The following is a 54,637-nucleotide window of genomic DNA, read 5'->3' on the forward strand; positions in this document are numbered from 1 at the left end:
GAGCCGTGCGGCTTGACCATATAACCCCAAGACGCTTCGCACGTAATCCTTAGCGAACATCCCGATTCACCAAACGCTTGTCACTCGTTTACCCCTTTGCGGGGCTTGGCGCACCAATCTGCGCTGCCCCCACCCCTTCCCTGGCGACGATAGCGCTGTGGCCCCACCCGATCCCATCCCGAACTCGGCAGTGAAACGCAGCTGCGCCGATGGTAGTGTAGCTTGCTATGCAAGAGTAGGTCATCGCCAGGGGCTTTATCCTTAAAAACCCTCACCCTCCGGTGAGGGTTTTTTCTTGCCTGAAACATAGCGCCACCATTAGCTCCGCATAAACACCGCGATTCATTCGATATTCCTCTCGGCATTAAGACGGCGCGATTAACAAGCGCCTCAATGGGCGATTATCGATAGGCCCAACTCTTATAGCCGTTTGGACTGTTCAATCCACTTGCCGCACCAGACGGCAAGCGGAAACGCCAATACGCAACACACGCTTGGCCTATGATTCGAGGCCTCAGGGACCATGCGCCAATCGGGGGATCACCGCGTGTTCGTCCAAGTCGAAACCCGCCGCCGCCAGGGCACGCCATGGGTGACCATGTTGCTCGTGCTGCTCTGCGTCCTGAGCTTCATCGGCCTGGCCGTACTGCCGCCGCGCCAGCGCCTGTCCCTGCTGCTCGAATGGGGCACGGTGCCGGCCAATATCTTCGATGCGAAGGAACCCATCCTCGCCCAGTTGCATGACCCCTCGCTGCTGCGCCTGGTCACTGCGCTCTTCATCCATGTGGCCTGGCTGCATGTGCTGGGCAATATGCTGTTCCTGGTGATCTTCGGACTCCCTTCCGAACGCACCCTGGGTTCCACTCGTTTTTTCCTGCTCTTCCTGCTGGGCGGCATCGTCGCCAACCTGGTCGGCGCGCTTTCGCTCGCCGGCGTGCACTCGCCCATCATCGGCTGCAGCGGCGCGGTGTCTGCCGTGCTCGGCGCCTATATCGCGCTGTTTCCGCGCGAACGCCTGGGCCTGGTGCTCCCGCTCGGCCTCTACCTGGAGTTCGTCCGCGTCCCGGCCTTCCTGCTCATCGGCATCTGGGTGCTGCTGCAATTGCTCTTCAGCTATGCCGGCCCCAGCTATGGCGCCGTCGTATGGTGGACGCACATCGCCGGCTTCCTGTTCGGCGTCGTCTACGCGCTGCTGTCCCGCCAGGCCGTCGTCCGCCGCATGCGCGGATAAACTATGCCGATGCGCAACAAGAAACTCTACAAGGTGACCTTCCTGCACCTGGGCAAGAGCTACGAGCTCTACGCCAGGCACGTGGCTTCCAGTGCGCTCTGGGGGTTCACCGAAGTCGGCGAACTGGTGTTCGAGCCGGCCGGCGAGGGCATCGTGGTCGATCCGACTGAAGAAAAGCTGCGCGAGGAGTTCAAGGACACACGCGTGCTGCACCTGCCGATGCAGGCCATCATCCGCGTCGAAGAAGTCGACCGCAAAGGTTCGCTCGCCATCCGCGACGCCAGCGACGGCCAGAAAGTGACGCCTTTCCCGATGCCGCCACGCGGCGGCCGCTGATCGTCAGCGATACGCCGCCATGCCGTGATGGCGGGAAAAATGCCGCAGCAACCTCCGCGCGATCGGCGTCGGCGCCACCTGGCGGAACGTATGGTGCGGATCGAAGCCTTCGCGATGCATATCCGCACGCTTGCGATGAATGTATGCGCGCATCACATCCGCATTGAACTCCGGATGGAACTGCACGCTCACCGCGTTCTTGCCATAGCGCAGCAGATGATGCGGATCGCGCGCCGACCCGGCGAGCACCGTGGCTCCCTTCGGCAACTCCAGCACGCTCTGCTCGTGCGTGGTATGCGCACGGAATGCCACCGGCAACGCGGCCGCCATCGGATCGTGCCTGGCCTGCTCCGCCACCTGGATCAGCATCGTGCCGATCTCGCGACCGCCAGGCAGATAGTCCACCCGCCCGCCCAGCGCATGCGCCATCAGCTGATGCCCGTAGCAGACGCCGAACAGCGGCAGTTCCGCATCCATTGCGTCCCTGATCCATCCAGCGGTGCGTTCGCTCCACGCGGCGCGCTCCGTGACCATCGCGGCAGAGCCGGTAATCAATGCGCCCGCTACATCGCCGGGCGCCGGTAGCGCCTCGCCCGCCGCCACGTCGATGACGCGCACCCGCTCCGGCGCCAGCTGCGCACCCAGGCGGAACCAATGTGGAAAGTCGCCATGGCGAGCGCGAATCGGATCCGGCGCGCGGCCGGTGCGGATGATCAGGACAGGCTTCATCGAGACAGAACGTGCTTCAGTGGGAATGGCCTTCCGGCAGTTCGATCGGCGGCAGCACGGTCAGCACTTCCTTCACCGTGGTCAGTCCGCGTGCCACCTGCGCCGCCGCCGAAATGCGCAAGGGCCGCATGCCCTCGGCCAGGGCCGCGGTGCCGAAGCGGCCCAGATCCAGCTGCGAAGACAACAGGCCACGCAAGCGCGGTGACAGAATCATCATCTCATAGATGCCGGTGCGCCCCATGAAGCCGGTATTGCGGCACTCCAGGCAACCCACCGGCTTGAACACGGTCTCCGGTAGCGGCACCGACCAGCCATGGGTCAGTGCCGTCCATTCGTGCGGCTCCTGCTCCGTGGCCTGTTTGCAATGCGGGCACAAAGTGCGCACCAGGCGCTGCGCCACCACCCCGGTCAGCGTCGACTGGATCAGGTAATGCGGCACGCCCAGATCGAGCAGGCGCGTCACCGCGCTGGGCGCGTCGTTGGTGTGCAGCGTCGACAGCACCAGATGGCCGGTCAGCGACGCCTGCACGGCCATCTGCGCGGTTTCGAGGTCGCGGATCTCGCCGACCATGATGATGTCCGGATCCTGGCGCAGCAGCGTGCGCACGCCCGCGGCGAAGTCCAGATCGATCGAAGTCTGCACCTGCATCTGATTGAGTTCCGGCGAGACCATCTCGATCGGATCCTCCACCGTGCACACGTTGAGCTCCGGCGTGGCCAGGTGCTTCAACGTGGAATACAGCGTGGTGGTCTTGCCCGAACCGGTGGGGCCGGTCACCAGCACGATGCCGTGCGGACGCTCCACCATGCTGCGCCACAGAGCGCCTTCCTCCGCCGAAAAACCCAGCTGCGAGAAATCCTTCGCGACGATATCCGGATCGAAGATACGCATCACCACCTTCTCGCCGAACGCGGTCGGCATGGTGGAAATACGCAGTTCCACCTCGCGGCCGCCGGAGGAGCGCGTCTTGATGCGGCCGTCCTGCGGGCGGCGCTTCTCGGCCACGTCCATGCGCGACAGGATCTTGATGCGCGCGGTCACCGCCGTCATCACCGGCGGCGGCAGCTCGAACACCTTGTGCATCACGCCGTCGATGCGAAAGCGCATCAGCCCGGCTTCGCGCCGCGGCTCCAGATGGATGTCGGAGGCGCGCTGCTCGAACGCGTACTGCAGCAGCCAGTCGACGATGTGCACGACGTGGCGGTCGTCCGCGCCGACTTCGCCGCTCTTGCCCAGCTCGACCAGCTGCTCGAAATTGAGGATCGCCGAGGAATCGTAGCCGCTCGTCTTGGCATCCTGCGCCAGCTGGATCGAGCGCTGCACGCCGTAGAACTCGAGCAGGTAGCGATTGATGTCCAGCGGATTGGAGACCACCCGCTTCACGTCGCGGCGGATCATGTGCGACAGGTCGGCGGCCCAGCTCGGATCGAACGGTTCGCAGGTGGCGAAGGTCACCTCGCCGGGCGAAGCTGCCACCGGCAGGATGCGGTGGCGCGTGGCGTAGGCACTGCTGACCACCTGGGTCACCGCCGCCACGTTGATCTTCATCGGGTCGATCTTCAGATACGGCAGCCCCGCGTGGGTCGCCAGCCACTCGGTCAGGACTTCCAGGCTGAGCGGGCGGCCCGGATCGCGCTGGTTGGCCAGCTTGGCGTTGGCGATCAGCACCAGCGGATGCAGCTCTACCGAGGAGCGGCCGCTGCGGTTGCCCATGCGCACGTTCTTGGCGTCCTCGGCCTGGACGAAACCGTCCACGACCAGGGCGGCCAGCACGTCGTCGAGCGTGAGCTTGCCGCGCCGGCCGAGCAGGGAAGCGATTTGCGGTGAGGCGGCCATGCGTTGGATTCCCCTCGGTTTTCTGCGCGCGATCAGGCCAGGAGCATAGCGCGCCGGTATACTAACCCGCTTTATTCCAGGTCACGGAAAGCCATGTCCGCACGTACCTTCCAGGATGTGATTCAGACCCTCAACCGCTACTGGGCGGCGCAGGGTTGCGTGTTGCTGCAGCCGCTCGATACCGAGGTCGGCGCCGGCACGTTCCATCCCGCCACCTTCCTGCGCTCGCTGGGCCCGGAGCCCTGGGCCGCGGCCTACGTGCAGCCTTCGCGCCGTCCCACCGACGGCCGCTATGGCGAAAACCCCAACCGCCTGCAGCATTACTACCAGTACCAGGTGGTGATGAAGCCCAATCCGGACAATATCCTCGAGCTGTACATCGGCTCGCTCAAGGAGCTGGGCCTGGACCCGCTGGTGCACGACCTGCGCTTCGTCGAGGACAACTGGGAATCGCCCACGCTGGGCGCCTGGGGCCTGGGCTGGGAGGTCTGGCTCAACGGCATGGAAGTCACCCAGTTCACCTATTTCCAGCAGGCCGGCGGCCTGGAGTGCAAGCCGGTCACCGGCGAGATCACCTACGGCCTGGAGCGCCTGGCCATGTACCTGCAGAACGTGGACAACGTCTACGACCTGGTATGGACCGAAAGCCCGCACGGCACCGTCACCTACGGCGACGTGTTCCACCAGAACGAAGTCGAGCAGAGCACCTACAACTTCCAGCACGCCAACGTGCCTGAGCTGCTGCGCTGGTTCGACGTGTGCGAGGGCGAGGCCAACAAGCTGATCGCCGCCGGCCTGCCGCTGCCGGCCTATGAGCAAGTGATGAAGGCCAGTCACACCTTCAATCTGCTCGACGCGCGTCGTGCGATCAGCGTGACCGAGCGCCAGCGCTACATCCTGCGCGTGCGCACGCTGGCCCGCGCGGTGGCCGAAACCTACGTCGCGCAGCGCGAAAAGCTCGGCTTCCCGGGCCTGAAGAAAAACCACAAGCCGTCCAAGGAGCAGGCTGCATGAGCGCCGCCAAGTCACTGCTGATCGAGCTGGGCACGGAAGAACTGCCGCCCAAGGCGCTCGACGAGCTTGCCGCCGCTTTCCAGCGCGGCATCTGCGACGGTCTGGCCAAGCGCGGCGTGGAAGCCGGCCTGGACCTGGCGCGCACGTTCGCCTCGCCGCGCCGTCTGGCCGTCCATATCCCGCAGGTCGCCGCGCAGCAGCCGGAGCAGGCCATCGAGCGCCGCGGTCCCGCGGTGAATGCCTCGCTCGATGCCGAAGGCAACCCGAGCAAGGCGCTGCAGGGTTTCGCGCAGTCCTGCGGTGTCACCGTCGAACAGCTGGAAAAGCTGGAGACCGACAAGGGCGCCTGGTTCGTGTTCCGCGCCGTGAAGCCCGGCCAGCCGCTGGCCGCGTTGTTGCCTGAGATCCTCGACGAAACGCTCAAGGGCCTGCCCATTCCCAAGCCGATGCGCTGGGGCGATCACGACTACAGCTTCGTGCGTCCGGCCCACTGGCTGGTGATGCTGCACGGCGCCGACATCATCGAAGGCGAGGCGCTGGGCCTAAAGAGCGGCCGCAAGTCGCGCGGCCACCGCTTCCTGCATCCGCATCCGATCCATGTCGCCGATGCCGACAGCTGGCTGGACTCGATGCAGGCCGCGAAGGTGCTGGCCGATCCGGCCGAGCGCCGCCAGCGCATCCGCGCCGAGGTCGCCAAGGCAGCCGCGCAGACCGGCGGCCTGCCGCAGCTGGACGACGCGCTGCTCGACGAGATCGCCAACCTCACCGAATGGCCGTCCGCGATCGCCTGCACCTTCGAGCGGGACTTCCTGGCGGTGCCGCCGGAAGCCCTGGTCACCACCATGGAGACCAACCAGAAGTTCGTGCCGGTGTTCGACGCCAACGGCAAGTTGACCGAGCACTTCATCGGCATCGCCAATATCGAGAGCAAGGACCCGGCCGAGATCCGCAAGGGCTACGAGCGCGTGATCCGCCCGCGCTTCGCCGACGCAAAGTTCTTCTGGGACGAGGACCTGAAGACGCCGCTGGCCGGCTACCAGGACCAGCTGAAGAACGTCACCTACCAGCAGTCGCTGGGCAGCCTGTGGGACAAGAGCGTGCGCGTGGCGGAGCTGGCGCGCATCGTGGCCAATCGCGTCGAGGTCGACGCCGGCCAGGCGACCCGCGCTGCGGCGCTGAGCAAGTGCGATCTGCTGACCCGCATGGTCGGCGAGTTCCCCGAGCTGCAGGGCGTGATGGGTCGCTACTACGCCACCCATCACGGCGAAACGGCCGAGGTGGCCGCCGCACTCGACAGCTACTACCAGCCCCGTTTCGCCGGCGACGCCATTGCCGCGGGCAAGGTCGGCCAGGTGCTGGCCGTGGCCGAGCGCCTGGACACCCTCGCCGGCATCTTCGCGGTAGGCCTCAAGCCCAGCGGCAACAAGGATCCGTTCGCGCTGCGCCGTGCCGCGCTGGGCCTGGCGCGCACACTGGTGGAAGGCGGGCTGGAACTGGATCTCAAGGCCAGCTTCACCGAGGCGCTGGAACTGATCCCTGACGCGGCCCTCGCCGCCGGCCTCAAGCCGGGCAAGGACGGCAAGGCGCCCACGCTGGATGCCGGCAAGCGCCGCGCGGCGCTGGTCGAGGAGCTGTACGACTTCGTGATCGAACGCCTGCGCGGCTATTACGCCGAGCAGGGTTTCAATGGCGAGCAGTTCGAAGCGGTGCTGGCGGTGGCGCCGGCATCGCTGGCGGATTTCGATCGCCGCCTGCGTGCGGTGGCGGAGTTCGGCCGCCGGCCGGAAGCGCTGAGCCTGGCCGCCGCCAACAAGCGCGTCGCCAACATCCTGCGCAAGCAGGCGGAAGAGGCGGGTGCGCCGGCGCTGCCGGGCGCAGTCGATCCCGCGCATTTCGAAGCCGATGTCGAGCGTGCACTGGCGTCGGCGCTGGCCGCCGCCAGGTCGGACACGGCCGGCGCGCTGCAGGCCGGCGACTACACCGCGGTGCTGACGCGCCTGGCGCAGCTGCAGGCGCCGGTCGATGCGTTCTTCGATGGCGTGCTGGTGAATGCGGAGAATCCCGCGGTGCGCGCCAATCGCCTGGCCTTGCTGGGCCAGTTGCAGGCGCAGTTCACCGCCATCGCCGACATCGCGAGGCTCTGAGCCTCGATCGGGGCAGCGTCGTCGGTACTAAACGAAAACGGCAGCCTGGTGGCTGCCGTTTTCGTTTCCGATGCTGCGTTAAGCGATTTGCCGATCGCGCTTGAGGCGGTCGCCGAGGCGGTGGTTGAAAGCCACCATCGCCGCCGCGTCCACGTCGTTGCCGCCCGGGCCGAGAATCTCGTAGAGGTCGGCCAGCAGATCCGCATTGTCCGCCAGCGATAGATTGCTGTCGGCCAGGTCCAGCTCGGACTGCAGGATGCGCAGTGCCGTATTCAGGCGGTTCGGATCCATCGCCACGCCGCTGGCGTGCAGGGTGTCGGCGGCCGTGCGCAGCTTGGTGCGCTGGCGCTGGGTCAGGGAGGTCTCGGTGCCGAGCTCCTCGCCGGAGGTGATCGCCTCGGACTGGATCATCGAACCCTCGCCGGCCACCAGCCACACCAGGGAAATCCCCATGGTCTTGGCCAGGGTCACGCAGCGGGCGCGGGAAGGATCGGTATTGCCGTCCCGCCAGCTACGCACGACGCCCTCGGAGAAACCGCACATTCGCGCGATCTCGGTCACGCTGCCCACTCGCTGGATCAGCACCTTGATGCGGTCGGCGAAGGTTCCCGCGCTCGGCGGCGTCGTAGTTATTTGCGTAGCCATCAGGTGTGCTCCTAGGCGATCTGGCAGTTGACTTTTACTCAAATGTCTTTCGAGACGCTTACGTTCCGGGGAAAAAAACGCGCTGGAAGGAGTCACAACGGGCCATTTTTATCCCTGCTCGTAATTTTTTTCGATAAGAATCCGTAAGAAAGCCGGACTCCGATCGGGGAGAAACGCACGAGTGTCGATCTGGAATACGCGCCGGCTATAGGAATTTGCCGGGGGCTGGGTGACCTTGCCGGTCGTGCATCGAGCGACCCCCTGGACATGCGCCGGCGATGCTGCTGCGAACCCGCTATTTCTTTACCGAAAAGCAACTATCGATCAGGAATTCGAGCAACTGCCTGGGCCGGCCTACGGAGAGGAATCTTGTTTTTAACCAGTCCTTTATGGACGTCCAAACACCGTCATTCAGCGTTGGACTACGGTAGATGTCTCCCTTCGCAACCGTATGCTAGGCAAAGCTCCTATTGACTTTTCTGGGTGCTTATTTTTCCGGTATGCTTGAAACCTCCCCCGCGAAATATTCCGTATGGCGCCTGGCGCCAGGGGTTTCGCGCCCTGTTCCTTAGGATTCATTCGATTGAGGTTTCACATGCGCAGGTTGGTTTGGTCGCTGATGTCGGTAGCAGCGCTGGCTCTCGCCGGCTGCAATTCTTCTGATTCCTCGCAGCCCACGACGGCTGGCGGCGAATCCGCACCGGCCGCTTCCGCGCCTGGCCAGCAGCAGCCGACCAAGGCCAATGCGGTCAGCGGCACGGTTGCGCTGCGCGACGCCAGCTCGCAGGTCTCGCCGCAGGCGAAGCTGGAGCTGAAGCTGCTCGATCCGTCCCAGGAGGGCACGCCGCTGGCCAGCAAGACCATCGATCCGGTGGCCAGCCTGCCGCAGTCGTTCGAGCTGGAATTCAATCCGGCCGACGTGAATCCGAACAGCATGTATATCGTGCAGGCCGTGCTGACCGACGGCGATCGCCGCTACACCGCGCCGCTGCAGACGCCGGTGCTGACCAAGGGCGCCGGCAGCCAGGTGTCGATCCAGCTGGTCGGCGAGCAGACCCCCGGCGAGAAGGAACTGGCCGCGTTCACCGCGGTGCAGAAGCAGATCGGCGGCATGAAGATCACCAGCGGCACCAAGCTGGAAGACAAGGTCTCGCGCGGCTGGCAGGTGTTCCGCGAAGCGGGCGAAGTGAAGTTCATCCGCGAGCAGGTCGACTACGGCGACAAGGGCTTCACCAATACCGACTATGCCTACAAGGACGGCAAGCCGTGGGTCGTGGTGCAGCAGAAGAAGTCCAGCAAGGACGCCAAGCCCAATTCGACCGAGCGCGCCGGCTGGAACGCCGACGGCGCCCTGGTGCTGAAGCAGGAACAGGCCGGCAGCAAGACCGATGCGCTGGCCGATGAGGAAGCCGCCAGCCTGCAGAAGCAGGCCACCAGCATCCTCAGCCTGGCTACCAACGGCAAGAACAAGTAAGCCCCGGCGTCATCCGGGCATGAAAAAAGCCGTCCGCTCGCGCGGACGGCTTTTTCTTTGGGCCCAGGAAAAACTGGCGTGGAAAAAGCCGGCTCAGAAGCCGACTTTCACGCCCAGGTTCACGCTGTTGTACTTCTGGCTGTCGTCGCCGAAGCGGCCGCTGTAGCCGACCCAGCCGGTCACGCTCTCGCTGAACTGGGCGGACACGCCCACGTCGGCGGTGCCCCAGGTCTTGTCCGGCAGGAAACCGGTGAGGGCGAACTGGCCGGGCATGCTGACCACGCCGGCGGTGACGCTGCGCGGGTCGGCCTTGCTGTCGTGGTTCCAGGCCACCTCGGCGTACGGCGCCAGCATCATGCCGCCGGCCTGCCAATGACCCTGCAGGCGCCAGCCGAGGGTGGAGATCAGCGCATCGCGCTGCTGGCGTCCGAACCACATGGTGGTGCTGTCGTTGCCGCCTTCGGTGTAGCCGTTGACCTTGACGGTCTGCCACTCGACCGTGGCGAACGGACCGGTGCGCAGCGTATCGAAGTTGAACCACCAGCCGCCGGTGGCGCCGCCGCCGAGGCGGTTGCCGTCGGCCTTGCCGCTCTCGCTGCGCGACATCGCACCGAGCTGGATGCGGCGCTCGATGTCGGTGAAGTTCGACTGCGCGTAGTTCAGGTAGCCGCCGATGTAGCCGCCGCCGTTGTGATAGGTCAGGTAGCCCAGGCCGCTGATGTCCTGCAGCTTGTAGCCGCCGCCACCGGCGAAATCGGCGTTGTGCTGGCCGATGCCCAGCGCCACGCCCATCGAGATGTGCTCGCTGGCGCGCACGTCGGCGCCGACGGTCAGGTTGACGTTGTTGCTGGTGGTCTTGGGCGAGCTGCTCTGCTCGTCGAAACGCTGGTGGGCGTAGTCGACGTTGGCGAAGAAGCGCGTATCGCTGCCCATCGCGTCGGCCATCATCTCGTTGCGGATGGCGCGGGTCTGCGCCGAGGCGGCGGCCAGCGGCGCTTCGCCGAGCATGGAGATCTGGCCCGGTGCCTGGATCAGCGACACCACGTACTGGCCCAGCATGGCGTGGGCCGCGGTGGTCGGATGCACACCGTCGGCGAACAGGTAGGTGTTGTTGGTGCCCGCGGCATAGCTGTAGGGCAGGCCGGAACCGGCCGGGCCGCACTGCACCGAGCTGCCGTTACAGGCCGGCGTGGTGACGTTGGTGAAGCCGTAGGCCGACGGATTGGCGATCACCTCGTTGAGCAGCTGGAAGGTGTTCACCGGAATCACGTTGAGGCCGTTGTTGCTCAGCTGGGTGATACCCGCATTGAGCACGCCGTTGAAGGCGAGCGACAGCTGCGTCGCGCCGGCCGAAGCGGCCGCGCCGCCGGCCAGGCCGGACGGGGTCTTGCCGATGTCGGGCAGGTTGTAGACCACCACGTACTTGGCGCCGGCGGCCTGCATCTGGCCGATCAGGCCGACTTCGGTCTGCGCGGCGGCGGCGGCGCCGGCGGCCAGCACGTTCGGATTGGTCGAGCTGGAGGTCAGGTAGAAGATGTCGTTGGCGCCGCCCCAGACCTGGTAGAGCGCCTTGCTGTCGGCCGCGCCGCCGTTGGCGGCCAGGTACATCTGGAACTGCTGCGACAGCAGCGGCACGCCGGCCGGAGTGCCCGGCGAGTTGTGCTGCAGGCCGGCGCCGCCGAAGGCGTAGTCGGTGCCGCCCGAGAGCGACGCGGTCACCGGCAGGTTCAGCGCGGCGGCGACGTTCTCTGCCGTGGTGGTGCCGGGGTTGGTGGTGAAGCGCAGCGGGGTCGGCGAACCCGACAGCTTGGCGATGTTGCCGGCGTCGCTGAGGCTGTCGCCGATGACCACGACCTTGCTGAAATCGGTGGCGGCGGCGGCAGTGCTGAACAGCAGGCCGGCGGCGATGGCGCCGGCGAGATGGCGGATGCGGGGCATGTCGGTAACGCTCCTTGAGCCGGGATGGCTTTTGTTATTCGCGCGTTACGGTAATGCATGCCCATACGTCAGCGCATGCTGCGCTGCATCGCAGCGCAGCATATCCCGACAGAGTCGAACCTCAACGCTTCATGGCGCGCGATAACGCGTCGGCGAAAGCACTGTTGGCCGGCGCCGGTGCCGGCTTCGGCGCGCCACCGCCGCCGCCGGGACGCGGACCGCGACCGTCGCGCGGACCGCCGCGGCCACCTTCGTTGCCGCCGCCGGCCGGCCGGCCGGCGCGCGCCTGGCCGGGCTCGTCGTCCAGGCGCATGGACAGGCCGATGCGCTGGCGCGGCAGGTCCACTTCCATCACCTTGACCTTGACGATGTCGCCGGCCTTCACCGCATCGCGCGGATCCTTGACGAAGGTGTGCGACAGCGCGGAGACGTGCACCAGGCCGTCCTGGTGCACGCCGATGTCGACGAAGGCACCGAACGCGGCCACGTTGGTGACGCGGCCTTCGAGGATCATGCCGGGGCGCAGGTCCTTCAGGTCTTCCACGCCTTCGGCGAAGCTCGGCGCGACGAACTCCGGGCGCGGATCGCGGCCCGGCTTCTCCAGTTCTTTAAGGATGTCGCGCACGGTCGGCACGCCGAAGCGTTCGTCGGTGTACTGCTCGGCCTTGAGGCCACGCAGGAACGAACTGTCGCCGACGATGCTTTTCACCTCGCGCCCGCACTGGGCGATGATGCGCTCCACCACCGGATAGGCTTCCGGATGCACCGAGCTGGCGTCCAGCGGATTGTCGCCGTTGGGGATGCGCAGGAAGCCCGCGCACTGCTCGAAGGCCTTGTCGCCCAGGCGCGGCACCTTCAGCAGGGCCATGCGATTGGCGAACGGGCCGTTGGCGTCGCGGTGCTTGACCACGTTCTCCGCCACGCTGGCCGACAGGCCGGCCACGCGCGAAAGCAGCGCGGCCGATGCCGTGTTGACGTCGACGCCGACCGCGTTCACGCAGTCCTCGACCTTGGCATCCAGCGCGCGCGCCAGCTTCACCTGGTTGACGTCGTGCTGGTACTGGCCCACGCCGATCGCCTTGGGCTCGATCTTCACCAGCTCGGCCAGCGGATCCTGCAGGCGGCGCGCGATGGACACGGCGCCGCGCAGGCTCACGTCCATCTCCGGGAATTCCTTGGCCGCGACTTCCGACGCCGAATACACCGAGGCGCCGGCCTCGCTCACCACGATCTTCGAAAGCTTCAGGTCCGCGTGCTTCTTGATCAGCTCGCCGGCGAGCTTGTCGGTCTCGCGCGAGGCGGTGCCGTTGCCGATCGCGATCAGGTTGACGCCGTGCTGCTTGCACAGCACCGCCAGCCGAGCGATGGACTGGTCCCACTGGTTGCGTGGCTCGTGCGGATAGACGGTGTCGGTGGCCAGCACCTTGCCGGTGGCGTCGACCACCGCGACCTTTACGCCGGTGCGGATGCCCGGGTCCAGGCCCATCACCGTCCTGGCGCCGGCCGGCGCGGCCAGCATCAGGTCCTTGAGGTTGTCGCCGAACACGCGGATCGCCTCGTCCTCGGCGCTCTCGCGCACGCGGCCGAACAGGTCCAGGGTCAGGTGCAGGTGCAGCTTTACGCGCCAGGTCAGGCGCACCGTCTCGCGCAGCCAGGCGTCGGCGGCGCGGCCGCGGTCGTGGATGCCGGCGTGCGCGGCGACACGGCCCTCGCCTTCCAGATGGCCCTGTTCGGCGTCGAGGGTGGGCGCCAGTTCCAGTTCGATCACGCCCTCGTTGCGCGCGCGCATCAGCGCCAGCAGGCGATGCGAGGGGATCTTGCCGATCGATTCCATGTGGTCGAAGTAGTCGCGGAACTTCGCGCCTTCGTTTTCCTTGCCCGCCACCACCTTGGCGCGGATCTGGCCCTTGTCCCACAGCCAGTCGCGCAGCTCGCCCACCAGGTGGGCGTCTTCGGCGATGGTTTCCATCAGGATGGCGCGTGCGCCGTCGAGCGCGGCGCGCACGTCGGCCACACCCTTCTCCGCGTCGACGAACTGCGCGGCGAACAGCTCGGGCGCCTGCGTGGGATCCTCGCGCAGGCCCAGCGCCAGCGGCTCGAGGCCCGCTTCGCGCGCGATCTGCGCCTTGGTGCGGCGCTTGGGCTTGTACGGCAGGTACAGGTCTTCCAGGCGCGCCTTGGTGTCGGCGTCGAGGATGTCGCGCTTCAACGCATCGGTGAGCTTGCCCTGTTCTTCTACGCTGGCGAGGATCGCGCCGCGCCGCTCTTCCAGCTCGCGCAGGTAGCGCAGGCGCTCTTCCAGCAGGCGCAGTTGCGTGTCGTCGAGGCCGCCGGTGGCCTCCTTGCGGTAGCGCGCGATGAACGGCACGGTGGCGCCGCCGTCCAGCAGGTCGACTGCCGCGATGACCTGGTCCGGTTTGGCGGCGATGTCCTGGGCAATGCGATGTTCGATGCTGAGCATGGGGTACTGACGTTTCCTTGGAAAAAGCACAGGGGCGCGGCACGCCGCGCCGGTCGAGCGTGGAATGATAACAAGTGCCGGGGAGTTGCCAGGCGGCGCAGGGAACGCCCGGGTTCCCTGCGTGGATGGATCAGGCGTTGAACGAACCCTTGTTCGTCTCGTTCGACGGCGGCGATTTCGCATCGTCGACTTCGCTGCCGCGGCCGTTCAGCACCAGGGTGCTGGCGATCATGTCGTGCAGGCCCTGCTTGCGCTGGGTGAACGCCACCATCACGTAGCCGATCAGCAGGATCAGGCTGCTGAGGATCTTGGCGAAATGGCGGCCGGTGGCGCGCAGGAAGCTGATCCGGTTGCCGTCCAGGTCGACCACGCGGATGCCCAGCGCCAGCTTGCCCAAGGTGGCCTGCCAGGCCGAGCTTTCGCAGACGGCGAAGTACAGCCAGGTGATCACCAGCTGGATGAGCAGGGCCGGCATCATCGCGCTGTAGAACGCGCCATAGGCGGCCATGGCGGCTTGCGGATCGGCACCCTGCGCGTTCTGCAGCAGCAGCGCCTGCGCCGCGCTGGCGCCCATCAGGCGGGCGATGATGGTGTTGGGAATCCACAGCACCACGCAGTCGATCAGGTAGGCCAGCACGCGCTTCCAGAAGCCGGCGTGGTCCTCCAGCGAGCGCTCGCGGTCGGGCGCGGTCTGCAGCGGTGCCTTCGGCGGCGAGTACACGCGGTCGAGCGCGGGGGGCGCTTCCGGAAACAGCGCGGACAGCGGCTTCCATTCCGCCATGCCCTGGTACCAGCCCAGGTCTTCGGGGCTCAGCTTGCCGGTGCGCAGCCATTCGCGCACGTCGGCTTCGGTGTAGGGGCCGTGTCGTTCGCCATCCCGGCCGATCCAGACTTCCATGATTCGTGCTCCCGTCGGTGGAGCGCGCATCATGCCACGCCCGGAAAACGGTGCCATGTCCGCCCGCAAGGCCCGGTGCGAGTTCAGGCCGCGCGGCGCTTCAAATGCACCAGCAGCAGCGAGATCGCCGCCGGGGTAACGCCGCTGATGCGGGCTGCCTGGCCGATGGTCTGCGGCAGCGCGCGCTTGAGCTTGAGCAGGACCTCGGCGGAGAGGCCGCGCACCTTGTCGTAGTCGAAACCGGCGGGGATCGCGGTCTGCTCGTGGCGGCGCTGGCGTTCGATCTCCTCGCGCTGGCGCTCCAGGTAGCCGGCGTACTTGGCCTGCACTTCGACCTGGGCGGCGACGTCGGCTTCGGTCACCGCCGGACCCAGCTCGGTCACCGTGGCGAGACGGGCGTAGTCGAGTTCGGGGCGGCGCAGCAGGTCCAGCGCATTCGTCTCGCGGCTGACCGCGACGCCGAGCTGGCGCTCGATCGCCGCGCCCAGCGCGTTATTCGGCGCGGCCCACAGCCCGCGCAGGCGCTGCGTCTCGGTTTCCACCGCCTCGCGCTTGGCGCGCAGCGCGTCGAAACGCTGCTGCGGCACCACGCCCAGGGCATGGCCGGTCTCGGTCAGGCGCAGGTCGGCGTTGTCTTCGCGCAGGTGCAGCCGGTACTCGGCGCGCGAGGTGAACATGCGGTAGGGCTCGATGGTGCCGTTGCTGGTCAGGTCGTCGATCAGCACGCCGATGTAGGCCTCGTCGCGCCGCGGATACCAGGGCGCCTTGCCCTGGACGGCGAGCGCGGCGTTGAGGCCGGCGATCAGGCCCTGCGCGCCGGCCTCTTCATAGCCGGTGGTGCCGTTGATCTGGCCGGCGAAATACAGGCCGGGAATGCCCTTGGTTTCCAGCCAGGGCTGCAGGCCGCGCGGGTCGAAATAGTCGTACTCGATCGCATAGCCGGGGCGCGTGATGTGCGCGCGCTCGAAGCCCTTGATCGAATGCACCAGCGCCAGCTGCACGTCGTAGGGCAGGGAGGTGGAAATGCCGTTCGGGTAGATCTCGAAGGTATCCAGGCCTTCCGGCTCGATGAAGATCTGGTGCGAGGACTTCTCGGCGAAGCGCACCACCTTGTCCTCGATCGACGGGCAGTAGCGCGGGCCGACGCCTTCGATCTGGCCCGTATACAGCGGCGAGCGGTCGAGCGCGCCGCGGATCAGCGCGTGCGTGCGCTCGCTGGTGTGGGTGATCCAGCAGCTGACCTGGCGCGGATGCTCGTCGCGCGAGCCCAGGTAGGAGAACACCGGGGCGGGGTCGTCGCCCGGCTGTTCCTCCAGGCCGGTGAAATCGATGCTGCGCAGGTCGATGCGCGGCGGCGTGCCGGTCTTCAGGCGATCGGCCGCGACCGGCAGCTCGCGCAGGCGCCGGGCCAGGGTGGTGGCCGGCGGATCGCCGGCGCGGCCGCCGGCGTACTGCGCCTGGCCGATATGGATCTTGCCGGCGAGGAAGGTGCCGGCGGTCAGCACCACGGCGCCCGCGCGAAAGCTCAGGCCCATCTGGGTCACCACGCCGGTGACGCGGCCGCCTTCCAGGATCAGGTCGTCGACTGCCTGCTGGAACAGCTCGAGGTTCGGCTGGGTCTCCACGATGCGGCGGATCGCCGCCTTGTACAGCGCGCGGTCCGCCTGGCAGCGCGTGGCGCGCACGGCCGGGCCCTTGGAGGCGTTGAGGGTGCGCCACTGGATGCCGGCGCGATCCGCGGCGCGCGCCATGGCGCCGCCCAGCGCGTCGATCTCCTTGACCAGGTGTCCCTTGCCGATGCCGCCGATGGCCGGATTGCAGCTCATCTGGCCGATGGTCTCGATGTTGTGGCTGAGCAGCAGCGTGCGCGCGCCGGTGCGGGCCGCGGCGAGCGCAGCCTCGGTGCCGGCGTGGCCGCCGCCGACCACGATGACGTCGTAGGGAGTCGGGTGAAGCATGGTGAGAGACCGCCTGCGGGGCCTGAAAGCGAACGAACAAGGCGATATGGTAACCCGGTCAGTGCCTTAGCGCGGCGGCCGGATTATCTGGCACGGTTCCTGCTTTTGTTTCCGTGCACTTTCACCGGGCAGACGTTGCGCGGAAACGCGCACAGAGGCCGAACGGACAGGGGTTCGGTCGCGTGCCGGGGAGAGGAAGCAAGACGGCGCCCAGTGGGCGCCGTCGTTTTTTCTGTTGCCGGAAGGCTTTGTCCGACCAGATTAAGATCTGGCGCCCGGCGGTCTCAGGAACAGGGGGAATCCAGGATGACCGTGTTGCCGGGCGCCAGAAACCGTAAATGCGGTGGGCGCAAGCGGCTGATGCCGCCTCGTCGTAAGGTCGATATTTACCCCTGATGCGTGAACACGGGGTGACTAAAACGGAAATTTGTGCCGGATCAGGGCAGCAGCTGACGTACTACGTCATTTCGCGATCCGCACCCGGAAATTTCGTGATGTAGAGCCGCGCGATCAGTGATGCACATCACAAACGATGGCACGCCGGTTGCTTTGCCTTCCCCGCCGTAGCGCTTCAAGGGGGCAGGGCCATGGACATGAGCATCGACTTCAAGGCGTTCTTTCCGCACCACGATCTGCTGATCGAACTGGGGCGCGTCGAAATGGCGATGGAGCATCTGGAGCTCCGCGCCGACGACGAGCGCCGCTCGCTGCGTCCCCGCCTGGAATCGCGCATGCACCGCCTGCGCAGCGAACTGGACCACCTGCTGGTCTGAAGCGCCCCCGGCTCGAGGCGCTCACTCGTGCAGCATGCTGCGCACGATTTCCGCCAGATTGCGCGACAGACCTTCCCGCTCCGCCAGCGCGGCAATCGCCTCCCTGGCGCGTGCGCGCCGCACCGGTTCCAGCCGGCGCCAGCCGTTGAGCACGGTGGCGAGCCGCGCGGCGATCTGCGGATTGAGCGCATCCAGCTCGGCCAGGCGTTCCGCCAGCAGGCGGTAGCCGGCGCCATCGGTGCGATGGAAGCCTGACGGGTTGTTGCGCGCCCAGGCGCCGTAGAGCGAATTGACCCGATTGGGATTCTTCAGCGTAAAGGCCGCATCGCGCTCCAGCGTCTGCACGATCGCCAGCGCCGGCTCGCCCGTGCGCTGGGTCTGCACGCTGAACCACTTGTCCAGCGCGAGCGGATTGTCCGCATAGCGCTGGCGGAAATGTGCAAGCGCCCCGGCAGCCTGCGGTGCATCGCTACGCACCAGCACCGCCAGGGCGGCCAGGCGATCGGTCATGCCGGGCGCTTGCTCGTACTGCTGCGCCGCCAGCAGCTGGGCGGTCGGCGTATCCAGCAGGGCAAGCAATTCCAGCAGGCGCCGCTTCAACCGCCGCTGCGCCTGGCTGGTGGCGTCCAGCCCCGCGCTGGTCTCCCTGGCCAGGGCCTGATAACGAGACAGGATCGCCTCGCCGCCCAATTGTTCGGCCAGCCGCTGCTGCAGCTGCTGGCGCGTCGCATGAATGCGTTCCGGGTCGGCTTCGCGCTCGCGCTCGGCCAGCTCCACCTCGCCCGGCGGCGTCATCAGTTCGGCCAGCAGCGCGGGATCGATGCCGTCTTCCGCGAACAGCCCGGCGAGCGCGCCGCACCAGGCGTCGATCGCGCCGCCGCCGCCATGGTCGCGCAACGTCTCGTAGGCGCAGGTGGCCAGCTGCTGCCCGGCCTGCCAGCGATTGAAGCCATCCGCATCGTGGCGCAACAGCAGCGCCAGGTCGGCCGCCGCGTCCATGCCTTCGAGAATCACCGGCGCCGAGAAGCCACGCAGCAGCGACGGCACCGGCTCGGCGTCCACCTCGCGGAACACGATCTGCTGCTCGGCCTTGTCCGCCACCACCACCAGCTCGGTATCGCCCGAGCGCGGATGGCCATCGACATGCAGCGGCAGCATGTGTCCATCGCGGGCGAACAGCGCGAGCTTGACCGGGACCGGCAAGGCCCGCTTCTCCGCCTGCCCGGGCGTGGGCGGTGTGTGTTGCGTCAATGTGAGCGCGTACTCGCGCCGCGTTGCGTCGTAGCGACCGCTCGCGCGCAGGCGCGGCGTGCCGGCCTGCGCGTACCAGGCCAGGTATGGCGACAGATCGATGCCGTTCGCCTCGCCCAGCGCGCCGAGGAAATCCTCGATCGTCGCGGCCTGGCCGTCGTTGTGCGCAAAGTACAGGTCCATGCCGCGGCGGAAACCGTCCGGTCCCAGCTTGCCGGCCAGCATGCGCACCAGTTCGGAACCCTTCTCGTACACCGTCGCGGTGTAGAAGTTGTTGATCTCACTGTACTGCGACGGTCGTACCGGGTGCGCCAGCGGGCCGGCATCCTCCGGGAACTGCGCGCGGCGCAGCAGCGCGACATCCTCGATGCGCTTGAGCGCCGGCGAATTCATGTCCGCCGAGAACTGCTGCTCGCGGAACACGGTGAGCCCTTCCTTCAGCGACAGCTGGAACCAGTCGCGGCAAGTGACGCGGTTGCCGCTCCAGTTGTGGAAGTACTCGTGTGCCACCACCGCCTCCACCGCGCGGTATTCGTCGTCGGTGGTCGAATCCGGATCGGCCAGCAGGTATTTCGCGTTGAAGACGTTGAGACCCTTGTTCTCCATCGCGCCCATATTGAAGTCGTGCGTGGCGACGACGTGGAACACGTCCAGGTCGTAGTTGCGCCCGTAGGCCTGCTCGTCCCAGCGCATCGAGCGCTCCAGCGCGTCCATCGCGTACTCGCAGCGGTCGATCACATGGGCTTCGGACCAGATCACCAGCTTGACCGCGCGCCCGTCCGCGGTGCGGTAGTCGCGCGCGATCCGCTCCAGCCGTCCGGCCACGATGGCAAACAGATAACTCGGCTTGGGATGCGGATCGACGAAGCGCGCCCAATGGCGGCCATCGGCCAGCTCGCCCGCGCCATCGGGATTGCCGCCGGCCAGCAGCACGGGAAAGCGCGACCGGTCCGCGCGCAGCGTCACCGTGTACTGGGCCAGCACATCCGGACGATCGTGAAAGAACGTGATATGGCGGAAACCTTCCGCCTCGCACTGCGTGAGCAGGAAGCCGGTGTCGCGAGAGCCGGACAGGTACAGGCCTTCCAGCGCGGTATTCTGCGCGGGCCGCAGCCGCACGCGCGTTTCCAGCACGCTGCCGTCGCGTGCGCCGTCCACTTCCAGCTCGGCCTCGGTCTGGCGATAGCGGTCGACGGGCAACGGCTGCCCGTCCAGTGCGATGGAAAGCAGTTCCAGGCCCTCGCCGTCCAGGCGCAGCGGCTCGTCCTGCGCGCGATCGCGGCGCAGCAACAGGCGGGACGCGACCTCGGTGACGTCGATGCCCAGCTCGAATTCCAGCTCGACGCGTTCGACGCGCCAGGCAGGCGCGCGATAGTCGCTGAGGCGGATGGTGGGCGTGGACAGCTGGTCGCGTGCGCTCATGGGGGATCTGGCAGGCTGCGGAGACGGTTCAGGCTAACATGCGGCATTTTCGGATCAGGACAAGTCGATGCCGGGTCAGGACAAATCGAGATCGGATCAGCCACGCGCTGCCTATGGCGCCGAACGCGACAGCGTCGGGACACACGAAATCGCGGTGCTGGAAGACTTCGCACGCGGCCGCCGCGTACGCATCGCGCGCCGCGGCGCCACCGTGATCAGTCTGGAGCAGACCCTGGGCGCGGCCACGCTGGACCTGGCCGACGGCTACCGCGACGCCGCCGAGCTGGACAGCCGGCCCAGCTCGCGCTTCGCCATCATGGTGCCGTTCGCCAACCGCATCGACGATGCGCGCTACACCTTCGACGGCGAGAGCCACGATCTGCAGCCGGGCGTCGAAGGCCCGCAGCGCGCGGCGCGGCACGGCTTCGTGCGCGGCGTGGATTTCGAACTCGCCGCGCTCGGCGCGGACGAGCTGGGTGCGCGGGCGGAGTTCCGCACCTCGGCGATCCGCCCGGACGTGCATCCTGGCTATCCCTTCGCGATCGACCTGAGCATCAGCTACCTGCTCGATGCCGACGGCCTGACCCTGGAAGCGAGCATGCGCAACGTCGGCGAGCGCGCGGCGCCGTGCTTCTTCGGTTGGCATCCGTACTTCCGCCTCGACCACGCGCCGGTCGACAGCTGGGAGTTGCAGATCCCGGCCGGGACCATCGTGCGCACCGATGCCGCCTACATCCCGCTGCCCGGCGCTGCTGCGCACGTGCCGATGCAGGAAGAGCCCGCGCTGGATTTCCGCCGCCCGCGCCCGATCGGCGTGCGCGAGATCAATCACGCCTATGCGCAGCTGCGGTTGGACGAGGACGGCCGCGCCCGTACGCATCTGCGCGATCCCGACAGCGGCCTGGGCCTGGCGGTGTGGCAGGAGTCCGGCGTGATGCTGGCTTTTACCGCCGACACCGTCACCCGCGACGTGCGCCGCTCGGTGGCGCTGGAGCCGATGGAAAGCTGGGCCGATGCCTTCAACCGGGCGGATTGCTTCGACGCGATCCGCCTCGAACCCGGAACCGAACGCCGCTTCCGCTGCGGCGTGGAGATCGAACTGCCATGAGTGGGTTGCCCGACCTCGACCAGATCCGCGACGCCGCCGCGCGCATCGCTCCCTATGCAGCGGTGACGCCGGTGCTGCGCAGTGCGCGACTGGATGCGCTGGCCGGTGCGCAGCTGCACTTCAAGTGCGAAAACCTGCAGCGCGGCGGCGCCTTCAAGTTCCGCGGCGCCTGCAATGCGGTGTGGTCGCTGGACGATGCGCAGGCCGCGCGCGGCGTGGTCACGCACTCCTCCGGCAATCACGGCAATGCGCTGGCAATGGCCGCCGCCACGCGTGGCATCGCCGCGCACGTGGTGGTGCCCGAGGGTGCCGTGCGCGCCAAGCTGGAAGCGATCGAGCAGGCTGGCGCCGTGCTGCATCGCTGCGCGCCGACCACGGCCGCACGCGAGGCGATGACTGCCGAGCTGCAGCGCCAGACCGGTGCGGAGCTGGTGCATCCCTATGCCGATGCGCGCGTGATGGCCGGGCAGGGCACGCTGGTGCTGGAGCTGATGCGCCAGGTGGAAGGACTGGATGCGCTGATTACGCCGGTCGGCGGCGGCGGCCTGGCCGCCGGCTGTGCGATCGCCGCGCATGGCTTGAAGCCGGAGCTGGCGATGTACGGCGCCGAGCCGACTGGCGCCGACGACGCGGCGCGCTCGCTGGCACAGGGAGCGCGCGTCGAACCGTTCCAGGCGGACACGCTGTGCGATGGCCTGCGCACCTTGATCGGCGCACCGAACTTCGACGCCTTGCGCACGCATCGCACCCAGGTGATCACGGTCAGCGACGAGGAAACCATCGCGGCGATGAAGCTGCTGTGGCGCGAATTGAAACTGGTGGTCGAAGTGTCCAGCGCCACCGTGCTCGCCGCGGTGCTCAAGCAAGCCGAGCACTTCGCCGGCCGCCGCGTCGGCCTGGTGCTGACCGGCGGCAACGTCGATCTCGACGCCCTGCCTTGGTAGCGTAGGTTGGGGTGAGCCGCAGGCGAACCCCAACGTTGCGACCATGTGCGGGGCCTGTTGGGGTTACAGGCTGCATCGGCAGCCCGCCCTTCGGGCCATCCGCTACGCGGATGTTCGCTACGGCATCCTGCCTTCGCAGTCGCCTTCGGCTCACCCCAACCTACGCCGGCGTTTTCTTGAAGCGCAGGCCGCTCACTGCGAGTAACCCCGCCAGCACCAGCGCGATGCCCATCCACTCCATCGCCGACGGCTGCTCGTGCAGGATCGCCCATGCCAGCAGCACGCTGACGATCGGCACGCCAAGACTGGACAGACTCGCCACCGCGGTGGGCAATCGCTGCAGCACCAGCAGCCACAAGCCCCACGCCACGCTTGAGGCGAGCACCACGCTGTAGGCGAGACCGGCGATCAAGCCCCAGGTCCATTCGATGGGACGCTGCGGCACCAGCAGCGCAACCACGCACAACCCCAGCGCGCCGAACAGCATCTGCCACGCCGTGAGATTGAGCGGCGTCGGCCGATGCAGCTTGAACATGCGCTTGCTCAACACCGTGCCCATCGCCCACGCCGCGCCCGCGCCGATCGCCAGCAGCGTGCTGCCGCCGGAACCCAGGCCGCGCCACGGTTCGATGATGCAGACCAGGCCCAGCGCGGCGAGCGCCAGGCCCGCCCAATGCCGCGGCGTGGGCTTCTCGTGCAACACCACCCAGGCCAGCAGCACCGCCCAGAACGGCATGGTGTAGGCGAGCAGCGCGACGCGTCCGGCGCCGCCTTCGACCAGCGCCCATTGCCCCAGGCCCTGGAACGCCGCGGTCTGGCACAGGCCGATCAAGGCGGTGGGAAGCAGCGGCGGCGGACGTAGCGACTGCCGCATCGCCAGCAAGGCGCCGAACAACACCAGCGCGCCCAGCGTGTAGCGCAGCGCGGAGAATTGGAACGGACCCGCATGCTGCAGCACCTGCTTCATCACCACCCAGCTGTAGGCCCAGATCAGGATGGTGACGAGCATCGCGGCGATCGCGCCGCGTCGGGAAGCATTCGAAGACATGGGGCCTGCGCAAATTATTTCGCCGCGCACGACGCGCGGCATGGATGAGAAGAAGTCAGCGAAGCGCAAGCTTACAGAGGGATCGGCGCGCAAAAACGCGTTTGCGTGAATGTCGTGTGTAGAGCGCAGGCCGAACCGGTCATTGAATGCGAGGCGCAATGCAGGTTTCTAGAAAGACATCACATTTTGCCTGGATCGCATGACTCATGTTGCCGTTCACAATTGAAACCAGCATCGACCACAGGGGGAAAGATGATCGAGCTGGAGATGCAGGTCCTTTCGGACCGCCGCGAAGGATTGCTGGTGGAACTCGGCCGCATCGTCGTGGCCTATGGTTTCTCCTTGATGCGGCAACGTTTGTCCCAGGACAGCCGGGGTACCTGGCTGACCATGATCGTGCGCGGCCCGGCCGACAAGCAGCTCGCGATGGAGGAAGCGCTCGCCACGCATAGTCGCGTGCTGAGCTTCGAAGCGGGGGTCGCCGAGGGCCGGCCCGCGATGACGCCGGCGGCGTCCGCACCCGTACCGGCGCCCGTCACCGCACCCGCACCCGCACCCATGCCGTCGACGCAAGGCTCCGGGCCCGACATACACCAGGTGGAAAGCACGCTGCCGCAGCTGGCGCGCGACTACCCGAAGATCTATCCCTGGCTGCGCAACCTGGAGCATGCGGTGCCCGCCGATGCGCGCGAGGCCTCGCTGCATCTGGCGGGGCGCCGCACCGGCGCATGGGTATACAAGCGCAACTATGCGATGGGCGCCAAGCTCAATCTGCCCGATGCGATCAAGCGCATCGGCGTGCCGGCCCTGCGCGAACTGGCCACGGTGGACTGGCGCGACGGCCAGCTGCTGATCCAGAACAGTCCGTTGTGCTCGCCGGGCAGCCAGTCCGGCTGCCGCTTCTACAGCGGCTATCTCGAAGGCGTGCTGGGCGGTTCGGTGGAACCGCAGACCGTGTTCGTACGCAACCTGTTCTGCCGCAGCCACGGCGCGGCGAGCTGCATTCTCGAAATCTCGCACTGACGAATTCGCAGTAGGCAGGGGGGACCGGTCCCGGCCCGGACCCATGGCAGTGACCACCGGCGCGCACGCGCCGGCGAAAGGACGTTTCCCATTTCCACGTGACATCAGGAGAAGTGCCATGGCTGCGCATCAAAGCTACAACTGGATGCTGATCGTTCTTTCGTATCTGATCTCGGTGCTGGGTTCGTACACGGCGCTGCAACTGGCGGTGGGCATTCCGGCGGCGCACAGCAGCCGCCAGCGCACCGCCGCGATCCTCGCCGCTGGCGCGGCGATGGGCGTGGGCGCGATCTGGGCGATGCATTTCATCGCCATGCTCGCCTGCGACATGGGCATGCCGGTGACCTACGACCTGGCGCGCACCTCGCTCTCCGCCGTACTCGCTTTCGCGGCCTGTTCGCTCGGCCTGGGCATCGCCGGCAGCGGCAGCTTCAACTGGCCCAAGCTGGTCGCCGCCGGCGTGTGCATGGGCCTGGGCGTCGCCGGCATGCACTACCTGGGCATGACCGCGGTGCTGATGGGCGCCTTCATCACTTATGACGTGAGCATCGTGGCGCTGTCGGTGCTGATCGCCATCGTCGCCTCGATCGCCGCGCTGTGGCTGGCCTTCAACCTGCGCGGCATGGCGCAGATGGTCGGCAGCGCGCTGGTGATGGGCATCGCCGTGTGCGGCATGCACTACACCGGCATGGCCGCGGTCAACCTCGAAGACAACGGCAGCCAGCTGCCCGCCGGCTACGCCGCCGGCCTGCGCGGCGACAACCTCGGCGTGAGCATCTTCGCCGTGGCGCTGGTGCTGCTGGTGGTGGTGCTGGTGCTCAACCACATGCGCCAGAGGCGGCGCGAGGCGATCACCATCTGAGCGCATCGCAACGGGGAGCACGATGCTCCCCGTTCCCGTTATGCTGCGCCTCCCTTCGGGAGCACCACGCATGGCCAAGCCTCTCACCCGCTGCGCCTGGGCCGACGGCAGCGAGATCGAGCGCGACTACCACGACAGCGAGTGGGGCGTGCCGTTGCACGACGATCGCCTGCTGTTCGAATGCCTGATCCTGGAAGGCGCGCAGGCGGGCCTGTCGTGGCGCACCGTGCTGGCCAAGCGCGAGCGCTACCGCGAGGTGTTCCACGATTTCGACATCGCACGCGTGGCGGCGATGAAAGACCGCGAGCTGGACAAGCTGATGCTCGATCCGGGCATCGTGCGCAATCGCCTGAAGATCTCCGCCACGCGCGGCAATGCGCAGGCGGCGCTGAAGTTGATCGAGGAGATTGGCAGCCTGGACGCGCATCTGTGGTCGTTCGTCGACGGCAGGCCGGTGAAGAACCGCTGGCGCGACCGCAGCCAGGTGCCGGCGAGCACGCTGGTCTCCGATCGCATGAGCAAGGACCTGAAGAAGCGCGGCTTCCGCTTCGTCGGTACCACCATCTGCTATGCCTTCATGCAGGCGACCGGGATGGTGGACGATCACATCGTCAGTTGTTTCCGCCACCGGTAGTAGGTTGGGGTGAGCCGCAGGCGACTGCGAAGGCAGGATGCCGTAGCGAACATCCGCGTAGCGGATGGCCCGAAGGGCGGGCTGCCGATGCAGCCTGTAACCCCAACATCGCCCCGCCACGATGCGTCGCACTCGTCATTCCGGCGCAGGCCGGAATCCAGTAGCGGGAATGCCGGATTTTCGGACCATCCGTGCAGGCTTTTCGCGAACATCGAGCGATACCGTCACTGGATTCCGGCCTGCGCCGGAATGACGGTGTTTTCGCGGGTTTGGGGTTTGCCACCGGACTACGCTGAAATAACGGCTGATATAGGCGAGCAACTACAGACAACCGGTAGTTGCTTTGCTAGCTTGATTCGCGTTGTCCGCGGAGTGCTTCGAGTCCCATCGCGGACAACCACGGCAGCAATGCCGTGAGAGTCGCGGGCCAAGGGTGCAACGAACACCCCTGACCCGCTAACCATCACCAACTGAGACGGAGTCGATCATGGCTAAGCCAGATCATACGGCACCCGCCCGCCCGCCGATCCCCTCGGCGACACCCCCACCGCCCCGCCGGGCCGTCCGCCTACCACGCGGACACGGCTGACGAAGCGCGCCAGCGCGTTTTTCGCGGAAAGCCTCATTAGATTTTTCCGAGCCGTCCTACCCGGCACGTAGCCGCGTGCGACGCCGAAAACCGCGCGAGCGTTCCCCCTGTTTCGCCATCGAGCCGCCCGACCGCCCATGCATGGGCGTCGGTGGAACCCGCGTCCGTGTGATCGCGGCGCGCCGTGCTGTCCCGGCGGCGCGCCGTTTACGGAGCGAGGTCGCGGCATCACGCAAGGAGCAAGCCATGCACACGCTTGGAGAACCCTGGATCACCCGCCACACCCGGTACTTTTCAGATCCCGACGCCGATCCGGAGGCCCTGTTGAACGACGCCACCGAGTGGCTGCACTACGCGCACAGCGCCGTCCTGCTGCTGGCCGAACTGGTCCACGACCGCAGCATCGTCGATGCGCGCCGCCTGCCCACCATGCTGGAGGGTATTGCGGCATTCATCGATATGGGCATGAGCTGCGCGACGCAGGCGCATGGGCGGATGCAGTGGCAGCGGGTGCAGACGGAGACGGCTGAGGATCTTCACAGCGCATAAGCCACGCAACAGCCGTCATTCCGGCGCAGGCCGGAATCCAGTAGCGGAAGTGCCGGATTTTCGCGACCACCTTCAGGCGCTTTCTCGCGAAAACCGAGCGATATCGTTACTGGATTCCGGCCTGCGCCGGAATGACGAGCAAGAGCGAGCGATGACAAGTGGCGTCGCCTGGCGGCAATATGGCGGCTGCTTCAGCCATCGGCGTGCCGATATGCCGCAATCCTCTTTCCAGCCCCACGTCCGCGCCTTCTTCCACGCCGACACCAACACCTTCACCTACGTCGTCCACGAAGGCCGCTCCGCCGTGGTGATCGACCCGGTGCTGGACTACGACGCGGCTGCGGCGCGCGTGTCGACCGCATCGGCCGAGGCGGTGATGGCGTATGTACGCGAGCAGCGGCTCACCGTGGAATGGATCCTGGAAACCCACGCCCACGCCGATCACCTCAGCGCGGGCGACCATCTGCGCAATGCGTTCGGCGCGAAGCTGGCCATCGGCGAAGGCATCGTGCGCGTGCAGTCGCGCTTCAAGGCGCTGTTCGGGCTGGGCGAGGAGTTCGTGCCGGACGGCAGCCAGTTCGATAGCCTGCTGCGCGACGGCGACGTGCTGCATGCCGGCGTGATGCAGATCCGCGTGCTGGCCACGCCGGGGCATACCGACGATGGGCTCACCTATCTGATCGGCGACGCGGCCTTCGTCGGCGACACGCTGTTCGCGCCGGAAACCGGCACCGCGCGCTGCGATTTTCCCGGCGGCGACGCCGCGCGGCTGTATGCGTCGATCCAGCAGATCCTCGCGCTGCCGGCGGACACGAGGCTGTTCCTGTGCCACGACTATCCGCCCGCCTCGCGTGGCGCCGAGCCGCAGAGCAGCATCGAGGCGCAGCGCCAGGGCAATGTGCACGTCAAGGATGGCGCGACCGAGGCATCGTTCGTCGCGCTGCGCACCGCGCGCGACGCCACCCTGCCGGTGCCGCGCCTGCTGCTGCCGGCGCTGCAGGTGAATATCCGCGGCGGCCGCCTGCCGCCACCGGATGAAGAAGGCGTGCGCTATCTGCGCCTGCCGCTCAACCGTTTCGGGGCCTAACGCCGGCGCGAACCGCGCAGCGCATCCACCGAGAAGCTGGCGATCTCGCCGCCGCCCTTCGCGCGGCGCGACTGGCCGGTGGCCGGGCCCCAGGCATGCGCGGTCACTACTTCCCAGGTGGCGGGAACGCGGCCGTCGACGCGCATGGTCTCGTAGGCATCCAGCATCTGGCGGTAGTGCTTCTTGCCGGTGAGGCCGCGCTCGCGTGCGGTGTCGGCATTGGTCGCGCCCAGGCCCTGCAGTTCCTTCAGCAGCAGGCGCGGCTCGCTGTAGGTGAGGGTGTAGCGGTCCACGTCCAGCACCGGGTCGCGCAGGCCGGCGGCGATCATCGCGTCGCCCAGGTCGTGCATGTCCAGGAAGCGGCTGACGTGCGGCTGCTGGTCGGCCTGGGCCCAGGCCGCGCGCAATTCTTTCAGCGTGTCCGGCCCGAAGGTGGAGAACAGCAGCAGGCCGCCGGGTTTCAGCACGCGCACGCATTCGCCGAACAGTGCCTGCAGATCGTCGATCCACTGGAAGCACAGGTTGGAATGCAGCACGTCCACGCTGTGGTCCGGCAGCGGCAGCGCGGTGGCTTCGGCGCATACGCGCTGGAACGGCTTGAGCCAGCTGGCGTGCTGCTTCGCCGCGCGCAGCATCGGCAGGGCCAGGTCCGTCGCCAGCACCTGCGCCTTGGCGTAGCGCTTCTTCAGCAGCGCCGCGCCGCGGCCGGTGCCGGCGCCGACGTCGATCACCAGGCCGGGCGTTTCCAGATAGAAGTCCAGCCGCTCCAGCAGCAGGTTCTGCACCTCGCGCTGCAAGGCATCGTGCTGTTCGTAAGTGCGCGCGGCGCGGCCGAAGTTGCGGCGGACCTGGCGCTTGTCGATATGGAAGTCGCTCATCGCCAGGTGTCCAGCAGAGGATTGAGGGCCTGCGCGACCGCGTCCGCATGGCCGAAGAACGGTGCGTGGCCGGCGCGTTCGATCTCGTCGTAGCCGCCGCCGGATTGCGTGGACGACCACTGCATCGCCTGCGGATGCACCAGGCGGTCGCGGCGGCCGGAGATCCAGGTATTGGGCACGGCCAGGTCCGGCAGCGCGGCGCGGCGGTCGCTGTCCTCCAGGATGCGGATGCCTTCCTGCAGCACGCGCAGGTCCGGCTCGCCGCGCTCGAAGGCCAGCGCGCGCAGATGGCGCAGTTCGGCGCGCGGGTCGGCGCTGCCCATGGCTTCGAGGGCGAGGAAGCGTTCCAGCGTGGCGTGGTAGTCGGTTTCCAGGTCGGTGGCGAGCTGGTGCACCAGGGCGGGATCGCTGCCGTGCGGCCAGCCTGCGTCGCGCACGAACTTCGGCGTGGCGCAGACCATGGCCAGGCCGCGCACGTGGCGCGGGCGTTCCAGCGCGGCGGTGAGCGCGATCAATCCGCCCAGGGACCAACCCAGCCACAAGGCCGGAGGCGTTGCCGCGGCGATCGCGGCCGCACAAGCCGAAGGCGCCAGCGGAATGCCGCAATCGCGCGAATGGCCGTGGCCCGGCAGGTCGACCACGTAGACGGTGCAGCGCGCTTCCAGTGCTTCCGCGAGCGGCGCCATCACGCCGCCATGCATCGCCCAGCCGTGCAGCATCACCACCGGCACGGGACCCGTGCCGCGCACTTCCACGTGCAGGCTCATGCGTCGGCTCCGTCGCTATCGAGCGCAGACGGTGCGAGCGCCTTGTCCACCGCGCCGCGCCCGTCGAATACGAAGCAGTCGCCGCGCCAGTAGGCGCCGTCGGTTTCCTCGAAATACTTCAGGATGCCGCCTTCGAGCTGGAACACATGCTCGATGCCCAGATCCTGCATATGCAGCGCGGCCTTCTCGCAGCGGATGCCGCCGGTGCAGTACGACACCACGGTGCGGCCCTCGAAGCGCGCGCGATCCGCGGCGACGGCCTGCGGGAACGCAGTGAAGTTGGCGATGCGATAGTCCACCGCCTGCTCGAACAGGCCCACGTCGGTCTCGTAGTCGTTGCGTGTATCGAGCAGCACCAGTTCGCGGCCTTCATCGTCGCGGCCCTGTGCAAGCCAGCGGCGCAGCGTGGCCGGCGCTACCGCCGGCGCGCGTCCGTTTTCGGGCCGGACCGGCAGGCGCATGGTGATGATTTCCTTCTTCAGGCGCACGCGCATGCGGCCGAATGGCACGGCATCGGACGGCGATTCCTTGGGCGCGAGATCGGCGAAGCGCGCGTCCTCCCGCAGCCAGGCCATGAAGGCATCCGTCGCGTCGCGCGGGCCGGCCAGGAACAGGTTGATGCCTTCCGGGGCCAGCAGGATGGTCCCTTTCAGGGACAGTGCCAGGCAGCGTTCGAGCACGCGCTCGCGCAGCGCCGGGAGGTCATCCAGGCTGACGAATTTGTAGGCGGAGAGATTGACGATCGGCATGGGGGATACGGCAGCTAGCGCGGCATTATAGCGGCGGGCTGCCCGCCTCGTCCGGGGCCAGGCCGGACAGGGCCTCCAGCAACTGGTCCACGTGCTCTTCCTCGTGCGCGGCCGACAGCGTGATGCGCAGCCGCGCCTTGCCGGCGGGCACGGTGGGCGGGCGGATCGCGCCGACCAGGAAACCCACGGCCTCCAGCGCCCCGGCGGCGGCCATGGCGGTAGTGGCCTCGCCCAGCAGCAGCGGCTGGATGGCGGTGTCCGAGGGCATCAATGGCAGGCCCAGCTGCTGCGCACCGTCGCGGAAGCGGCGGATCAGCGCGGCCAGTTTTTCGCGACGCCAGCTTTCCGCGCGCGCGATGCGCACCGCGGCCAGCGCGGCGGCAGCGACGGCCGGTGGCATCGCGGTGGTGTAGACGTAGGTCCGGGCCGATTGCAGCAGGCCTTCGACCAGGTTGGCGGAACCGGCGACGAAGGCGCCATGGCAACCGAGCGCCTTGCCCAGCGTGGCCATCAGCACCGGCACGTCGCGCTGGCCGAGATCGAGCATGCTCAGGGTGCCCGCGCCGTTGTCGCCGAGCACGCCCAGGCCGTGCGCGTCGTCGACCATCAGCGTGGCGTCCTCCTGCTCGCACAGCCGCGCCAGTTCGCGCAGCGGAGCGAGGTCGCCGTCCATGCTGAAGATGCCGTCAGTGGCGAGCAGCGCGCCGGCTTCGGCGCGGCTGGCGAGCTGGCGCGCGGCCCCGTCGACATCGTTGTGCGGATAGCGCTTCAGTTGCGCACCCGCGAGCGCGGCGCCATCGAGCAGGCAGGCGTGATTGAGCTTGTCCTGCACGCACATGTCGCCCGCGCGCAGCAGCGCCTGCATCACACCCAGGTTGGCCAGGTAGCCGGTGGAGAACAGCGCCGCGCGTTCGCGGCCGGTCCAGTCGGCCAGCGCTTCTTCCAGCGCGGCGTGTTCGGCGCGGTGGCCGCAGATCAGGTGTGCGGCCGTGCTGCCCACGCCTTCGTCGTCCGCCGTGCGCTTGAACGCGGCGATCACCAGCGGATGCTGGGCCAGGCCCAGATAGTCGTTGCCGCAGAAGCCGAGCAGGCGGCGCCCGCCGCTTTCCAGCCACGGGCCTTCGGCATGCTCGATGGTGCGCAGCCGGCGCAGCAGGCTGGATTGCGCACGCTCGTGCGTCGACTGCGCCAGTCGTGCGAGCAGGGAGGGGCGGGGCATGGCGATGCCGCCTGCGGGCGGTCAGGCCGCCGCGCTGCAACCGCAACCGGTGCCGCAACTGCCGGCCATCGCTGTGTCTTCGAGGATGTCGGCATGCACCGTGCCGGCTTCCTCCACCACTTGCAGCGGATGCAGGTCCAGCCGCTGGAACAGGCGGCGGTCATGCTCCACGTCCGGGTTGCCGGTGGTGAGCAGCTTCTCGCCGTAGAAGATCGAATTGGCACCGGCGAAGAAGCACAGCGCCTGCACCGCGTCGTCCATGTCCTGGCGGCCGGCGGACAGGCGCACCATCGAGGTCGGCAGCAGGATGCGCGCCACCGCGATGGTGCGCACGAACTCGAACGGATCCAGCGCCTCGGTGCCTTCCAGCGGCGTGCCGGCGACCTGCACCAGCTGGTTGATCGGCACCGACTGCGGATGCTCGGGCAGGTTGGCCAGCGTCTGCAGCAGGCCGGCGCGCTGCGCGCGCGTCTCGCCCATGCCGACGATGCCGCCGCAGCAGGTCTTCAAGCCCGCCGAGCGGACGTGTTCGAGCGTGTCCAGGCGGTCCTGGTATTCGCGGGTGTGGATGATCTCGCCGTAGAACTCCGGCGCGGTGTCCAGGTTGTGGTTGTAGTAATCCAGGCCCGCCTGCTTGAGCGTCGCCGCCTGGCCGCCATCGAGCATGCCCAGCGTGGCGCAGGTCTCCAGGCCCAGCGCCTTCACCGCCGAGACGATCTCGGCCACCTTGGCCACATCGCGGTCCTTCGGGCTGCGCCAGGCCGCGCCCATGCAGAAGCGGCTGGCGCCGGCGTCCTTGGCGGCCTGCGCACGCGCGACCACCGCGTCCACGCTCATCAGCTTCTGCGCCTTCACACCGGTGTCGTAGCGCGCCGCCTGCGGGCAGTAGGCGCAGTCTTCCGGGCAACCGCCGGTCTTGATCGACAGCAGGGTGGACACCTGCACGGCGTTCGGGTCGTGGTGCTCGCGATGCACGCCATGGGCGCGGTGCAGCAGCTCGTTGAACGGCAGCGCGAACAGCGCGGCGACCTCGTCGCGGGACCAGTCGTGGCGGAGAGCTTGAGTCATGGGGATGGCTTAAGACGGGGAAGGGCGACAGTCTGGCAGCGCGGCGGCGTCTGTCAACCATGATGGCGCCAATGAAGTTGACGATGCGGGAACGTATGGACGTAGGTTGGGGTGAGCCGCAGGCGAACCCCAACAGACCTTGCACGTCATTGCATCGTTGGGGTTACGGGCTGCCTCAGCAGCCCGCCCTTCGGGCCATCCGCTACGCGGATGTTCGCTACGGCATCCTGCCTTCGCAGTCGCCTGCGGTTCACCCCAACCTACGCCGGTACGTCGGCCCTACGCTACGATCCTCGGCATCAGCCCACCCAGGAGCCCACGCATGACTACCGGACAAGGCAGTGCGGGCAACGTCCTCGCCGCCATCTGCAGCTTCTTCATCCCCGGCCTCGGCCAGCTGGTGCAGGGGCGCCTGCTGATCGCCATCGTGATGTTCGTGCTGGCCGCCGTGCTGTGGATCGTGTGGCTGGGGTGGATCATCCACCTGTGGTCGATCCTGGATGCGGCGATGTTCAAGCCCAGGAGCTGAGATCAGGTGCAGAAAGCGCCGCTCCGTCGCAACGCGTACGGAGCGGCTCGGTGTGGCGATTACTCCAGGTCCATCAACGCGCCGCTGTCCAGCTGCGCGTCCTCGACGTAGCCATGGCCCGCGCTACCTCTGAGGCCATAGTCATGGCCGTCCAGTGCGGCGGTTCCGACGATGGTCTGGCCGGAACGGTCCAAGGTCAGGCTGAAGCGGCCGCGCGTGGTGGCTTGGTCAGTGTTTTCGATACTGCCGGCGATCCGGCGAAAGCCGTCTTGCATGGCCAGGTCGGAAGTGACGACCAGTCGAACGCGATCGTCCGGGACCAGCGTGGCGTAGAAGCTGTCGCCGGACTTCACTGCAATGAGCGTGGCGAAATCGTAACTGAGGGGAAAGCCCGCATGAGCAGCTTGCATGGAGGCGGCCGATGCCGATATGGCCTCGTGGGTGCCTGCATGCGTGGCGGTATTCACGGCGACGGCGAGAGCGAACACGGCGCCGGCAAAAGCTGAAAAGTGGCGGATATGCATATTCTTCTCTGCTCTATCGGAAACTGGCTGCTTGCCCGGAGAATTCGTTCATCGCGCGGACGCCGTCAATCTGACCGGGAATGCCCAGCGGTATGCCTGTGCCATGGTCGTAGCGGTCAGGAGTGGAGTAGTACGGAATGGAGTTGCCGCCCATGATCGTGCCGAAATACGAATAGCCCTGGTTGTACGAACGGCTTCCGCCACCGTGATTAAGGCCCATGTTGTGACCTAGCTCGTGGCGCATGACGGCCGTGCCGCAATTCATGGATCCGGCCGCCACCATGTTGTAGGGGCTGCTTCGTACCCAGGCCAATCCGCAGCCATCTTCGGTGCCGACGTAGTAGATGCCGTCTGCACGCAGCTCATTGCGCCACGCCTGGGCGACAGAATCGCTTCTTAGTTCGTTTTCGGCATCTCCCAGGCTGGTCCAGTGCTTGGGGGAGGCGAACTTTCGAACGGCCTTGGTCCTGAAGCGGAAATTCGCGCCGGAGTTCTCGAGCGCCTCGTTTGTCAGCGCAAAACTCTCAAGCAGATGCGCGCGCATGACGCTCTCCCCGAATTTCGCCGCCGCCTTGTCGCTGTATAGCAGCAGCAGATCGATCGTGGTCGTTTCGCGCGTCCATCGGCGCGAGGCATTTACCACGAAGGCGACGGTCTCGCCCTGGCTCATGCGGTATTGAAGGCCGTCGCTGACTACATCGAAGCTGTACAAAGCATTTGTACGAACCACCACGCGCGAACCCGGCAGCTGGCCGTCGGGCAGTCGCAGGGACGGCACCCAGTTGGCATCGGCGAAGTCAACAAAGGTGCGCGGCGTAACGAGGCCGGGAAGCCAGCCGTTGCGAAGATCTCTGGCTTGGTACCTGGTATCCGGCGAACTCAAGATGATCCAGCGCTGCTTCTCCTTGACGTACATGAACTCGTACGCCTGCCCGCGCTTGAGCTGCATGGATTCGGTAGGGGCGTTGCCGGTGTTCTCGATCACTGAGTCATAGGTAGCCCTCGACGACAGATAGATCTGGTCGCGGTCGCCTGCCTGCGCAGGTAGGCGAATGCTGCCTGACCAGCTGCCGTCGTACAGCATCATGGATGTCCGTGCTGTGGCCGGCACGGGAATATCGCGCCGCGCACTTACATGGCGCGTCGTTGCGTCCATCAGTATCCATTTCCCGAAATGGCTCAGATACTTGAAGACGTAATAGTCACCCGTGGCAAGCTGCATGCTGGAGGCATACATCAAGCGGCCGGGGTTGATGGCTGCGGTCCACGCCGCACTGGAGCGAATGACGGCCAGATCGCCGTCGCCAGCGCTGCTCGGCAAGTTCACCTGCGGCAGCCAGTTGCCGTTCCCAAGGCTGTACACAGTAATGCGCTTAGCTTTGCCTGACATATCGGCGCTCGTGTCGTTGGGCGACAGATAGGCCACGGTATCGCCCGAAACCGACCAGGCCTTGGCGCTGGACGAATAAGTCAGGAGGTAGCGATCGCCTGAACGGATGTCGAGCTTCTTGATGGGCAAGGCCGCGCGGAAGTTGTCCAGGCTGCTCGGGTAGGCGGCTGAGCTGCTGATTTCCACCTGGTCACCGTTGCGCGGAGAGGTTGGAAGCAGGATGGCGCCGGTCCAGTTCCTGTTAGCCAGGGCGAAGGTGATCCGGCTGTATCCGGAAGGCAGCTGGCCGCTGCCTAGCTGATTAGGGCTTAGTGATGCAGTTTGCGCGGATGTTGCGAATGCCATGCTCACGCTGGCCATGGTTATGGCGGGCAGCAGCCAGCGCTTCGCGCGCCGATGGAGGAATATCACCTGGGTCTCCCCTCGATTCGTATGATGTGTGCCGATCCGCGGCGATATCGAGTAGGCCCCCGAACCGGACATGCTTCGGACATCCGAAGCGCGGCGAGCCTACCCAGGCGAACGAGAGTGGAAGAACTGGATATTTCTCATTAAGCGAGCTCGTGCGCTGACGCGCTGGGAGAAGTCCGAAAGAAGGCGCTACCGACGCCCTCGGCACCGCACGACGGCGAAAACTTCTGGTTCGCCTAGCCCCATACATGGGATGGCATATGTCTCCGATGTTCTTGTTGAAGCCACTGTGCATGAACAGCGCACCGGACCGTCCGGGAAAGTTGCCGAATGCGTTGATCCGGCTGCTTCGCATTGACCTGAAACCCTTGCGCCGCCTGCTGCTGCCATGGCGCTGTCTGCTCTGTAGCGCGCCGGGAATGGAAGGGATGGACTTATGCGCACCATGCGCCAAGGACATGCCACGCAATCGCTCCTGCTGCGCACGTTGCGCCCTGCCACTGCCGATGGCGGCGGCGATGTGCGGGCAATGCCTGCGCCGCGCGCCGCCATGGGACGCCGCCTGGGCACCGTTTCGCTACGGCTGGCCGCTGGATCGGCTGGAGACGCGCTTCAAGTTCGGCGATGACCTGGCGGCCGGGCGCGTGCTGGCGGCGTTGTGGCGGGGCGAGCCGGCGCCGGTCGAGGTTCCCGCGCTGATCGTGCCGGTGCCCTTGCACCGCGGGCGCTTGCGCGAGCGTGGCTACAATCAGGCCTTGGAGCTGGCCAGGCCGCTCGCCGCCGCGATGCATATTCCCTTGGGTCGCGACGTCCTGGTCCGCACACGCGACACATCGGCGCAGACCGAACTGGACCGCATCGCGCGCCGCCGCAATGTGCGTGGTGCATTCCGGCTGCGCACAGGCAGCGCCCTGCCGGATCACGTCGTCGTGCTGGATGACGTCATGACCACCGGCGCCACGTTGGCGGAGTGCACCCGCCTGCTCAAGCGCGCGGGCGTGCGGCGGGTAGATGTGTGGGCGCTGGCGCGGGCGCCGTCGCACTGATACCGCTTGCGCGGCGATTCCCGCCGCTGGAAAAGCATCAGGAGATAGACATGCTGCACTCGCAGGTGCTCGCCACGGTTCGTTCCCACGATGGCGGCTGGACCGCCGAGGTGCCCGAGAGCTGGGCCCAGGGCCGCACCATTTTCGGCGGCCTGCAGGCCGCGCTTGCCGTGCGCGCCATGCGCGACCTGGTGCCGCAGACGGTGCCTTTGCGCGTGTTGCAGGCCAGCTTTATCGCGCCGATCGCACCCGGGCCGGTGCGCATCGAGGCCAGCGTGTTGCGGCGGGGCAAATCGGTGACCCAGGTCGAAGCGCGCATCCTCGACCAGCAACAGACCGCCTGCCTGGTCTTCGCCGTATTCGGCGAGGCGCGCCCATCGGTGCTCGACATCAGGCCGCCAAGGCACGGCCTGCCGCCGGCGGAAGCCGCGACGCCGTTCGTCTATGTCGAAGGCGTCGCACCGGCGTTTACGCAAAACGTCGCCATGCGCTGGCTGGGCGGCGTGAATATCTTCCGAGGCGCGAAGGAGCCGCGCACCGGCATCTACGTCGGCTTCCGCGACGACCCCTATGCCGGCCCCGGCGCGCTGGGCGAAGCGCAGATCATCGGCTACGCCGACATCGTCCCGACACCCGGGCTTTCCATGCTGAAGCAGCCGACCATGGCCAGCTCGCTGACCTGGACCCTGGAACTGCTGACGGATGACTTCGGTCCGGCGCGCGAAGGGCTGTGGTTGATGGATACCGAAGTCACTGCGGGGCGCCACGGTTATCTCAACCAGAGCGCCACCTTGTGGAGCCCGGAAGGGGAGGCGGTGGCGTTGAGTCGGCAGAGCGTGGTGGTGTTTGCGTAAGCCTGCTCAGCGCGTGGGGTTGAGATAGATCGGGTTACCCACCAGCAGCGCCCTGCCGGCCGCGTCGTCCACTTCGACGCGCAACCAGTGCGGCTTGCCGTCGCTGGTCCAGCTGAAGCTGCGGTGCAGATCGTCGGTATCGATCCGTGCATCGACCGCCGGCGCCAGAGGCTTGCCGTCGAGCAGCACGACCAGGTTGGCGCCCTGCGCATGTCCGACGTGTACGTCGAACGAAGCGGAAGCCTTCGCAGGCACGCGCAACGCGTCGCCCATGACCGCCTTCGTTCCGTTCGCCTCGCCGCTCAGCTCCAACAGCCGGTCGCGGCTGCCTTCCGTATCGATGAACACATGCCCCGCGCGGATGCCGTCCAGGATCGCCGGCATCGACAGTTCCTGCGCGTAGACCACCGTGGCGGGCACGCCGGTCGGATTGGTGCCGATGCGCGCTTCGTTCTGGAACGCTTCGTGGTTGTCGCTGCCGCCGATGGCGGTAAGGCGATAGCCCTTGGCCAGCTGCGATTCCCAGAATGGCAGGCCGGAGATGGGCGTGCCGGCGTCGCTGCCGTTCACGGCTTCCACCGCCTGGACCAGGCTCATGTCCGCCGGTGGCCTCGCGGTCCAGCCGCAACCCATGCACACCTCGCCGCTGGGGCGGATCGCGTGGTTGATGGAGATCAGGCCATGCAGCGGGGCGATCGCCTTCAACAGCGCATTCCAATCCGGCACTTCCTTGCTGCCCACCCGGAAATCCACCAGCGCCGTGGTGCCGAACAGGTTGGCGTGGCCGGTAAAGGTGGTGATTTCGCGGCCGGGAATCAGCAGCAGCCTGTCGAAGTAGGGTTGCAGTTCGCGCATCGCATTGGCGTGCGACACGGTGTTGTGATCGGTGATGGCGATGAAGTCGAGGCCGCGCTGCGCCGCCGCCTGCACGGTGAAGAATAACGGGCAGGGCACGCGTTCGCCGGTCTGACTCTTGCAGCCGCCGTCGCTGTGCGCGGTGTGCATGTGCAGGTCGCCGCGGTACCAGCCGGCCTCCTTGCGCAGCGGCGGGTTGAGCACCGCCGGCTTCCAGGCGGGATCGTCGGCATGGCCGAACCAGATGTTGGCGGTGTAACTGCTGTGGCTCTCCTGGCGGATATTCGGAATGCCAAGCAGCAGTTGCCAACGGCCGGGGCGGATCGCGCCGGGCAGATAGGAAGGCGTGGCATCGGTGGCCGATACGGTGAACCGCTTCTTGGTGCCGCCGCTCCAGCCGCGGAAACCGTCCTGGCCGCGGAAGCCGTCGGGACCGAGCAGGCCCAGGTCGACCGTGGTCTTTTCCTCGCGGCCGCTGTATTCGAACTGCACGGTGATGCGGGTGACGCCGGCCGGCACGTCGAACGGCAGCGTGCGGTAGGTCTGGTTGTCCTTGCCGGTCAGTTCGCCGTGCAGCACGACGTCGGGCTTTTCGGCATCCGCCGCGTGCACGGCAACGGAAGGCAACGCGCTGGCGAGCAGCAGGGCAAGGGAACGGAGCAGGTGGATCGTCATGGTGCGGCGGGGCCTTGCGCAGGATGGCAACGGCGGAAGGGCCGGGCAAACGCCCGGCCCCATGCTCTCAGAAGCGGTACATGATCGCCGCACGATACGCGCGGCCAAGGATCGGACGGGCGATGAACGTATTGGCTCCCGCATCCGCACTCGCCAACTCGCCCGCGCGCGGATTGCCCTCGGTCAGGCCCAGCGAGTTGGTGATGTTGTCCGCGTAGAAGAACAGCGAGCACATCTGGGAGATGTCATAACGCGCGCTGGCGCTCCACACGTCGTACGAAGGCAGCTTCACCGAGTTGGCGGTATCCACGTAACGCTGGCCCTCGTACTCGTAGGCCAGTTGCAGGCGCAGCTTGCCGCCGAGCAGGTTCACGCCCGGCACCACGCGGTAGCTCTGCTTGGGCACGCGGATCAGCTGGTTGCCCTCGTAGTCGCGCAGCACCGGCGCGCCGGACACCAGCTCGGTATAGCGCAGGCCCTGGTACTGCGGGTCCTGCAGGGTGGCGGTCACCTGCACGTCGAACCAGTCCACCGGGTACCAGGTGCCTTCCAGCTCCAGGCCCTTGGTCTTGGTGTCGGCATAACCCTGCTGGGTGGTGGAGGTATTGCCGTTGGGATTGAACACGTAGTTGCTGAAGCCGACGTTGTTGTACTTGGTGTAGAACGCGGTGGCGTACAGGTCGAGCTGGCGGTCGGTGTACTTGTAGCCGACCTCGCCCAGCTTCATGGTCTGCGTCACCGGCACCGCGGTCGGGTTGGTGATGTAGGTGCTCAAGTTGGGCAGGCGGAAAGTCGGCGTCCAGCGCGCGAACACGCCCGAGCGCGGCGAGAACTGCCAGTTGGCGCCCAGCGTCCAGCCGAGTTTGTTGAAAGTGTGGTCCCACGGCACGTACTGGCCGGTGCCGGTGATGATCTGCGAAGTGGCCGGCGTACCCAGGTTCACCGTCTGCTTGGTCTCGGTCTTGCCGCGCGTGTTGACCTGCTCCCAGCGCACGCCGCCGTCGATGCGCAGCTCGTCGTTGACCTGCCATTCGTCGGAAAGATAGAACGCATTGGTGGTCGAGGTGCCGCTGGCGTTCTCCCACTCGTAGCCGTAGCGCGAGATGCCGTGGTCGGTCAGCGTGGCGATCGGCTGGCCGGCGGCGTTCACCGCCACCAGGTCGAGCAGGCGCGCGTTATTGGTGGCGTCAAGCAGGGCCACCGAGGAGTAGCGGCTGAAATCCTGATCGAAGCGGGCGTAGTAGTAGCCGAAGGTGACGTCATGCGTCTGGCCGCCCAGGTCGAACTTGCGCAGCAGGCGCGTATCGTTGATGAACTCCTTCACCGGCATGGTCACGCCGCGCAGGCCGCCCAGCACCACCAGGCCGTTGCCGTTCTGGTTGGCGTTGTTGAACACCTGGTCCGGGTTATCCACATAGCGCAGCTGCAGGCCGGCGGCGCCGGCAGGCTTCTGGCCCGCCACCGAGGCGAGATACTTGCTGGCGCTCATCAGCGAGTTGGGGAACACGCCGTTGCGCTGGGTATGCGTGTCGTCGTAGCGCATCGACTCGGCCAGCTTCCAGCCGCCGCCAAGTTCATAATCGAACTTCAGCGTGAGCTGGTCGCGCTTGACGTGCGTGCCTTCGCTGTTGTCGAAGTCGTACAGCCCGCCGTTGCCCATCTTCATCAGCACATGCTCGGTCTGCGGGCCGGCCAGCGTGCCGTAGTTGCCGTCGAAGCCGGGCACGGCGCGGATGTCGCCGCTGGCCGTGGTGCGCATCGGGATGCCCAGGTACAGCGCCACCTTGTCGTCCAGGTGCTTGACGTCGGCGCTGAAGCTGCCGCCTTCGAAATCGCGCGCCAGGTTCAGGCGGATCTGGCCGCCGTCGTTGGCATTGAACTTCGGATCGCGGATGCCGCTGTCGGTGCGGTAGAAGCCGCCGGCGCTCAGCTTCCAGCCGTTGCCGACCGGCGTGCCGACCCAGAAGTCGCCGCGGGTCAGGCCGTAGTCGCCGACGGTGAACTTGAGCAGGCCCTCGGCCTTGTCGCCCACCTTGCGCGGGATGAAGTTGATCGCACCGGCCGGCGCGTTCGAATAGAACACCGAGGACGGGCCGCCGCGCACCACTTCGATGCGTTCGATGGTCTCGTCCAGGCGGAACGCCTGGTCGGCATTGAGATAGCCCAGCGCCGGATCGTGCTGCACCGGCACGCCGTCCTCGAGCAGGTTGACCGAGCCGAAGCCGTCGACCGGAATACCGCGCGCACGGATATTGCCGCTCGCTTCGCCGCCGGAAGCCTCCACCCAGAAGCCCGGCACGGACTTCATCGCTTCCGTCACCGAGGTCGGCGCCTGCATACGCAGGCGGTCTTCGTCGATGGTGGTGATGGAGTAGCTGGTCTCGGCCTTGGTGCGCGTCTCCACGCCCGAGCGGGCGGTGACCACGATGCCATCGAGATTCTTGGCGCGGTCGGCGGCCGGCTTGCCGGTGTCGCTGGTGGAGGTGGTGCTGTCCTGGGCGAAGGCCTGCGGCGCAGCGGCGCAAAACAGGCCGCCCAGCAGGGCCAGGCCGATGGCATGGCTGATCGAAGAGATACGCAACGTCGTGACTCCGGGGAAGAGGGGATGACGGAGCGCTGTGCGCGGACAGCCGGACACGGCACCGCGCGCGGATTCTGTTGGAATCGCGATGAGTGTCGTGTGGAGGCTTCCCTGGCCCGGACACAGGCTCTGACCCTGCGCAAGGTAGGTCGATGCTGTGACAGCGAGGCTCAGGGGGAATGACGGGTAGCCGACAGCTTGGGTTTAGACGTCCAAAACTGTCATGAAAACGTTGTGTAACGAGCCATGCAGGAGCGGCATGCCGCTCCTGCGGCAATGCACCCGGGTCAATGGGCGGAGCAATGCTCGCGTGGTGTAGCGGCTGCGGAAGCGGCGGCCCTTCGGCGTCGCAGCAGCAGGAACGACGCGGCGGCCAACGCCAGCGTCAACGCCGCCAGCGCGGCCAGCAAGTTGCCGAACGCAGCGTTGTAGCCATGCAGCAGCGCGTCGCGGCCGATCGCCGGAGCGACGCCGGCCGCGTGCGCCATGCTGCCGGTAGCGAGACTCGCCGCCGCAGCGGTGGCCTGCTCGCGCGGTGCCTGTGCCAGTTGCGTTTCGATCAGACCGGTCAATGCCGTGCCCACCGCGGCCATCGCGATCGCCTCGCCCGCCACGCGCGTGGTGGTGAAGAAACCGGTGGCCATGCCGGCGCGTTCTTTCGGCACCACGCTGACCGCGAGGTCGTCCATCAGGCCCCAGGGCAGGCCGGAACCGGTGCCGATCAGCAGCAGCGGCCACAGCAGCGCATCCCAATCTGCTCCAGGGACGGCCGCCGTACGCAGCCAGAGCAATCCGGCGGCAGCGAGGCCCAGGCCGAGCGCCGACAGCAGTCCCGCCGACAACCAGCGCGTCAGCAGCGCGCCGACGAACGGCACCACCAGCATCGGCACCGACAGCGGGATCATCAGCAAACCCGCCGTCAACTCGCTGCGTCCTTCCACGCCGACGAAACGCAGCGGCAGGAAGATCAGCAGCACCACGTAGCACAGCGCGGTGGCCAGCGGCAGCGCCTGCGCGCCGAGGAAGCGCGGGTTGCGGAACAGCGACAGGTCCAGCATCGGCCGCCGCACGCGACGCTCGACGTAGACGAACAAGGCCAGCATGGCGGCCGCCGCTCCGACCAGCAGCAGGGGCAGGTGCCCGTTCGCATGGCGTGGCGCCTCGATGATGCCGAAGGTGAGCAGCACCAGCGCGGCGGTGAAGCTCAGGCTGCCTGGAAGGTCCAGGCCCTGCGCGTGGGGATCGCGCGTCTCGCGCATGCGCGGCACGCCGACCAGCAGCACCAGCGTGCCGATCGCCGCGGTGGACAGAAACACCGCGCGCCAACCCAGCCAGTCGATCAGCCAGGCCGAAAGCAACGGGCCGAACGCCAGCCCCAGGCCGAAGGTGGTGCCGAGCAGGCTGTAGGCGCGCGTGCGCGCATGGCCTTCGAACTCCTGCGCCAGCGATGCGGCGCCGGCGGACATGGTGAGCGCCGCGGCGATGCCTTGCGCGGCGCGGCCGAGATCCAGCCACCACAGGTTGCGCGCCAGTGCGAGCAGCACCGACAGGACCGTGAACAGGCCGATGCCGAGCGTAAAGATGCGCTTGCGTCCGTACTGATCGGCCAGTGCACCCGCCGCCATCACGCTGCCGCCGAAGGCGAGGATGAAGGCGTTCACCGCCCACGACAGCAGGCGCGGATCGCTGCCCAGCGCCTGGCCGATTGCCGGCAAGGCGATGGCCGGGCCGGTGAAGCTCAGCGGCATGCCCAGGCCGGCAAGGCACACCGCCGCAAGGACGAGCAAGCGATCGCGCAGCGTATGCGGCTTGGCGGAAGTGGCGCCGTCAGGCATTGGCGCCACCGTCGATGGTGAATGCCGCGCCGTTGGCAAAGCGACCTTCCTCGCTGGCCAGCCAGGCCACCATGCCGGCGATGTTGGATGCATCGCCGTAGCGCTTGATCGCCATGCGCCCGCGCTGCTCTTCGGCGTGCGCGCCATCGGCCGGGTTCATGTCGGTGTCGGTCGAGCCGGGCTGCACCACGTTCACGGTGATGCCGCGCGGACCGAGGTCGCGCGCCAGGCCGCGGGTGAAGGCCGACAGCGCCGACTTGCTCATCGAGTACAGCGTCATGCCCGCCGACGGCACGCGGTCGGCGAGGCAGCTGCCGATGCTGACGATGCGACCGCCGTCGCCCATATGCCGCACCGCGGCCTGCGAGGCGACGAACACGGCGCGCACGTTGACCGCCATGGTGCGCTCGAAATCTTCCAGCGTGGTGTCCTCGAACGCGCCGCCGAGGAAGATGCCGGCATTGTTGACCAGGATGTCCAGCCGGCCGGACTCCGCGGCGACGCGGTCGACCGCCGCCTGCAGCGCCGCCGTGTCGGCGGCATCCGCCTGGTAGGCACGCGCCTTGCCGCCGGCCGCTTCGATCTCCTGCACCAGGGCCTGCGCCTTGTCCGGGGAGCTGACGTAGGTGAACGCCACGGTCGCCCCATCCCGTGCCAGCCGACGCACGATCGCCGCGCCGATCCCGCGCGAACCGCCGGTCACCAGTGCCACCTTGCCGTCGAGACTGCTCATGGTCGTGCTGCCTTTTATGTAGTGGTCGATACATAAATGGAAGCAGGCCTTGACTGCGGCTGTCAAGGACTTTATGTATTGCTCATTACAGAAAGGTGCGCCGATGACCACCGTGGCCAAAGAGCGGGGACGCCCGCGAAAATTCGATCGGGACCAGGTCCTGCGCCAGGCGATGGAGGTGTTTCTCGATCGCGGCTATGACGGTGCGTCCATCGGCGACCTCACGACAGCCATGGGTATCAATGCGCCGAGCCTGTATGCGGCCTTCGGCTGCAAGGAGGCGCTGTTCCGCGAAGCGCTGGACCTGTACGTGAACGCGGCCGGCCCCCGCACCCGCGACGAACTGCACAAACGCGACGTCACCGCGCGCGGCGCCGTCGAAGCCATGCTGCGCGAAGCCGCACGCCGCTTCGGCAATGGCCGCGGCTGCCTGGTGGTGCTCGGAGCGACGCATCGCACTGCCGACAACGAGGCGGTCTTCCACGACCTGGCCGAACGCAGGAACGAAACGCAGGCATTGATCCGCCGCCGCCTGAAGCAGGGTGTCAGCGAGGGGGACGTGCCGGCGGCGACGGACATCGCCACGGTAGCCGCGTTCTACGCCACCGTACTCAATGGCCTCTCGCTGCAGGCCCGCGACGGCGCATCGCGCAAGCAGCTGATGGGCGTGGTGGATTGCGCGATGAAGGCGTGGGATGGCCTGGTCGGGCCGGTAACCCGACCGGCGTAGGTTGGGGTGAGCCGCAGGCGAACCCCAACAATGCGAAGCGTTCGGATGTTGCCACGTTGGGGTTCGCCTGCGGCTCACCCCAACCTACGCCGGTGCTACGGGACTACTTCACCGCCAGCGCCAGCACGATCCCTATCCACAACAACATCCCCAGCCACTTGTTGTTGTGGAACGCCCAGAAACACGCCGCCCGCTCGCGCGTGCGAATCCGCCACAACTGCCAACCGAACAGACCGGCGGCGCCAACCAGGCTCACCCAATACGGCCAACCCAGCATCGCCCGCTGGCCGACAAACAGCATCGCCAGCAGGAAAGTGGCACTCAGTATCCCCAGGATCGGCAGATCGGCATCACCGAACAGAATTGCCGTCGACCTGGCGCCGGCTTTCAGGTCGTCATCGCGATCCACCATCGCATACTGCGTGTCATACACCACCGACCACAGGATATTGGCGATGAACACCAGCCACCCCAGCGGCGGCACGGTATTGCTCACCGCCGCGAACGCCATCGGGATCGACCAGCCGAATGCTGCCCCCAGCACCACCTGCGGCATATAGGTATAGCGCTTGGTGAACGGATACAGCGCCGCCAGCGCGGCGCCGGCAAACGACAGCTTGATGGTCAGCGCATTGGTGAACAGCACCAGCACGAAGGAGAACGCCAATAGCGCGCCGAACACGATCAGCGCCTCGCGCGGCGTCACCCGGCCGGCGGCGATCGGGCGGCCAGCGGTGCGTTCCACCTGCGGGTCCAGCTTGCGGTCGGCGTAGTCGTTGATGGCGCAGCCGGCCGCGCGCATGGCGAACACGCCCAGGGTGAAGATCACCAGCGCCTTCACCGGCGGAAAATCGCCGGCCGCCAGCCACAGCGCCCACCAGGTCGGCCACAGCAGCAGCAGGGCGCCGATCGGGCGATCCATGCGGGTCAGCACCAGGTAGTCGCGGGCCTTTTCCCGGTAGCGCGGCGGCAGGCGTTGCAGCAGCACGTCCAGCACGCGGGTCGCGCGGGTGGAGCTGTCGGCCGGGCGGGCCGGGGTGGCGGCGGCGGGGCGCGGACGCGCCGAGCCGGAGGAGGGAACGCGCCGCTGGCGCTTGCGGGAAGTCGGAGCCATGCGGCGAAGTTTAGCGTGGCCGCTCGGTCGGGTTGGCGTGACGGATGCCGTGAAACACGGTTGTCATCGACTTGGCCCACCCGCGCGCATACTCTCAGGCGTCGCCCGAGGAGCCGCCATGCCCAAGGCCATCAGCCATATCGCATTGATCGTGCACGACCCGGACCAGACCGCACGCCTGCTTTCCGCGGTCTTCCCCGACGCCCGCATCCTGGTCAGCGAGCCCGACGACAGCCACCACCAGGAAGCCCACGTCGAGTTGGCCGGCGTCCGCTTCGTGCTGGTGAAGGGCATGGGGCCGGCCACCCGCCACGGCGACCACATCGCCCTGGCGGTCGACGCCGCGGAGCTGCGCGCCTGCGCCGAGCGGCTGGGCGTGCTGAAGATCGAGTACCAGGTGGCGCGCGGCGACAGCGCGCTGTACTTCAGCGACTACGACAACCACGTGTTCGAGCTGGATGCCACGTAGGTTGGGGTAAGCCGCAGGCGAACCCCAACGGTGCGGTGCGTTTGGATGTTGCGATGTTGGGGTTCGCCTGCGGCTCACCCCAACCTGCGCCACGGTCGCGTCAGAACTTGAAGTCCAGCCGCGCGTAGTAATACCCGCCGTTCACGCCGAACGGCAGCGTCTCCCAGCCGTAGACGAAGCCCAGCTGCGGGAACGGTGCGCCGCGTACCGGATCCCACTTGTCCGGATAGGTGTCGAACACGTTGTCCGCGCCTACCGTCAACTTCAGGTTGCGCGAGAAGCGGTAGCCCAGCGCCAGGTCGGCCAGCCACTTGCCGCCCCAGGTCTGCACGACGCCGGGAGTGAAGCCCTGGCCGCTGACCGGGCCGAAGTAATTGCCGCGCAGCGTGAAGTCCCATGGGCCGGTGTGATAGACGCCCTGCAGAATATGGTGCACGCGTGGCTGGCCCTGCTCGATCAGGGTCACCTGGGTATCGTCGAACAGCTTGTCCGGCGGCAGGATCGCGGACTGCGACTTGCGCTTGGTGACCTCGGTCTTGTTGTAGTTGAGCAGGGCGGTGAGGTCGAGCGTGGAGTTGTCGTCGAAACGGAAGCCCTTCTCCGCCACCACGTCGATGCCCTTGGTGCGCGTGTCGATCGCATTGGTGAAGAACAGCACCTGGCCCACGCCGAACGGCGCCAGGATGCCGCGGATCGGGCAGTTGGCATTGTTCGCCGCGCAGGGGTTGCCGTCGGTGCCCACGCTCTCCGGCACGATATTGCTGGAGAAGATGATGCGGTTCTTGATATCGATGCGGAATACGTCGACGGTCAGCGTGAAGTCGTTGCCGGGCTTGTACACGATGCCCGCCGTGCCGCTGTGCGAGGTCTCCTGCTTCAGCGGCTGGATGCCGAAGGCGCGCGTGACGGCGCTGTTCTGCCGCGCGGTCAGCGTGTCGGTCAGCGTGCCGCTGGGATCGAGGTTGGTCGAGCGCTGGCTGTAGAACAACTGTTGCACGCCGGGCGCGCGGAAGCCGGTGGCGAGCGTGCCGCGCACGGCGAAGCTGTCGTTGGCGTCGAAGCGCAGCGAGACCTTGCCGGTGGTGGTGCCGCCGAAGTCGGAGTAGTGCTCGTGCCGCACGGCCGCGCCGAGCAGCAGGCGCTGCGTCACCTGCGATTCGGCGTCGACATAGAAGGCGATGTTGTGCCGCCCCAGGTTCACCGCCTCCGTCGGCGAGAAGCCGGGAAAGCCCTGCATGCCCGGCTGCGCGATATCGCCGGTCTGGCCGTAGATCGGAATGCCGCGATTGTCGGTGCGGCCATAGGTGTAGGAGACCGGGTCGCCCGGCAGGATCTGGTAGCTGTCGCGCCGCCACTCGAAGCCCAGCGCCAGGTTCAGCGCATCGTTGCCCACGCCCCAGTCGATCGGGCCGCGCACATCGGCATTGAAGGTGGTCTCGTTGAGCCGCAGCGTGCCGGTATTGGCCGAGGTCGGCGAAGCGCCGTAGATGCCGGCGGCCGGGTTGGCCGGATCGCGCGGCTCGTACCACCAGCTCACGTTCGCCGAGTTGCGTTCGTCGAAGCCGAACTGGCTGCGGCCATGGATCAGCGAGATGTCGTAGTCCCACTTGTCGCCCAGCGGACCGCGATAGCCCACGGCGAGCGAAGCATCCTTCACGTTGGTGGCGATATTCGGCAGGAAGCCGTTCGGATACAGCGAAGGAATGGTGCGGTTGTCGCCGGCCGGCCGGAAGAAACCGTACGAGTCGCCCTTGCGTTGCGAGATGCCGCCGAACCAGTACAGTTCGCCGCGCGCGATCGGCAGGCCGCCATTGAGCCAGAAGTAGGCGTCCTTGGTGTCGGCGTCGCCGAGCTTCTGCGTGACGCGCGGGGGACTTACGCGCAGCGAATCGGGGCCGGCGCGATTGGTCGGGTCGCGGTGGCGGTATTCGGCGGTGAGATTGAGATAGCCGTCCTGGCCCAGGCGCAGGCCCGTATTGATGCCGCCCTGGCGGGTAAAGCCGTCGCCCTTGTAAGTCTGCCCTGCCGTAACCGAGCCGGTGGTCTCGCCGACCTGCTTCTTCAGCACGATATTGATCACGCCGGAAATCGCATCCGAGCCGTACTGCGCCGCGGCGCCGTCGCGCAGCACTTCGATGCGTTCGATCGCGGAGATCGGAATGGCATTGATGTCGGTGCCGGCCGAACCGCGGCCGATGGTCTGCTGCACATTGACCAGCGCCTGCTGGTGGCGGCGCTTGCCGTTGACCAGCACCAGCACCTGGTCGGGACCGAGGCCGCGCAGCGTCGCAGGACGGATGGTATCGGTGCCGTCGCTGACGAAGGTGCGCGAGAAGTTGAAGCTCGGCTCCAGCATCTGCAGGGCCTGGCCTACCTCGACGACGCCGGCGTTCTCCAGTTGCTCGCGGCCGATCACATCGACCGGCGCCGGCGTTTCCGCCGCGGTGCGGTCCTTGGCGCGCGAGCCTACGACTTGCACGCCTTCGAGCGTCTTGGCTTTCTGCTGATCGGCCGATGCGCTGTCCTGCGCATTGGCGGCCAGCGCCATCGACAATCCAAAAATGGCCGTGCCGCAATGGCGCGCACTGACCCAGACGCGTCCTTGCGGACGCGACACATAACGACGTGACATCGATTTCTCCCGTTGCAGTCGTGCGAGACGACGACTCGGCAGCACGCACGAACCTGCGACTGCCGCCTCCCGGGTCGAACGTGCGCCGTGAAAAAAATCATGTCAAGCGCAGACACGCGAAAAGCGCGAACGACATCATCAAATGTGTAGACGATGAAGCGTATGCGATACATCGCTTCACACAGTCACCACGTATTGCGTTGGCGCTTACGTATTTCGTGCACGCCTTGTGATCGCGTTGCGCAAGCTTCGCGTAGGTTGGGGTGAGCGCAGCGAACCCCAACAGATCTCGCACCACGAGCGCCACGTTGGGGTTCGCCTTTGGCTCACCCCAACCTACGCGGTACGCGATGCATCAAGGGCGATAGGCGATGCCGATCAGGTAGTAGCGACCCACGACGTCATCGAACATCGGGTTGTACGCGATACCCGGCGAGCCGTAGTAGATCGGCTGGTGATCGAGCGCGTTGTGCACGTTGAGGGTCAGCGACCAGTGCGCAATGCCGTTGAAGGCGGCGTGCAGGTCGAGCAGTGCGAACGCCGGAGTCTCGCATTTGTTCAGGGCCTGCATGTCATCCGGACAGCCCAGCGGACTGCCGGCATACGGCTCGTAGCGATAGTGGCCGGTGACGCGCAGGTTGGCGCCGACGCTCCACGCGCGATAGGTCCAGTCCAGGCTGGCCAGCGCGCTGACGCGCGGCTGCGAGGCATAGCCGGCATAGCGCATGACCGGATCGCCGGCGATCATCTGCCGGTTCAGACGGTCCAGGTAATCGACGCCCAGATGGAAGTCGTAGCGGCCCAGGTGAGCCGTCCGGTGCTGATAGCGCACGTCCAGGTCGATGGTGCGCGCATCGGTATGGCCCAGGTTGACCAGCTGCTGGTTGAGCGCATACAGCACGCCGCGGCGCGTGCGCTGGAACAGCTGCGGGTAGCTTTCCGGATGCAGCAGGGCATAGCTCAGCGGCAGCTGCACGATCTCGTGGTCGCGCCGGATGCGATAGAAATCCAGCGCCACGCCGAAGGCGCTGGTCGGGGCCCACACCACGCCCAGGGTGTAGCTGCGCGAGGTTTCCGGACGCAACTGCGGATTGCTCACCGAGTTGGCCTGCAGCTGGCAGAACGAGGTGTCCACGGTCGCCGGCGTGGCATTGACGCAAGGCAGCGCGGTATTGGACACCTGGGTGATGAAGCGGGTCGCCGCAAGCGTCGGCGGCCGGCTCAGCTGCAGCAGGGTCGGCGCGCGGTAGCCCTTGGCCCAGGTGCCGCGCAGGCTGAGGTCGTCGCGCACGTCCCACTTCAGGCCCAGCTTGGGCGAGACGGCGGCGCCGTAGGGCTGCGAGCGATCCAGCCGCCATGCCAGGTTGGCTTGCAGGCGCGAGGTGAGCGGCGCGTTGAACTCGGTATAGGCGGCGAGGCTGCGGCGGTTCTCGCTGCGCTCATAGGGCGCGTCGTACTGCTCGATCAGATTCTGCAGCAGCAGCGGATCGGGGCGGTCGTCGAGGCGGTCGCGCCAGGTTTCCGCTCCGATCGCCATCGACAGCGGACCATGCGGCAACTGCGCCAGCGGCCCGGACAACTGCACGCTGAGGCTGGTCTTGGAGGCGCTGGCATGGCGCATCAGCACCGGCGAGATCGCCTGCAGCACCTCGTCGTCGTTGGGCGCATCCAGGCGGAAGCTGCCCGAGCGCAGCGCCTTGCCGAAGTTGTCCACGCGCAGCAGCCCGCGCAGTTCGTCGACGCTGCGGTTGCGCTGGTCGTTGGCGTGCGCGTCCCAATCCCATTCGCCCCAGCGGCCCTTGGCGCCGAGCGTGACGAAACGGTTGGTCGATACGGCGAGGTCGCGCACCGGGCCGAGGTCGTCGAAGCTGTGGTCGTAGATCGCCTCGTCTTCGCCGCTGCGATTATCCGGATGGCTCGCCGGCAGCATGAAGCTGTCGCGGAACGGCGCCATCTGCTGGCGCTGGTCGAGCTTGGTCCAGCGCAGGTCGGCATAGACCTGCAGCGCATCGAAGCGCCGGTCCAGGTGCGCGAACAGGGAGCGGCTGAGCAAGCCGGTCTGCAGGCTGGTGAGCTGCGCATCGTCGTCGATGCACACGCCGCTGGCATTGCGCTGTCGCGCCGAGCAGCCGCCGGCGAGGTAGCGCAGGTTGGCGCCATCCAGCACGAAGGCGTCGACGCTGGATGCGCCGTCGCCGGTATAGGCGCCGCCGCGTTGCCGGCTCCAGTCGCGTGCGCCGCCGAGCAGCGGCTGGCGTTCCAGGTAGTCCACGCTGAGCAGCGCATTGAGCTGGTGGCCGAGCGTGCCGCCGAAGCTGGCGGTGACGCGGCGCTGGCGCGCATCGCCGCGGTCGGAGGCGCCGTAGCTGCTGGCCAGGCCCAGTCCCGGTGCGTCCTTGCGCATGATCACGTTGATCACGCCGGCCATCGCGTCGGAGCCGTAGATGGCCGACGCGCCGTCGCGCAGGATTTCCACGCGCTCGACCAGGGCCAGCGGAATGCTGTTGAGATCGTTGACCGTGTTGAAGTTGTTCTGGCTCAGGCCATAGCCGGCCATGCGCTGGCCGTCGACCAGGAACAGCGTGGCGGACGAGCCCAGGCCGCGCAGGTCCACCGAGGCGGCGCCGGTGGCGGTGGCCAGTCCGTTGTTCTGATACAGCTCGCCTTCGGTCATGGCCACCGGCGCATTGCTGACCCGGATGCCCGGTTGCGCGCGCAGCAGGTCGAACAGGGTCTGGTAGCCGCTGCGCTCGATCTGCTCGCGGTCGATCACGGTCAGCGGCGAGGCGGTTTCCACGTCGGTGCGGCGGATATGCGTGCCGGTGACTTCCACCGGCGCCAGCCGCAGTGCCGGCGTCGGCCGTTCGATCGGCGGCAGTTCGTCTTTCTGCACGGCGGTGGGCGGCATGCTCTTCAGCACATAGGTATGCGCATCGACTGCCACCGCGCGCAGGCCGCTGCCGATCAACAGATGCTGCAGCGCCAGGTCGGCGGAGAAGTGCCCGCTGAGCTTGGCGTTGCGCCGTCCGGCGGCGATCTCCGGCGCATACAGCAGCTGGGTTCCGCTCTGCGCGGCGAAGGCGCGCAGGCCATCGTCCAGCAGGCCGGCGGCGATGCGGTAGTCGCGTTCTTCCGCGGCCAGGCACGCGCGGACCGGCAACAGCAGCAGCAACAGGGCCGCGGCCAACGCCGGAAACACGCTGCCTGCGCGCATACGGGCTAGATGCGCCGGGGCTGCTGCAGCACGGGATGCGGCGGGCGACTCAGTGGCGCGCGCCCCCGGCGTTGCTGGCTTGGCCGGGATAGAGGGTCAGCTCGTGGTTCCCCGTCGCCACGGCATGCAGGCCCCAGCCGGCATCCAGCGCCTTGACCAGGGCCTGCTGGTCGCCGGCGTGGAAACTGCCGCTGACGCGCAGGTCGGCCAGGCGCTGGTCGCCGAGCAGCAGCTTGATGTCGGAATAGCGGTTCATCTCCGCCAGCAGCGAATCCAGCCGGCGCTGGCGGAACACCAGTTCGCCCTGGCGCCAGGCCAGTGCGGCCTGGGTGTCCAGCGGAGCGATCACGCCGCTGTCGCCGTCCGCGGCGATGCGGATCTGCTGCGCGGGCAACAGCGCCTGCGTCTGCGTGTTTCCGTCCTCGCCGTGGGTGACCACCACCGCGCCATCGAGCAGGCCCACCACCACGGCGTCGCGTTCCTTGCTGACCTGGAACACCGTGCCGGTATCGCGGATCACGCTGCCGCCGGCATGCACCTCGAACGGCGCGGCAGCGTGCGCCACCGAGAACTCGGCGCGCCCGCGCTCGAGCATGACCAGGCGACGCGTGCCGTCGTAGCGCGTGGTCACCGTCGAGTCGGCGTCGAGGATCATCACGGTGCCGTCCTCCAGCGTCAGCCGGCGCGGCAGCTCGGTCGCGCTCGCGTAGCTGTGCAGCGAGGCGGGTGCCTGGGCCGGCGTTTCGCGCAGCAGGCGGAAGACGCCCGCTGCCAACAGCAGCGAAGCGGCCGCGGCGATCGGCAGTCCTCGCGTCAGCAGGCGGCGCCGGTCGCGCCGTGCCGCGCTGTGCCGGCGTGCGGCCAGGCCGGCCGCGCGCAGCAGCGGATCGCCGGCGAGCAGGGCGACCTTCGCATGCAGCTGTTCGACCTGGGCGTAGGCCTGCGCATGCGCCGGGTGCTGCGCGCGCCAGCGTTCGAAGGCCGCGCGTTCCCCGGGGCCGCAGTCCGGCGCCTGCAGGCGCGCCAGCCAGGCCTCGGCACTGGTGGGGAGCGGGCGGGACGAGATGGCGTCTTCGGCGTTCATCGTGCCTCTCCCTGGTCGCACAGTTTCTTGCGCAGCAGCGCGAGAGCCCGGCTGATGTTCTTCTCCACGGCCTTGACCGAGATGCCGCAGTGTCTGGCTATTTCCGGGTAACTCATGCCTTCGATACGGTTGAGCAGATAGATCTCGCGGCAGCGCGCGGGAAGTCCGAGCAGGGCCTGCTGCAGGCGCGCGAGCTCCTGCTGGTTGGCGATGCGCTGGTCGTGGTCCTGGTCATTGGAAACCAGGCCGTGCGCGTGCTCGTCCAGGCTGATGTGGTCGTGCTGGTAATGCGACTGCGCGCGGCGGGCGCGGTCGTTGAGTGCGTTGATGGCGATGCGGTAGAGCAGCGAACTCCAGGATTCGGGCGCGTGCTCGCGGTAGCGGATCAGGCGGACCAGGCTTTCCTGGGCGATGTCCTGCGCATCTTCCTCGGAAGACACCCGGCGTCGCAGGAAAGCCAACAGGGCATGGCGCTGGTCGCGCACGAAACTTTCGAAACGCGGTGCATTGCCCGCATAGCTCCCCGGCTGTTCGCCGTCGGCCGAACTTCCACCCATACCCTGATTCCGTACGCGGAAACCCCTTAGGGCCAGAGTATCGCAATTGTTCAAGGCTACCTCGCGCTGAGACGGCGACGGCTGGAGGTAATCCCTCCCTCGTGCCCAAGCACGAGGGAGGGGGGTAGCCCCTGTTTCCAGGGTTGGACTCGTCTCAGGGGAGGGACGAGGCCACGCAATCCGCGGTCCGTGCGGCTTGCGCTCTCTTCCGGGAGCACCGGAAGAGAACCGGCGCCGGACCGCCCGGGCAGGGGGCGGACACGGCAAAAGCTCGCCGGGGCGGGGCGGCAGGCCGCCTTTCCCGGGTATCTGAAGGGATAAACGCAGGGAGGGGTGTACCCCCCTACCTCTGGGGCTACTCAGTTCCCAGGGATGAACCCTTCTCCCTCCGGCGACCCGAAGGTAGTCCCCGTGGGAGAGCACGCGGGGAGCGCACATGGATGTGCGCGGCTCTGAGGAGCGAGGAAGGTGCCGGCAGGTGGATGAGGGTTCGGCCGGAGCGATGCACGTCACTCTTGCGCTCCGCCCGTACCCTCACCCCAACCCCTCTCCCGAGGGGAGAGGGGCTTCAGGGCGAGGCTTCGCGCAGGAGCAGGCGGTAGGCGGGGTTGCCGCTTTCGTCGCGGCAGGGGTAGCCCAGCTGGGCCAGGAACTGCTCGAACATCGCGCGCTCGCCGGCCGGCACCTGGATGCCGACCAGGATGCGGCCGTAGTCCGCGCCATGGTTGCGGTAATGGAACAGGCTGATGTTCCAGTCCGGGTGCATAT

Annotated in this window: 44 protein-coding genes, 1 rRNA gene and 1 pseudogene; 20 read left to right on the forward strand and 26 right to left on the reverse strand. The window is 67.3% G+C overall.

Going from position 1 to position 54,637, the window contains the following annotated elements:
* Positions 1-139 precede the first annotated feature (139 nt).
* The 3 genes from rrf to BM172_RS19520 all read left to right on the forward strand — a co-directional run bounded on the left by rrf (position 140) and on the right by BM172_RS19520 (position 1,567).
* A 5S ribosomal RNA gene (gene rrf / locus BM172_RS19510) occupies positions 140-252 on the forward strand.
* A 295-nt stretch (positions 253-547) separates the two neighbouring features.
* Positions 548-1,231 carry a rhomboid family intramembrane serine protease gene (locus BM172_RS19515; RefSeq protein WP_026633321.1) on the forward strand — a complete coding sequence of 228 codons (684 nt, stop codon included), beginning with the start codon at positions 548-550 and terminating at the stop codon, positions 1,229-1,231.
* 9 nt (positions 1,232-1,240) lie between these two features.
* On the forward strand, positions 1,241-1,567 hold the full coding sequence (locus BM172_RS19520; RefSeq protein WP_026633322.1) for a DUF1820 family protein: 327 nt from the start codon (positions 1,241-1,243) through the stop codon (positions 1,565-1,567).
* Between the two features lie 3 nt (positions 1,568-1,570).
* Here BM172_RS19520 and BM172_RS19525 read toward each other — a convergent pair whose 3' ends face one another.
* The gene (locus BM172_RS19525; protein WP_026633323.1) at positions 1,571-2,296 is read right to left on the reverse strand and encodes a glutamine amidotransferase; all 726 of its coding nucleotides are present in this window, start codon (positions 2,294-2,296) and stop codon (positions 1,571-1,573) included.
* A gap of 16 nt (positions 2,297-2,312) precedes the next feature.
* Positions 2,313-4,133, reverse strand: coding sequence for a type IV pilus assembly ATPase TfpB (locus tag BM172_RS19530; RefSeq protein WP_026633324.1), 1,821 nt, complete (start codon positions 4,131-4,133; stop codon positions 2,313-2,315).
* Between the two features lie 93 nt (positions 4,134-4,226).
* On the opposite strand from BM172_RS19530, the gene glyQ reads away from it, so the two are divergent.
* The gene (gene glyQ, locus BM172_RS19535) at positions 4,227-5,147 is read left to right on the forward strand and encodes a glycine--tRNA ligase subunit alpha (protein ID WP_026633325.1); all 921 of its coding nucleotides are present in this window, start codon (positions 4,227-4,229) and stop codon (positions 5,145-5,147) included.
* Positions 5,144-7,291: a glycine--tRNA ligase subunit beta gene (gene glyS, locus BM172_RS19540; protein WP_026633326.1), complete on the forward strand. Its 2,148-nt coding sequence runs from the start codon at positions 5,144-5,146 to the stop codon at positions 7,289-7,291. The genes glyQ and glyS overlap by 4 nt, the downstream gene beginning before the upstream one ends.
* 78 nt (positions 7,292-7,369) lie before the next feature.
* On the opposite strand, the gene BM172_RS19545 is transcribed toward glyS, so the two are convergent.
* Positions 7,370-7,936 carry a helix-turn-helix domain-containing protein gene (locus BM172_RS19545; RefSeq protein WP_035322235.1) on the reverse strand — a complete coding sequence of 189 codons (567 nt, stop codon included), beginning with the start codon at positions 7,934-7,936 and terminating at the stop codon, positions 7,370-7,372.
* Positions 7,937-8,531: 595 nt separating this feature from the next.
* Here BM172_RS19545 and BM172_RS19550 point away from each other — a divergent pair.
* Positions 8,532-9,410, forward strand: a complete 879-nt coding sequence (locus BM172_RS19550; RefSeq protein ID WP_026633328.1) for a YbaY family lipoprotein — start codon at positions 8,532-8,534, stop codon at positions 9,408-9,410.
* A 93-nt stretch (positions 9,411-9,503) separates the two neighbouring features.
* Here the strand turns inward: BM172_RS19550 and BM172_RS19555 are convergent, their stop codons facing one another.
* From BM172_RS19555 to mnmG, 4 genes are all read right to left on the reverse strand, one after another.
* On the reverse strand, positions 9,504-11,348 hold the full coding sequence (locus tag BM172_RS19555; protein ID WP_026633329.1) for an autotransporter outer membrane beta-barrel domain-containing protein: 1,845 nt from the start codon (positions 11,346-11,348) through the stop codon (positions 9,504-9,506).
* A 121-nt stretch (positions 11,349-11,469) separates the two neighbouring features.
* Positions 11,470-13,809 carry a Tex family protein gene (locus BM172_RS19560; RefSeq protein WP_026633330.1) on the reverse strand — a complete coding sequence of 780 codons (2,340 nt, stop codon included), beginning with the start codon at positions 13,807-13,809 and terminating at the stop codon, positions 11,470-11,472.
* A gap of 130 nt (positions 13,810-13,939) precedes the next feature.
* Complete coding sequence (locus BM172_RS19565) at positions 13,940-14,707, reverse strand: RDD family protein (RefSeq protein ID WP_026633331.1); 768 nt, start codon at positions 14,705-14,707, stop codon at positions 13,940-13,942.
* 83 nt (positions 14,708-14,790) lie between these two features.
* Entirely contained in the window at positions 14,791-16,665 is a 1,875-nt protein-coding gene (mnmG, locus tag BM172_RS19570) for a tRNA uridine-5-carboxymethylaminomethyl(34) synthesis enzyme MnmG (protein ID WP_026633332.1), read from the reverse strand.
* A gap of 587 nt (positions 16,666-17,252) precedes the next feature.
* On the opposite strand from mnmG, the gene BM172_RS19575 reads away from it, so the two are divergent.
* The gene (locus BM172_RS19575; protein ID WP_026633333.1) at positions 17,253-17,438 is read left to right on the forward strand and encodes a hypothetical protein; all 186 of its coding nucleotides are present in this window, start codon (positions 17,253-17,255) and stop codon (positions 17,436-17,438) included.
* Positions 17,439-17,459: 21 nt separating this feature from the next.
* On the opposite strand, the gene pepN is transcribed toward BM172_RS19575, so the two are convergent.
* Entirely contained in the window at positions 17,460-20,111 is a 2,652-nt protein-coding gene (gene pepN / locus BM172_RS19580; protein ID WP_026633334.1) for an aminopeptidase N, read from the reverse strand.
* Positions 20,112-20,178: 67 nt separating this feature from the next.
* Here pepN and BM172_RS19585 point away from each other — a divergent pair, with 67 nt between their 5' ends.
* Both BM172_RS19585 and BM172_RS19590 read left to right on the forward strand, forming a co-directional pair.
* Positions 20,179-21,219, forward strand: coding sequence for an aldose 1-epimerase (locus tag BM172_RS19585; RefSeq protein WP_081804987.1), 1,041 nt, complete (start codon positions 20,179-20,181; stop codon positions 21,217-21,219).
* Complete coding sequence (locus BM172_RS19590; protein ID WP_026633335.1) at positions 21,216-22,163, forward strand: pyridoxal-phosphate dependent enzyme; 948 nt, start codon at positions 21,216-21,218, stop codon at positions 22,161-22,163. Before BM172_RS19585 ends, BM172_RS19590 begins: the two co-directional genes overlap by 4 nt.
* A gap of 160 nt (positions 22,164-22,323) precedes the next feature.
* Here the strand turns inward: BM172_RS19590 and BM172_RS19595 are convergent, their stop codons facing one another.
* Positions 22,324-23,172, reverse strand: coding sequence for a DMT family transporter (locus tag BM172_RS19595; RefSeq protein ID WP_231504098.1), 849 nt, complete (start codon positions 23,170-23,172; stop codon positions 22,324-22,326).
* On the opposite strand from BM172_RS19595, the gene BM172_RS22600 reads away from it, so the two are divergent.
* The 6 genes from BM172_RS22600 (at position 23,159) to BM172_RS19620 (ending at position 27,955) form a co-directional block, all read left to right on the forward strand.
* A complete protein-coding gene (locus BM172_RS22600; RefSeq protein ID WP_177218844.1) occupies positions 23,159-23,320 on the forward strand; it encodes a hypothetical protein in 162 nt (53 codons plus the stop codon). The genes BM172_RS19595 and BM172_RS22600 overlap by 14 nt on opposite strands.
* A 158-nt stretch (positions 23,321-23,478) precedes the next feature.
* Positions 23,479-24,234, forward strand: coding sequence for a hypothetical protein (locus tag BM172_RS19600; protein ID WP_231504099.1), 756 nt, complete (start codon positions 23,479-23,481; stop codon positions 24,232-24,234).
* 118 nt (positions 24,235-24,352) lie between these two features.
* Entirely contained in the window at positions 24,353-25,096 is a 744-nt protein-coding gene (locus BM172_RS19605; RefSeq protein WP_035322238.1) for an MHYT domain-containing protein, read from the forward strand.
* A 70-nt stretch (positions 25,097-25,166) separates the two neighbouring features.
* Positions 25,167-25,730, forward strand: coding sequence for a DNA-3-methyladenine glycosylase I (locus BM172_RS19610; protein WP_026633339.1), 564 nt, complete (start codon positions 25,167-25,169; stop codon positions 25,728-25,730).
* Positions 25,731-26,565: 835 nt separating this feature from the next.
* Positions 26,566-26,868 (forward strand): hypothetical protein, encoded by a 303-nt coding sequence (locus tag BM172_RS19615; RefSeq protein WP_026633340.1) that lies wholly within the window; start codon positions 26,566-26,568, stop codon positions 26,866-26,868.
* A gap of 151 nt (positions 26,869-27,019) precedes the next feature.
* Entirely contained in the window at positions 27,020-27,955 is a 936-nt protein-coding gene (locus BM172_RS19620; RefSeq protein WP_331279762.1) for an MBL fold metallo-hydrolase, read from the forward strand.
* Here the strand turns inward: BM172_RS19620 and bioC are convergent.
* The 5 genes from bioC to bioB are packed head-to-tail and all read right to left on the reverse strand — an operon-like array spanning position 27,952 to position 32,636.
* Entirely contained in the window at positions 27,952-28,833 is an 882-nt protein-coding gene (gene bioC, locus BM172_RS19625) for a malonyl-ACP O-methyltransferase BioC (protein ID WP_026633342.1), read from the reverse strand. The two genes, BM172_RS19620 and bioC, sit on opposite strands and share 4 nt — an antisense overlap.
* Positions 28,830-29,600 (reverse strand): pimeloyl-ACP methyl ester esterase BioH, encoded by a 771-nt coding sequence (bioH, locus tag BM172_RS19630; RefSeq protein ID WP_026633343.1) that lies wholly within the window; start codon positions 29,598-29,600, stop codon positions 28,830-28,832. The genes bioC and bioH overlap by 4 nt, the downstream gene beginning before the upstream one ends.
* The gene (locus BM172_RS19635) at positions 29,597-30,349 is read right to left on the reverse strand and encodes a sulfurtransferase (RefSeq protein WP_026633344.1); all 753 of its coding nucleotides are present in this window, start codon (positions 30,347-30,349) and stop codon (positions 29,597-29,599) included. Before BM172_RS19635 ends, bioH begins: the two co-directional genes overlap by 4 nt.
* A 25-nt stretch (positions 30,350-30,374) precedes the next feature.
* Positions 30,375-31,568, reverse strand: coding sequence for an 8-amino-7-oxononanoate synthase (gene bioF, locus BM172_RS19640; protein WP_026633345.1), 1,194 nt, complete (start codon positions 31,566-31,568; stop codon positions 30,375-30,377).
* 21 nt (positions 31,569-31,589) lie between these two features.
* Positions 31,590-32,636: a biotin synthase BioB gene (gene bioB, locus BM172_RS19645; RefSeq protein ID WP_081804988.1), complete on the reverse strand. Its 1,047-nt coding sequence runs from the start codon at positions 32,634-32,636 to the stop codon at positions 31,590-31,592.
* A 322-nt stretch (positions 32,637-32,958) separates the two neighbouring features.
* Here bioB and BM172_RS19650 point away from each other — a divergent pair, with 322 nt between their 5' ends.
* Positions 32,959-33,165: a hypothetical protein gene (locus tag BM172_RS19650; protein WP_026633347.1), complete on the forward strand. Its 207-nt coding sequence runs from the start codon at positions 32,959-32,961 to the stop codon at positions 33,163-33,165.
* 59 nt (positions 33,166-33,224) lie between these two features.
* Here BM172_RS19650 and BM172_RS19655 read toward each other — a convergent pair whose 3' ends face one another.
* Positions 33,225-33,689: a hypothetical protein gene (locus tag BM172_RS19655; RefSeq protein WP_026633348.1), complete on the reverse strand. Its 465-nt coding sequence runs from the start codon at positions 33,687-33,689 to the stop codon at positions 33,225-33,227.
* A gap of 13 nt (positions 33,690-33,702) precedes the next feature.
* The gene (locus tag BM172_RS19660; protein WP_177218845.1) at positions 33,703-35,490 is read right to left on the reverse strand and encodes a M12 family metallo-peptidase; all 1,788 of its coding nucleotides are present in this window, start codon (positions 35,488-35,490) and stop codon (positions 33,703-33,705) included.
* Positions 35,491-35,750: 260 nt separating this feature from the next.
* On the opposite strand from BM172_RS19660, the gene BM172_RS19665 reads away from it, so the two are divergent.
* The gene (locus BM172_RS19665) at positions 35,751-36,536 is read left to right on the forward strand and encodes a ComF family protein (RefSeq protein WP_245778730.1); all 786 of its coding nucleotides are present in this window, start codon (positions 35,751-35,753) and stop codon (positions 36,534-36,536) included.
* Between the two features lie 50 nt (positions 36,537-36,586).
* Positions 36,587-37,390: a thioesterase family protein gene (locus BM172_RS19670; RefSeq protein WP_026633351.1), complete on the forward strand. Its 804-nt coding sequence runs from the start codon at positions 36,587-36,589 to the stop codon at positions 37,388-37,390.
* 6 nt (positions 37,391-37,396) lie between these two features.
* Here the strand turns inward: BM172_RS19670 and BM172_RS19675 are convergent, their stop codons facing one another.
* The 4 genes from BM172_RS19675 to BM172_RS19690 all read right to left on the reverse strand — a co-directional run bounded on the left by BM172_RS19675 (position 37,397) and on the right by BM172_RS19690 (position 44,069).
* Positions 37,397-38,920: a CehA/McbA family metallohydrolase gene (locus BM172_RS19675; protein ID WP_035322241.1), complete on the reverse strand. Its 1,524-nt coding sequence runs from the start codon at positions 38,918-38,920 to the stop codon at positions 37,397-37,399.
* A 67-nt stretch (positions 38,921-38,987) separates the two neighbouring features.
* Entirely contained in the window at positions 38,988-41,501 is a 2,514-nt protein-coding gene (locus BM172_RS19680; protein WP_231504100.1) for a TonB-dependent receptor, read from the reverse strand.
* A 287-nt stretch (positions 41,502-41,788) separates the two neighbouring features.
* Positions 41,789-43,336 carry an MFS transporter gene (locus tag BM172_RS19685; RefSeq protein ID WP_026633354.1) on the reverse strand — a complete coding sequence of 516 codons (1,548 nt, stop codon included), beginning with the start codon at positions 43,334-43,336 and terminating at the stop codon, positions 41,789-41,791.
* Complete coding sequence (locus tag BM172_RS19690) at positions 43,329-44,069, reverse strand: 3-oxoacyl-ACP reductase family protein (RefSeq protein WP_026633355.1); 741 nt, start codon at positions 44,067-44,069, stop codon at positions 43,329-43,331. The genes BM172_RS19685 and BM172_RS19690 overlap by 8 nt, the downstream gene beginning before the upstream one ends.
* 103 nt (positions 44,070-44,172) lie before the next feature.
* Here BM172_RS19690 and BM172_RS19695 point away from each other — a divergent pair, with 103 nt between their 5' ends.
* Entirely contained in the window at positions 44,173-44,799 is a 627-nt protein-coding gene (locus BM172_RS19695) for a TetR/AcrR family transcriptional regulator (RefSeq protein WP_026633356.1), read from the forward strand.
* Positions 44,800-44,902: 103 nt separating this feature from the next.
* On the opposite strand, the gene ubiA is transcribed toward BM172_RS19695, so the two are convergent.
* Entirely contained in the window at positions 44,903-45,913 is a 1,011-nt protein-coding gene (gene ubiA, locus BM172_RS19700; RefSeq protein WP_081804989.1) for a 4-hydroxybenzoate octaprenyltransferase, read from the reverse strand.
* Positions 45,914-46,031: 118 nt separating this feature from the next.
* Here ubiA and BM172_RS19705 point away from each other — a divergent pair, with 118 nt between their 5' ends.
* On the forward strand, positions 46,032-46,382 hold the full coding sequence (locus BM172_RS19705) for a VOC family protein (RefSeq protein WP_026633358.1): 351 nt from the start codon (positions 46,032-46,034) through the stop codon (positions 46,380-46,382).
* Between the two features lie 100 nt (positions 46,383-46,482).
* Here the strand turns inward: BM172_RS19705 and BM172_RS19710 are convergent, their stop codons facing one another.
* From BM172_RS19710 to BM172_RS19730, 5 genes and pseudogenes are all read right to left on the reverse strand, one after another.
* Positions 46,483-49,014 (reverse strand): TonB-dependent receptor plug domain-containing protein, encoded by a 2,532-nt coding sequence (locus BM172_RS19710; protein WP_026633359.1) that lies wholly within the window; start codon positions 49,012-49,014, stop codon positions 46,483-46,485.
* Between the two features lie 355 nt (positions 49,015-49,369).
* Positions 49,370-52,228 carry a TonB-dependent receptor gene (locus BM172_RS19715; RefSeq protein ID WP_026633360.1) on the reverse strand — a complete coding sequence of 953 codons (2,859 nt, stop codon included), beginning with the start codon at positions 52,226-52,228 and terminating at the stop codon, positions 49,370-49,372.
* 49 nt (positions 52,229-52,277) lie between these two features.
* Complete coding sequence (locus tag BM172_RS19720; RefSeq protein WP_051548298.1) at positions 52,278-53,312, reverse strand: FecR family protein; 1,035 nt, start codon at positions 53,310-53,312, stop codon at positions 52,278-52,280.
* Complete coding sequence (locus BM172_RS19725; protein ID WP_081804990.1) at positions 53,309-53,869, reverse strand: RNA polymerase sigma factor; 561 nt, start codon at positions 53,867-53,869, stop codon at positions 53,309-53,311. Before BM172_RS19725 ends, BM172_RS19720 begins: the two co-directional genes overlap by 4 nt.
* A gap of 568 nt (positions 53,870-54,437) precedes the next feature.
* A pseudogene (locus BM172_RS19730) lies at positions 54,438-54,637 on the reverse strand (threonine ammonia-lyase, biosynthetic); the annotation flags it as partial.

The sequence above is a fragment of the Dyella marensis genome (genome assembly GCF_900112865.1).
Classification (GTDB): Bacteria; Pseudomonadota; Gammaproteobacteria; order Xanthomonadales; family Rhodanobacteraceae; genus Dyella_D; species Dyella_D marensis_A.

Bases quoted from the DNA above. Each gene is read 5' to 3' on its own strand.
- BM172_RS19650 (WP_026633347.1), top strand. From the start codon at position 32,959: ATGACTACCGGACAAGGCAGTGCGGGCAACGTCCTCGCCGCCATCTGC.
- bioH (WP_026633343.1), bottom strand. From the start codon at position 29,600: ATGAGCCTGCACGTGGAAGTGCGCGGCACGGGTCCCGTGCCGGTGGTG.
- BM172_RS19610 (WP_026633339.1), top strand. From the start codon at position 25,167: ATGGCCAAGCCTCTCACCCGCTGCGCCTGGGCCGACGGCAGCGAGATC.
- BM172_RS19530 (WP_026633324.1), bottom strand. From the start codon at position 4,133: ATGGCCGCCTCACCGCAAATCGCTTCCCTGCTCGGCCGGCGCGGCAAG.
- BM172_RS19550 (WP_026633328.1), top strand. From the start codon at position 8,532: ATGCGCAGGTTGGTTTGGTCGCTGATGTCGGTAGCAGCGCTGGCTCTC.
- glyS (WP_026633326.1), top strand. From the start codon at position 5,144: ATGAGCGCCGCCAAGTCACTGCTGATCGAGCTGGGCACGGAAGAACTG.
- BM172_RS19690 (WP_026633355.1), bottom strand. From the start codon at position 44,069: ATGAGCAGTCTCGACGGCAAGGTGGCACTGGTGACCGGCGGTTCGCGC.
- BM172_RS19670 (WP_026633351.1), top strand. From the start codon at position 36,587: ATGCTGCACTCGCAGGTGCTCGCCACGGTTCGTTCCCACGATGGCGGC.
- BM172_RS19710 (WP_026633359.1), bottom strand. From the start codon at position 49,014: ATGTCACGTCGTTATGTGTCGCGTCCGCAAGGACGCGTCTGGGTCAGT.
- BM172_RS22600 (WP_177218844.1), top strand. From the start codon at position 23,159: ATGGTGACGAGCATCGCGGCGATCGCGCCGCGTCGGGAAGCATTCGAA.
- bioC (WP_026633342.1), bottom strand. From the start codon at position 28,833: ATGAGCGACTTCCATATCGACAAGCGCCAGGTCCGCCGCAACTTCGGC.
- BM172_RS19665 (WP_245778730.1), top strand. From the start codon at position 35,751: ATGTCTCCGATGTTCTTGTTGAAGCCACTGTGCATGAACAGCGCACCG.
- mnmG (WP_026633332.1), bottom strand. From the start codon at position 16,665: ATGCTTCACCCGACTCCCTACGACGTCATCGTGGTCGGCGGCGGCCAC.
- BM172_RS19520 (WP_026633322.1), top strand. From the start codon at position 1,241: ATGCGCAACAAGAAACTCTACAAGGTGACCTTCCTGCACCTGGGCAAG.
- BM172_RS19600 (WP_231504099.1), top strand. From the start codon at position 23,479: ATGCAGGTCCTTTCGGACCGCCGCGAAGGATTGCTGGTGGAACTCGGC.
- BM172_RS19615 (WP_026633340.1), top strand. From the start codon at position 26,566: ATGCACACGCTTGGAGAACCCTGGATCACCCGCCACACCCGGTACTTT.
- BM172_RS19525 (WP_026633323.1), bottom strand. From the start codon at position 2,296: ATGAAGCCTGTCCTGATCATCCGCACCGGCCGCGCGCCGGATCCGATT.
- glyQ (WP_026633325.1), top strand. From the start codon at position 4,227: ATGTCCGCACGTACCTTCCAGGATGTGATTCAGACCCTCAACCGCTAC.
- bioF (WP_026633345.1), bottom strand. From the start codon at position 31,568: ATGCCCCGCCCCTCCCTGCTCGCACGACTGGCGCAGTCGACGCACGAG.
- BM172_RS19695 (WP_026633356.1), top strand. From the start codon at position 44,173: ATGACCACCGTGGCCAAAGAGCGGGGACGCCCGCGAAAATTCGATCGG.
- BM172_RS19560 (WP_026633330.1), bottom strand. From the start codon at position 13,809: ATGCTCAGCATCGAACATCGCATTGCCCAGGACATCGCCGCCAAACCG.
- BM172_RS19655 (WP_026633348.1), bottom strand. From the start codon at position 33,689: ATGCATATCCGCCACTTTTCAGCTTTTGCCGGCGCCGTGTTCGCTCTC.
- BM172_RS19545 (WP_035322235.1), bottom strand. From the start codon at position 7,936: ATGGCTACGCAAATAACTACGACGCCGCCGAGCGCGGGAACCTTCGCC.
- BM172_RS19565 (WP_026633331.1), bottom strand. From the start codon at position 14,707: ATGGAAGTCTGGATCGGCCGGGATGGCGAACGACACGGCCCCTACACC.
- BM172_RS19585 (WP_081804987.1), top strand. From the start codon at position 20,179: ATGCCGGGTCAGGACAAATCGAGATCGGATCAGCCACGCGCTGCCTAT.
- pepN (WP_026633334.1), bottom strand. From the start codon at position 20,111: ATGAGCGCACGCGACCAGCTGTCCACGCCCACCATCCGCCTCAGCGAC.
- BM172_RS19725 (WP_081804990.1), bottom strand. From the start codon at position 53,869: ATGGGTGGAAGTTCGGCCGACGGCGAACAGCCGGGGAGCTATGCGGGC.
- BM172_RS19620 (WP_331279762.1), top strand. From the start codon at position 27,020: ATGACAAGTGGCGTCGCCTGGCGGCAATATGGCGGCTGCTTCAGCCAT.
- BM172_RS19575 (WP_026633333.1), top strand. From the start codon at position 17,253: ATGGACATGAGCATCGACTTCAAGGCGTTCTTTCCGCACCACGATCTG.
- ubiA (WP_081804989.1), bottom strand. From the start codon at position 45,913: ATGGCTCCGACTTCCCGCAAGCGCCAGCGGCGCGTTCCCTCCTCCGGC.
- BM172_RS19590 (WP_026633335.1), top strand. From the start codon at position 21,216: ATGAGTGGGTTGCCCGACCTCGACCAGATCCGCGACGCCGCCGCGCGC.
- BM172_RS19715 (WP_026633360.1), bottom strand. From the start codon at position 52,228: ATGCGCGCAGGCAGCGTGTTTCCGGCGTTGGCCGCGGCCCTGTTGCTG.
- BM172_RS19705 (WP_026633358.1), top strand. From the start codon at position 46,032: ATGCCCAAGGCCATCAGCCATATCGCATTGATCGTGCACGACCCGGAC.
- BM172_RS19555 (WP_026633329.1), bottom strand. From the start codon at position 11,348: ATGCCCCGCATCCGCCATCTCGCCGGCGCCATCGCCGCCGGCCTGCTG.
- BM172_RS19675 (WP_035322241.1), bottom strand. From the start codon at position 38,920: ATGACGATCCACCTGCTCCGTTCCCTTGCCCTGCTGCTCGCCAGCGCG.
- BM172_RS19635 (WP_026633344.1), bottom strand. From the start codon at position 30,349: ATGCCGATCGTCAATCTCTCCGCCTACAAATTCGTCAGCCTGGATGAC.
- BM172_RS19595 (WP_231504098.1), bottom strand. From the start codon at position 23,172: ATGCTCGTCACCATCCTGATCTGGGCCTACAGCTGGGTGGTGATGAAG.
- BM172_RS19685 (WP_026633354.1), bottom strand. From the start codon at position 43,336: ATGCCTGACGGCGCCACTTCCGCCAAGCCGCATACGCTGCGCGATCGC.
- bioB (WP_081804988.1), bottom strand. From the start codon at position 32,636: ATGACTCAAGCTCTCCGCCACGACTGGTCCCGCGACGAGGTCGCCGCG.
- BM172_RS19605 (WP_035322238.1), top strand. From the start codon at position 24,353: ATGGCTGCGCATCAAAGCTACAACTGGATGCTGATCGTTCTTTCGTAT.
- BM172_RS19720 (WP_051548298.1), bottom strand. From the start codon at position 53,312: ATGAACGCCGAAGACGCCATCTCGTCCCGCCCGCTCCCCACCAGTGCC.